Origin of the sequence: Sphingomonas sp. (assembly GCF_031426035.1) — a bacterium.
Taxonomy (GTDB): domain Bacteria; phylum Pseudomonadota; class Alphaproteobacteria; order Sphingomonadales; family Sphingomonadaceae; genus Sphingomicrobium.
Window position 1 is genome coordinate 1 of the sequence record NZ_JANPKO010000026.1, and the last position, 51634, is coordinate 51634.

Annotated in this window: 49 protein-coding genes; 36 read left to right on the plus strand and 13 right to left on the minus strand. The window is 68.1% G+C overall.

Annotated features, from left to right (window positions below; genetic code table 11):
* Positions 1 to 1485, plus strand: a 1485-nt coding sequence (locus RMP08_RS01510) for a TGS domain-containing protein (RefSeq protein WP_310467185.1), incomplete at its 5' end; no start/stop codon positions are given.
* Here RMP08_RS01510 and RMP08_RS01515 read toward each other — a convergent pair.
* Positions 1463 to 3757, minus strand: a complete 2295-nt coding sequence (locus tag RMP08_RS01515; RefSeq protein ID WP_310467186.1) for an NADP-dependent malic enzyme — start codon at positions 3755 to 3757, stop codon at positions 1463 to 1465. The two genes, RMP08_RS01510 and RMP08_RS01515, sit on opposite strands and share 23 nt — an antisense overlap.
* Before the next feature lie 81 nt (positions 3758 to 3838).
* Here RMP08_RS01515 and mutS point away from each other — a divergent pair, with 81 nt between their 5' ends.
* From mutS to RMP08_RS01530, 3 genes are read left to right on the plus strand one after another with little or no spacing between them, the layout of a single operon-like run.
* Complete coding sequence (gene mutS / locus RMP08_RS01520) at positions 3839 to 6430, plus strand: DNA mismatch repair protein MutS (protein ID WP_310467187.1); 2592 nt, start codon at positions 3839 to 3841, stop codon at positions 6428 to 6430.
* Between the two features lie 24 nt (positions 6431 to 6454).
* A complete protein-coding gene (locus RMP08_RS01525; RefSeq protein ID WP_310467188.1) occupies positions 6455 to 7540 on the plus strand; it encodes a hypothetical protein in 1086 nt (361 codons plus the stop codon).
* Positions 7541 to 7557: 17 nt separating this feature from the next.
* Positions 7558 to 10278, plus strand: a complete 2721-nt coding sequence (locus RMP08_RS01530) for a [protein-PII] uridylyltransferase (protein ID WP_310467189.1) — start codon at positions 7558 to 7560, stop codon at positions 10276 to 10278.
* A gap of 65 nt (positions 10279 to 10343) precedes the next feature.
* On the opposite strand, the gene RMP08_RS01535 is transcribed toward RMP08_RS01530, so the two are convergent.
* From RMP08_RS01535 to thrS, 3 genes are all read right to left on the minus strand, one after another.
* Positions 10344 to 13319 (minus strand): TonB-dependent receptor domain-containing protein, encoded by a 2976-nt coding sequence (locus RMP08_RS01535; RefSeq protein ID WP_310467191.1) that lies wholly within the window; start codon positions 13317 to 13319, stop codon positions 10344 to 10346.
* Positions 13320 to 13504: 185 nt separating this feature from the next.
* On the minus strand, positions 13505 to 14050 hold the full coding sequence (infC, locus tag RMP08_RS01540; RefSeq protein ID WP_310467239.1) for a translation initiation factor IF-3: 546 nt from the start codon (positions 14048 to 14050) through the stop codon (positions 13505 to 13507).
* 122 nt (positions 14051 to 14172) lie between these two features.
* A complete protein-coding gene (thrS, locus tag RMP08_RS01545) occupies positions 14173 to 16185 on the minus strand; it encodes a threonine--tRNA ligase (RefSeq protein ID WP_310467192.1) in 2013 nt (670 codons plus the stop codon).
* A gap of 86 nt (positions 16186 to 16271) precedes the next feature.
* Here thrS and RMP08_RS01550 point away from each other — a divergent pair, with 86 nt between their 5' ends.
* A complete protein-coding gene (locus tag RMP08_RS01550; protein ID WP_310467194.1) occupies positions 16272 to 17195 on the plus strand; it encodes a glycosyltransferase family 2 protein in 924 nt (307 codons plus the stop codon).
* Here RMP08_RS01550 and RMP08_RS01555 read toward each other — a convergent pair.
* The gene (locus tag RMP08_RS01555) at positions 17192 to 18193 is read right to left on the minus strand and encodes a glycosyltransferase (protein ID WP_310467195.1); all 1002 of its coding nucleotides are present in this window, start codon (positions 18191 to 18193) and stop codon (positions 17192 to 17194) included. The two genes, RMP08_RS01550 and RMP08_RS01555, sit on opposite strands and share 4 nt — an antisense overlap.
* A 139-nt stretch (positions 18194 to 18332) precedes the next feature.
* Between RMP08_RS01555 and RMP08_RS01560 the strand changes: the two genes are divergently transcribed.
* A complete protein-coding gene (locus RMP08_RS01560; RefSeq protein ID WP_310467196.1) occupies positions 18333 to 18761 on the plus strand; it encodes a hypothetical protein in 429 nt (142 codons plus the stop codon).
* The gene (locus tag RMP08_RS01565; RefSeq protein WP_310467197.1) at positions 18758 to 18973 is read left to right on the plus strand and encodes a helix-turn-helix transcriptional regulator; all 216 of its coding nucleotides are present in this window, start codon (positions 18758 to 18760) and stop codon (positions 18971 to 18973) included. Before RMP08_RS01560 ends, RMP08_RS01565 begins: the two co-directional genes overlap by 4 nt.
* Here the strand turns inward: RMP08_RS01565 and RMP08_RS01570 are convergent.
* Together RMP08_RS01570 and RMP08_RS01575 are read right to left on the minus strand one after the other, a co-directional pair.
* Positions 18970 to 19917: an aldo/keto reductase family protein gene (locus tag RMP08_RS01570; RefSeq protein WP_310467199.1), complete on the minus strand. Its 948-nt coding sequence runs from the start codon at positions 19915 to 19917 to the stop codon at positions 18970 to 18972. The genes RMP08_RS01565 and RMP08_RS01570 overlap by 4 nt on opposite strands.
* An 83-nt stretch (positions 19918 to 20000) precedes the next feature.
* Positions 20001 to 21953, minus strand: a complete 1953-nt coding sequence (locus tag RMP08_RS01575; protein ID WP_310467200.1) for a hypothetical protein — start codon at positions 21951 to 21953, stop codon at positions 20001 to 20003.
* Positions 21954 to 22072: 119 nt separating this feature from the next.
* Between RMP08_RS01575 and RMP08_RS01580 the strand changes: the two genes are divergently transcribed.
* From RMP08_RS01580 to RMP08_RS01605, 6 genes are read left to right on the plus strand one after another with little or no spacing between them, the layout of a single operon-like run.
* Positions 22073 to 22807 carry an alpha/beta hydrolase gene (locus RMP08_RS01580; protein WP_310467201.1) on the plus strand — a complete coding sequence of 245 codons (735 nt, stop codon included), beginning with the start codon at positions 22073 to 22075 and terminating at the stop codon, positions 22805 to 22807.
* Positions 22804 to 23556, plus strand: coding sequence for a hypothetical protein (locus RMP08_RS01585; protein ID WP_310467202.1), 753 nt, complete (start codon positions 22804 to 22806; stop codon positions 23554 to 23556). The genes RMP08_RS01580 and RMP08_RS01585 overlap by 4 nt, the downstream gene beginning before the upstream one ends.
* Positions 23553 to 23969, plus strand: a complete 417-nt coding sequence (locus RMP08_RS01590) for a VOC family protein (protein ID WP_310467203.1) — start codon at positions 23553 to 23555, stop codon at positions 23967 to 23969. Before RMP08_RS01585 ends, RMP08_RS01590 begins: the two co-directional genes overlap by 4 nt.
* A complete protein-coding gene (locus RMP08_RS01595; RefSeq protein WP_310467204.1) occupies positions 23966 to 25027 on the plus strand; it encodes a nitronate monooxygenase in 1062 nt (353 codons plus the stop codon). The genes RMP08_RS01590 and RMP08_RS01595 overlap by 4 nt, the downstream gene beginning before the upstream one ends.
* 11 nt (positions 25028 to 25038) lie before the next feature.
* The gene (gene gloB, locus RMP08_RS01600; RefSeq protein ID WP_310467206.1) at positions 25039 to 25755 is read left to right on the plus strand and encodes a hydroxyacylglutathione hydrolase; all 717 of its coding nucleotides are present in this window, start codon (positions 25039 to 25041) and stop codon (positions 25753 to 25755) included.
* Positions 25756 to 25810: 55 nt separating this feature from the next.
* Positions 25811 to 26227, plus strand: coding sequence for a hypothetical protein (locus RMP08_RS01605; RefSeq protein WP_310467207.1), 417 nt, complete (start codon positions 25811 to 25813; stop codon positions 26225 to 26227).
* A 26-nt stretch (positions 26228 to 26253) separates the two neighbouring features.
* On the opposite strand, the gene RMP08_RS01610 is transcribed toward RMP08_RS01605, so the two are convergent.
* From RMP08_RS01610 to RMP08_RS01620, 3 genes are read right to left on the minus strand one after another with little or no spacing between them, the layout of a single operon-like run.
* Complete coding sequence (locus RMP08_RS01610; protein ID WP_310467208.1) at positions 26254 to 27999, minus strand: AMP-dependent synthetase/ligase; 1746 nt, start codon at positions 27997 to 27999, stop codon at positions 26254 to 26256.
* A gap of 20 nt (positions 28000 to 28019) precedes the next feature.
* The gene (gene ggt / locus RMP08_RS01615; protein ID WP_310467209.1) at positions 28020 to 29732 is read right to left on the minus strand and encodes a gamma-glutamyltransferase; all 1713 of its coding nucleotides are present in this window, start codon (positions 29730 to 29732) and stop codon (positions 28020 to 28022) included.
* Positions 29733 to 29741: 9 nt separating this feature from the next.
* The gene (locus tag RMP08_RS01620; RefSeq protein WP_310467210.1) at positions 29742 to 30776 is read right to left on the minus strand and encodes a quinone-dependent dihydroorotate dehydrogenase; all 1035 of its coding nucleotides are present in this window, start codon (positions 30774 to 30776) and stop codon (positions 29742 to 29744) included.
* Positions 30777 to 30892: 116 nt separating this feature from the next.
* Between RMP08_RS01620 and RMP08_RS01625 the strand changes: the two genes are divergently transcribed.
* The 14 genes from RMP08_RS01625 (at position 30893) to RMP08_RS01690 (ending at position 42648) form a co-directional block, all read left to right on the plus strand.
* Positions 30893 to 32749 carry a DUF885 domain-containing protein gene (locus RMP08_RS01625; protein ID WP_310467211.1) on the plus strand — a complete coding sequence of 619 codons (1857 nt, stop codon included), beginning with the start codon at positions 30893 to 30895 and terminating at the stop codon, positions 32747 to 32749.
* A gap of 275 nt (positions 32750 to 33024) precedes the next feature.
* Positions 33025 to 33516, plus strand: coding sequence for an SUF system Fe-S cluster assembly regulator (locus RMP08_RS01630; RefSeq protein ID WP_310467212.1), 492 nt, complete (start codon positions 33025 to 33027; stop codon positions 33514 to 33516).
* On the plus strand, positions 33513 to 34988 hold the full coding sequence (gene sufB, locus RMP08_RS01635) for a Fe-S cluster assembly protein SufB (protein WP_310467213.1): 1476 nt from the start codon (positions 33513 to 33515) through the stop codon (positions 34986 to 34988). The genes RMP08_RS01630 and sufB overlap by 4 nt, the downstream gene beginning before the upstream one ends.
* On the plus strand, positions 34985 to 35452 hold the full coding sequence (locus tag RMP08_RS01640) for a hypothetical protein (RefSeq protein ID WP_310467214.1): 468 nt from the start codon (positions 34985 to 34987) through the stop codon (positions 35450 to 35452). Before sufB ends, RMP08_RS01640 begins: the two co-directional genes overlap by 4 nt.
* 3 nt (positions 35453 to 35455) lie before the next feature.
* Positions 35456 to 36271 carry a Fe-S cluster assembly ATPase SufC gene (sufC, locus tag RMP08_RS01645; RefSeq protein WP_310467215.1) on the plus strand — a complete coding sequence of 272 codons (816 nt, stop codon included), beginning with the start codon at positions 35456 to 35458 and terminating at the stop codon, positions 36269 to 36271.
* On the plus strand, positions 36268 to 37005 hold the full coding sequence (locus RMP08_RS01650) for a SufD family Fe-S cluster assembly protein (protein ID WP_310467216.1): 738 nt from the start codon (positions 36268 to 36270) through the stop codon (positions 37003 to 37005). Before sufC ends, RMP08_RS01650 begins: the two co-directional genes overlap by 4 nt.
* Complete coding sequence (locus tag RMP08_RS01655) at positions 37002 to 38192, plus strand: cysteine desulfurase (protein ID WP_310467217.1); 1191 nt, start codon at positions 37002 to 37004, stop codon at positions 38190 to 38192. The genes RMP08_RS01650 and RMP08_RS01655 overlap by 4 nt, the downstream gene beginning before the upstream one ends.
* Positions 38189 to 38647, plus strand: coding sequence for an SUF system Fe-S cluster assembly protein (locus tag RMP08_RS01660; RefSeq protein WP_310467219.1), 459 nt, complete (start codon positions 38189 to 38191; stop codon positions 38645 to 38647). Before RMP08_RS01655 ends, RMP08_RS01660 begins: the two co-directional genes overlap by 4 nt.
* Positions 38644 to 39003, plus strand: coding sequence for an iron-sulfur cluster assembly accessory protein (locus tag RMP08_RS01665; RefSeq protein WP_310467220.1), 360 nt, complete (start codon positions 38644 to 38646; stop codon positions 39001 to 39003). The genes RMP08_RS01660 and RMP08_RS01665 overlap by 4 nt, the downstream gene beginning before the upstream one ends.
* Before the next feature lie 51 nt (positions 39004 to 39054).
* The gene (locus tag RMP08_RS01670; RefSeq protein ID WP_310467221.1) at positions 39055 to 39273 is read left to right on the plus strand and encodes a hypothetical protein; all 219 of its coding nucleotides are present in this window, start codon (positions 39055 to 39057) and stop codon (positions 39271 to 39273) included.
* Positions 39274 to 39309: 36 nt separating this feature from the next.
* A complete protein-coding gene (mddA, locus tag RMP08_RS01675; protein WP_310467222.1) occupies positions 39310 to 40050 on the plus strand; it encodes a methanethiol S-methyltransferase in 741 nt (246 codons plus the stop codon).
* Between the two features lie 35 nt (positions 40051 to 40085).
* Positions 40086 to 40757, plus strand: coding sequence for a pyrimidine 5'-nucleotidase (locus RMP08_RS01680; RefSeq protein ID WP_310467223.1), 672 nt, complete (start codon positions 40086 to 40088; stop codon positions 40755 to 40757).
* A complete protein-coding gene (gene dapD / locus RMP08_RS01685) occupies positions 40754 to 41578 on the plus strand; it encodes a 2,3,4,5-tetrahydropyridine-2,6-dicarboxylate N-succinyltransferase (RefSeq protein WP_310467224.1) in 825 nt (274 codons plus the stop codon). The genes RMP08_RS01680 and dapD overlap by 4 nt, the downstream gene beginning before the upstream one ends.
* Before the next feature lie 149 nt (positions 41579 to 41727).
* Positions 41728 to 42648 carry a DMT family transporter gene (locus tag RMP08_RS01690; protein ID WP_310467226.1) on the plus strand — a complete coding sequence of 307 codons (921 nt, stop codon included), beginning with the start codon at positions 41728 to 41730 and terminating at the stop codon, positions 42646 to 42648.
* Here RMP08_RS01690 and RMP08_RS01695 read toward each other — a convergent pair.
* Positions 42645 to 43178: a TlpA disulfide reductase family protein gene (locus RMP08_RS01695; protein ID WP_310467227.1), complete on the minus strand. Its 534-nt coding sequence runs from the start codon at positions 43176 to 43178 to the stop codon at positions 42645 to 42647. The genes RMP08_RS01690 and RMP08_RS01695 overlap by 4 nt on opposite strands.
* Here RMP08_RS01695 and argH point away from each other — a divergent pair.
* From argH to RMP08_RS01710, 3 genes are read left to right on the plus strand one after another with little or no spacing between them, the layout of a single operon-like run.
* Entirely contained in the window at positions 43171 to 44577 is a 1407-nt protein-coding gene (gene argH, locus RMP08_RS01700) for an argininosuccinate lyase (protein ID WP_409049759.1), read from the plus strand. The genes RMP08_RS01695 and argH overlap by 8 nt on opposite strands.
* Positions 44574 to 44891, plus strand: a complete 318-nt coding sequence (locus RMP08_RS01705) for a hypothetical protein (RefSeq protein WP_310467228.1) — start codon at positions 44574 to 44576, stop codon at positions 44889 to 44891. The genes argH and RMP08_RS01705 overlap by 4 nt, the downstream gene beginning before the upstream one ends.
* Before the next feature lie 13 nt (positions 44892 to 44904).
* Positions 44905 to 45771: a UTP--glucose-1-phosphate uridylyltransferase gene (locus RMP08_RS01710; RefSeq protein WP_310467229.1), complete on the plus strand. Its 867-nt coding sequence runs from the start codon at positions 44905 to 44907 to the stop codon at positions 45769 to 45771.
* A gap of 141 nt (positions 45772 to 45912) precedes the next feature.
* Here the strand turns inward: RMP08_RS01710 and RMP08_RS01715 are convergent, their stop codons facing one another.
* A complete protein-coding gene (locus RMP08_RS01715) occupies positions 45913 to 46470 on the minus strand; it encodes a response regulator (RefSeq protein WP_310467230.1) in 558 nt (185 codons plus the stop codon).
* Between the two features lie 61 nt (positions 46471 to 46531).
* Positions 46532 to 47098 (minus strand): HNH endonuclease, encoded by a 567-nt coding sequence (locus RMP08_RS01720; RefSeq protein ID WP_310467241.1) that lies wholly within the window; start codon positions 47096 to 47098, stop codon positions 46532 to 46534.
* Positions 47099 to 47388: 290 nt separating this feature from the next.
* Between RMP08_RS01720 and gluQRS the strand changes: the two genes are divergently transcribed.
* The 6 genes from gluQRS to RMP08_RS01750 are packed head-to-tail and all read left to right on the plus strand — an operon-like array spanning position 47389 to position 51622.
* Positions 47389 to 48219, plus strand: a complete 831-nt coding sequence (gene gluQRS, locus RMP08_RS01725) for a tRNA glutamyl-Q(34) synthetase GluQRS (protein WP_310467231.1) — start codon at positions 47389 to 47391, stop codon at positions 48217 to 48219.
* A gap of 10 nt (positions 48220 to 48229) precedes the next feature.
* The gene (locus RMP08_RS01730) at positions 48230 to 48436 is read left to right on the plus strand and encodes an HIG1 domain-containing protein (protein WP_310467233.1); all 207 of its coding nucleotides are present in this window, start codon (positions 48230 to 48232) and stop codon (positions 48434 to 48436) included.
* A 12-nt stretch (positions 48437 to 48448) separates the two neighbouring features.
* On the plus strand, positions 48449 to 49021 hold the full coding sequence (locus tag RMP08_RS01735; protein ID WP_310467235.1) for a cob(I)yrinic acid a,c-diamide adenosyltransferase: 573 nt from the start codon (positions 48449 to 48451) through the stop codon (positions 49019 to 49021).
* A gap of 46 nt (positions 49022 to 49067) precedes the next feature.
* Positions 49068 to 50303 carry an ergothioneine biosynthesis protein EgtB gene (gene egtB / locus RMP08_RS01740; protein ID WP_310467236.1) on the plus strand — a complete coding sequence of 412 codons (1236 nt, stop codon included), beginning with the start codon at positions 49068 to 49070 and terminating at the stop codon, positions 50301 to 50303.
* The gene (gene egtD / locus RMP08_RS01745; protein WP_310467237.1) at positions 50287 to 51261 is read left to right on the plus strand and encodes an L-histidine N(alpha)-methyltransferase; all 975 of its coding nucleotides are present in this window, start codon (positions 50287 to 50289) and stop codon (positions 51259 to 51261) included. The genes egtB and egtD overlap by 17 nt, the downstream gene beginning before the upstream one ends.
* A gap of 58 nt (positions 51262 to 51319) precedes the next feature.
* Positions 51320 to 51622, plus strand: a complete 303-nt coding sequence (locus tag RMP08_RS01750) for a YggT family protein (protein ID WP_310467238.1) — start codon at positions 51320 to 51322, stop codon at positions 51620 to 51622.
* Positions 51623 to 51634: the final 12 nt, after the last annotated feature.

Here is a 51634-nt window from a genome sequence, read left to right on the forward strand (position 1 = left end):
CTGACCCAGCTCCACGCGTCGGGCGGCGACCTCGTCAGCCGCATTGGGCTCGGCCTCCAGCTCCAGCTCGCGGACAACGGCCTCGAGGCCGAAGTGATGGGGCGCGAAAAGCACCCCTTCTCGATCTGGAAGAAAATGGCCGAGCGCCACATCAGCTTCGAGCAATTGTCCGACGTGATGGCGTTTCGCGTGATCGTCGGCGACACTGTCGACTGCTACCGCGCGCTGGGCCTGATCCACGAACGCTGGCCGATGGTCCCGGGGCGCTTCAAGGATTTCATCTCGACGCCCAAGCGCAACGGCTACCGCAGCTTGCACACCTCAGTCATCCACGATTCCAAGATGCGCATCGAAATCCAGATCCGCACCCGCGCCATGCACGACCAGGCCGAGCGGGGGCTGGCCGCGCATTGGGCCTACAAGGAAGGCAAGCCGGCGGCCGAAATGAATGTGCCGTGGATCGACGATCTGGTCGAGATCCTCGACCATGCGGCGTCGCCCGAGGAGCTGCTCGAGCACACCCGGATGGCGATGTACCAGGACCGCATCTTCGCCTTCACCCCCAAAGGCGAGCTCATCCAGCTGCCCAAGGGCGCGACCCCGGTCGACTTCGCTTATGCCGTCCACACCGACCTCGGCGACCGCACCGTCGGGGCCAAGGTCAACGGCCGCGTGGTGCCCTTGAGAACCATCCTCGAGAACGGCGACCAGGTCGAGATCCTCGCCTCCGAGGCGCAGCACCCGCAACCGTCGTGGCTGCGCTTCGTGGTGACCGGCAAGGCGCGCGCCGGGGTGCGCCGGTTCGTCCGCCACAAGGAGCGCGACGAGACCATCGAGCTCGGCCGCAAGATCTACGACGAAATCGTCGAGCGGCTACCCGCGGTGCTCGACAAGCACGCGCTCAAGCACGCGCTCAAGCGGTTGAAGATGGAGGACGAGGACGCGCTGATGGTCGCCATCGCGCGCAAGCGGATCGGCGACGACGCGGTGATGGAGGCGCTGATGCCGGGCTCGGCCGGGGCGGACGTCGCCTCGCGCCCGCTCAGCCAGCGCACCGCGATCTCTATCAAGGGACTGACGCCGGGCGTGGCATACCACCTCGCGACCTGCTGCCACCCGATCCCCGGCGACCGCATCGTCGGCCTGCGCCGCGAGGACGAGGAAATCGAGGTCCATGTCATCGGTTGCGACACGCTGGCCAGCGGAGTTGACGCCGACTGGCTCGACCTGGCGTGGGGCGAGGGCTCGGACGGGGGCTCGGCGCGGATCTGCGTGATCCTTCACGACGTGGCGGGCGCGCTGGGGACGATGGCCGGAATCCTCGGCCAGAAGCGCGCGAACATCATCAATCTGCAATTGGTCCACCGCGACGGCAGCTTTCACACCTTCCACCTCGATCTCGAGGTGCACGACCTGGCGCATTTGCACGCGATCATCGCCGCACTCCGCGCGGCCGACCCGGTCAGCTCGGTGGAGCGGATATAGCCTTGCGCGGCCTGACCGCGGCGCTGCCCGCGGCGAGCACGGCGAGGGTTACGAGGTCCGACGCGCTGGCGGTCATCGGGGCGATCTGGACCGGCAGCTCGAGGCCGAGGATGTACGGACCCATCACGCTCTCGCCGCCAAGCGCGCGCAGTAGCTTGGCCGACAGATTGGCCGACTGCAGGCCGGGCATGATGAGGATGTTGGCGGGGCCGGTGAGGCGGCTGAACGGGTAGAATTTGCGCTGCTGCTCATAATTGAGCGCCACGTCGGGGCCCATTTCGCCTTCATATTCGAAATCGCATTTGAAGCCGTCGAGCAATTTCACCGCCTCGCGCAATTCATCGATGTGCATGCCGGGCGGGTTGCCGAACGTGGTGTAGGAGGTGAACGCGATGCGCGGCTCCATCCCCATCCGCCGCGCGAAGCCCGCCGAGCGCATGGCGATCGCCGCCAATTGCTCGGCGTCGGGGCGCTCGGTCACCGCGGTGTCGGCGATCAGCACGGTGTCGTGGCGGCCGACCACGATGTTGATCCCGAACGGGGTGGCGCCGGGCTCGTCGTCGATCACGGTGCGGACCTGGCGCAGCGACTGGCTGAACGGGCGGGTGGTGCCGGTGATCATCGCATCGGCCTCGCCCATCGCGAGCATCGCGGCGGTGAAGATGTTGCGGTCCTGGTTGACCATCCGCTCGATCTCGCGGCGCAGCATGCCGTGGCGCTGGTGCTTGGCGTAGATGAAGTCGATGGCGCGCCCGACCAGCGGCGAGTTGCGGCTGTTGAGGACTTCGTAATCCTGCGGGTTGTCGACGCCATGTTCCTTGAGCATGTCGTAGACATTCTCGCGGCCGACCAGCACCGGGGTGCCGTAGCCGGCCTCCTTGAAGGCAATCGCCGCGCGCAGCACGTTGGGCTCCTCGCCTTCCGCGAACAGCACGCGCTTGGGGTTCGAGCGCGCGTTTTCGTACGCCAGGCTGAGCACCGACACGGTCGGGTTCATCCGCGCCCGCAACTGCAGGCGGTAGGCCGCGAGATCCTCGATCGGCTTCCTCGCCACGCCGCTGCGCATCGCCGCTTCGGCGACCGCCCCGGCGACCTGCTCCATCAGCCGCGGGTCGAACGGCGCGGGGATGATGTAATCGCGTCCAAAGCTGTGGGTGACCCCGCCATAGGCCGCCGCGACCTCCTCCGGGACCGCCTCGCGCGCGAGCTCGGCGAGGGCATTGGCGGCGGCAATCTTCATCTCCTCGTTGATCGCGGTGGCGCGCACGTCGAGCGCGCCGCGGAAGATGAAGGGGAAGCCGAGCACGTTGTTGACCTGGTTGGGATAGTCCGAGCGGCCGGTGGCGATGATCGCGTCGGGCCGCGCCGCGCGTGCTTCGGGCGGGGTGATTTCGGGATCGGGATTGGCCATCGCGAAGATGATCGGCTCGGGCGCCATCTCCATCACCATCTCGGGCTTGAGCGCGCCCGCCGCGGACAGGCCGAGGAACACGTCGGCGCCGACCAAAGCCTCGTGCAGGGTGCGCGCGTCGGTATCGACGGCGTGCGCCGACTTCCACTGGTCGAGGTCGGTGCGGCCCTTGTGGATGACGCCCTTGCGGTCGCACATGGTGACGCGGTCGCGCTTGACCCCCATCGCCTTGATCAACTCGGTGCAGGCGATCGCCGCGGCGCCGGCGCCGTTGACCACCACGCGGATGTCGCCGAGCGTGCGCCCGGTCAGGTGGCAGGCGTTGATGAGGCCGGCGGCGGTGATGATCGCGGTGCCGTGCTGGTCGTCATGGAACACCGGGATGTTCATGCGCTCTTTGAGCGCCTGCTCGATCTCGAAGCAGTCGGGGGCGGCGATGTCCTCGAGGTTGATGCCGCCGAAGCTCGGCTCGAGCAGAGCGACGCAATCGATGAACGCCTTGCAGTCCTCGGTGTCGACCTCGATGTCGATCGAATCGACGTCGGCGAAGCGTTTGAACAGGACGGCCTTGCCTTCCATCACCGGCTTCGACGCGAGCGCGCCCAAATTGCCGAGGCCGAGGATCGCGGTGCCATTGGAGATCACCGCGACGAGATTGCCCTTGGCGGTCAGCTCGTAGGCGCGGCCGGGATCGGCGGCGATCGCCTCGACCGGGACGGCGACTCCGGGCGAGTAAGCGAGGCTCAGGTCGCGCTGGGTGGCCATCGGCTTCGACGCGATGATTTCGATCTTGCCGGGGCGGCCGCGGGAATGGAATTCGAGCGCCTCGGCGTCGGAGAATTTGATATTGCTTTCGGACATGGCGGGCAGCCTTAGCCGAGCCGAGCGGGATGGTCACGCCTCGGGCCTCCCCATCGCATTAGTCGCCTGATAGGACGGCGCATGGCGCGCAGCGACGAGACGACCCCGATGATGGCGCAGTACCAGCGCCTCAAGGCCGAGGCGGGGGATGCGCTGCTGTTCTATCGCATGGGCGATTTCTTCGAATTGTTCTTTGCCGACGCCAGGGCCGCCGCGGCGACGCTCGACATCGCGCTGACCAAGCGCGGCACGGCGGACGGCGAGCCGATCCCGATGTGCGGGGTGCCGGTCCATGCCGCCGAGGCCTATCTCGCGCGACTGATCCGCGCCGGGCACCGCGTTGCCATCGCCGAGCAGATCGAGAGCCCGGCGGAGGCGCGGAAAGCGCGCGGGGCCAAGGCGCTGGTCGACCGCGCGATCGTGCGGCTGGTGACGCCGGGGACGCTGACCGAGGAGACCTTGCTCGAGGCCGGCGCGGCGAACTGGCTGGCGGCGGTGGCGCGCGCGGGCGACGATTACGCGATCGCCGCCGCCGACATTTCGACCGGGCGGTTCGAACTGGTCGCGTGCGGGCCGGGCGAGCTCGCGGCCGAGCTGGCGCGGCTGGGGCCGGCGGAAACGATTGCGGAGGCGGAGATTCCCGGCGTGCGCACGAGCGAGGGGCGCGGCGGGTTCTACAGCGCGGGGGGCGAGCGCGCGTTGAGGGCGCGGTTCGGGCTGGCGACGCTCGACGGCATCGGCGCACCCGGCCGCGCCGAGCTGGCGGCGGCGGGCGGGCTGCTGGCCTATCTCGACGCGACGCAGAAGGGCGCGGCGGTGCTGCTGGCGATGCCGCGCCGGGTCTCGCGCTCGGCGCATATGGCGATCGATGCGGCGACCCGCGACAGCCTGGAATTGACGCGCTCGGCGGGCGGCAGCGTGGCGGGCAGCCTGCTCGCCGAGATCGACCGCTGCATGAGCGCCGCCGGGCGCCGCGCGCTGGCCGCCGACATCGCCGCGCCGCTGACCGATCAGGCGGCGATCGAGGCGAGATTGCTGCTCGTGGCGTGGCTGAATGAGGATGCGTTGCGGCGCGCCCGCGTTCGCGAGGCACTGAAGGCGCTGCCCGATTTTGCGCGCGCGCTGGGGCGGCTGAGCGCCGGGCGCGGGAGCCCGCGTGATCTGGCGGCGCTGCGCGACGGGCTGCTTGCGGCCGAGGCGATGCGGGCCGGACTGGCGGAGGAGCCGGACCGGCCGGCGCTGCTCGGCGACCTGCTGCCTCTGCTCGGCGGGCATGGCGCGCTGACCGCCAAGCTGGCTGCCGCGCTAGTCGAATCGCCGCCGCTCGATGCATCGAAGGGCGGCTACATCGCGGCGGGCTACGATGCCGCGCTGGACGAGCTCAGGACCGCGTCGACCGATGGCCGCCGCGCGATCGCCGCGCTCGAATCGCGCTACCGCGAGGCGATCGCGGTTCCGACGCTCAAGATCCGCCACAATGCGGTGCTCGGCTTTCACATCGAGGTTTCCGCGAAGCACGCCGAGCGGCTGATGGCGCCCGATTCGGGGTTCACCCATCGCCAGACGCTCGCCGGGGTGGTGCGCTTCAACTCGCCCGACCTCCACGCCGAGGCGGCGCGGGTGACCGAGGCCGGGGGTCATGCGCTGGCGGCCGAGGCGGCGCACGCCGAGGAATTGACCGCGCTGGCGATTGCCGCCGCGCCGGACATCGCCGCGACCGCCGAAGCGGTGGCGCGGATCGATGTTGCCGCATCCCATGCCGCGCGGGCGGCCGAGGGCGGATGGTGCAAGCCGCAGCTAACCGATCAGCCGTGCCTCGAGATCGACGCCGGGCGCCATCCGGTGGTCGAGGCGGCGCTGGGCGGGAGCGGCGAGCGGTTCATCGCCAACGACCTCGCGCTCGGGCCCCACGACCGCTTGTGGCTGATCACCGGGCCCAACATGGGCGGCAAGTCGACCTTTTTGCGCCAGGCCGCGCTGATCGCGGTGCTCGCCCAGGCCGGCAGCTTCGTCCCCGCGGCGCGCGCCAAAGTCGGCATCGTCGACAAATTGTTCAGCCGGGTCGGGGCGGCGGACAATCTCGCTCGCGGGCGATCGACGTTCATGGTCGAGATGGTCGAGACCGCGGCGATCCTCGCGCAGGCGACTCCCAACAGCCTGGTCATCCTCGACGAGATCGGGCGCGGCACCTCGACCTATGACGGGCTGGCGATCGCGTGGGCGGTGGTCGAGGCGATGCACGACAGCGTCAAGGCACGGACCTTGTTCGCGACTCACTATCACGAGCTGACACGGCTCGCCGGGCGGCTCGACGGGCTGTCGCTGCACCATGTCCGCGCGCGCGAGTACAAGGGCGATTTGGTGCTGCTCCACGAAGTCGCCGACGGCGCCGCCGACCGCAGCTACGGGATCGCGGTGGCCAAATTGGCGGGGTTGCCGCCGGGCGTGGTGGCGCGCGCCAAGGCGGTGCTGGCGCGACTGGAGGCGGGACGCGACGCGACCGGGGGAATCGCCGCGGGGCTCGACGATTTGCCGCTGTTCGCCGCAGCCGCCGCGCCCGAGCCGCCGGCCGACCCGCTGGCCGAGGCGCTGGCCGAGATTCATCCTGACAGCATGACCCCGCGCGAGGCGCTCGAGGCGCTGTACGCGCTCAAGCGGCTCGGGGATGCTTAACGGTTCGCCGGTACGGTTGCGCCGATGGAGCTGACCGTCGTCCTGCTGCTGATTTACGCGGTCACGTTCGGTGCGATGTTCATCCTGCGCGAACCGGCCTGGCTAGCCGGCGGCGGACTGCTCGCCTGCCTGGTCGTCGCCGGCCATTTTGCGCTGGGCCGCAACGCGACCGGTGACGCGGGAATGGGCGTGTTCGTGTTCGGCATGGCCATCGCCATCGGTTTCGCGTCGGGAGCGGGCGCCCGCCTGACGTTGCTGGTGTCGGGGTGGGGAGAGTCTCGGCAGCGCAGTGCCGCTGTCGGCCTGCTGTTCTTGCTCGGGGTGCCGCTAGCCCTGCACCTGTGGGGTTATGCCCAGCAAAAAGCGTCGCAGCGCAAATACGCGCCGCCGTCCATGGCCTGCAAGTTGCGGCTGCATGAGATGCCGATGGGCGACCGCTTGGTGCGCGTGCCGATGATCTGGGGGATGTGGGCCGAGACCGAGCGTGGCCTGTCTGACCGTATCCATTTTTATCAGCAGGAGGAGGCCCGCGAATTCTGCGAGCTGGCCGAACGCGGCGACGGTCGATTGACGATGCTGTCGATCGACTTCCCGCAGCTGTTTGACATGCCCAGCCCGCTGCTGCCGATCTGCCAGTCCCGGCGGCCCGAGGCGTGGTGGAAAGAATTGTGCCGGTTCAAGCGGCCGCAGCAATTCGACCTGTACAGCATCGCCTTGGTCGATCCGAAACGCGTCGACATGCAGCGCCGCCTGTCCATCGCGCCCCTGGCGGCGGGTTCCGGCGAGACCCCGGTTGGCGGCCGCTGGACCAGCGAGGGGCCGTTCCTGCGCACCGGTTCGGGATATGATATTTTCTTTCGCGGGCCGGTGCGGCCCGGGGCGGCATCGCCTTATCTGGCGCAGTGCCAGGAGACCCGCAACGACCCCGGGCGCCCCGACGGGCTGCTGTGCAAGGCGACCTACCGGCTGAGCCCGGGACTGGCGCTCTATTACAATTTTCGAATCGATGGCGATCAATTCGCCGCCGAGGCGCTGCGCCATGACGAGCGAGTCTTCCCCATTGGCCGCAGCCTGATCGGCGATGAAGGGGCGGTGCCTCCCGCCCGATAATCGGGCATAGTGGGGTCATGACGGCGCATCATCCCGGGCAGCTCGACAACCAGCGCGCGATCATCGACCGGCGCGTGCTGGCCGACCGGCTGGCCGGCGTCAGCGCGACGAGCGAGGCGACCGAGATCCTGCGCGGCGCGCTGGCCGCGGGGCGCGCAGAGATCGCGCGGCGGCTCGCGGTGGACCCGGCGGGCGGGCGCGGCGCGGCGCGCGGGACCGCCCACCTGCACGACCAATTGGTCCGCTTAGCGCATGATTTCGTCGTTGCGCATCTGTCCGGCAGCATCGACGGCGAGCTGGCGATCGTCGGGCTGGGCGGGACCGGGCGCGGCGAAATGGCGCCGTTCAGCGACCTCGACCTGATGTTCCTGACCCGGGCCAAGCCGGCCGCCGCGGCGATCCAGGCGGCCGAGGCAATCCTCCACATGCTGTGGGATTTGAAGCTCAAGGTCGGCCATTCGCTGCGCTCGGCGGACACGCTGGTGGCGCTGGCAAAAAGCGACATGACGGTGCGCACCGCCTTCCTCGAGGCGCGGCTGCTGTGGGGCGATGCGGATTTGTTCGACGCGGCGATGGCGCGCTTCCGCAAGGAATTCGGGCCGGGCACCGCGGCCGCGTTCGTCGCCGCCAAGCTTGCCGAGCGCGACGCGCGCCACGTGCGGATGGGCGACAGCCGCTATGTCGTCGAGCCCAACGTCAAGGAGGGCAAGGGCGCGCTGCGCGACCTCCACGCGCTATACTGGATCGGCAAATATGTGCACGGCGTCGGCCGCCCCGCCGACCTCGTCGCGGCCGGGCTCTTCACGGCCGAGGAATATCGCCGCTTCGACCGCGCCGAGCGATTTTTCTGGTCGGTCCGCTGCCATCTGCACCTGGCCGCGGGACGCGCCGAAGAGCGGCTCGGGTTCGACCACCAGAAGCAGATCGCCGAGGCGATGCATTACGCCGACCGGCCGGGCAAATCGGCGGTCGAGCGGTTCATGCAATTCTATTTCCTCAACGCCAAGGCGGTGGGCGACCTGACCGGGCTGTTCCTCGCCCAGCTCGACGAGCAGATGGGCAAGAAGGGCTTCCGCTTTGCGCTGCCGACGCTGCGGCGGCGGCCGGCGCGCCTGAACGGGTTCACCCTCGACCGCGGCCGCCTGTCGATCCCACGCGACGACTTCCTCGCCGAGCATCCGGCGCGGCTGCTCGAGCTGTTCGCCTTGGCTGCGCGCGAGAAGCTCGAGATCCACCCCAAGGCGATGCGGGCAGCGACGCGCGACGCCAAGCTGATCGACGCGGTGCGCGACGACCTCGCCGCCAACGCTTTGTTCATGGTCGTGCTGACCAACCCCGACGCGCCCGACACGGTGCTGCGGTGGATGAACGAGGCCGGGGTGTTCGGGCGCTTCGTTCCCGACTTCGGCCGCGTCGTCGCGCAGATGCAGTTCGACATGTACCATCATTATACCGTCGACGAACATTCGATCCGCGCGATCGGGCTGCTGGCGGCGATCGAGCGCGGCGAGCTGGCCGACGATCATCCGCTGTCGACCGCGATCTTCCGCCAGGTGGCATCGCGCAACACGCTGTATGTCGCGGTGCTGCTGCACGACATCGCCAAGGGGCGCGGCGGCGATCACAGCGAACTGGGCGCGGAGATTGCGCTCAAGCTGGGGCCGCGGTTCGGGCTCGACCCGGCCGAAACCGAGACCGTGGCGTGGCTGGTGCGGCACCATTTGCTGATGTCGTCGACCGCCTTCAAGCGCGACCTCGCTGACCCCAAGACGATCGAGGATTTCGTCGGCCGGGTGCAGAGCCCGGAGCGGCTGCGGCTGCTGCTGATCCTGACCGTGGTCGACATCCGCGCGGTTGGGCCGGGGGTGTGGACCGAGTGGAAACGGGTGCTGCTGCGGACGCTGTTCGAGGCCGCCGAGGAGCGGCTGCGGCTCGGCCACAAGCAGCACGGGCGGTCGGACCTGGTGGCGGCGCGGCAAAGCGAGCTAGCGGCGGCATTGGGGTGGAAGGCGAGTGTCGCGCGGGCCCATGCGCGGCGGCTGCCCGACAGCTATTGGCTGGCCGAGCCGCTGCCGTGGCAGATCGCCAACGCGCGCCAGGTGGCGCTCGCCGAAGCGCAGATCGGAGGGGCGCGGACGAGCGTCGTCGCCGAGCATGACGAGGACGCCAATGCGACCCGGGTCAGCGTGTTCGCGCCCGACCGCGAGGGGCTGTTCTTCCGCATCGCCGCGGCGCTCGCCGGGGCCGGGGCAAGCATCATCGACGCGCGCATCCACACCACGCGGGACGGCATGGCGCTCGACAATCTGCTGGTGGTTGACGGGCAGGGCCGCGCTTATGCCGATCGGCGGATGCGCGGGCGGCTGGTGCGCGCGATCGAGGCGGCGCTCGACCGGGCGGACTTGCCGCGCATGCCCGAATCGCCGAGCGAGGCGCGCAAGTCGGCGTTCGCGGTGGCGCCGTCAGTGGCGGTGGCCGAGGCGGCCTCGACGCGCACCACGGTGGTCGAGGTCAATGCGCGCGACCGTCCGGCGCTGTTGGCACGGCTGGCCGGGGCGATCCACGAATGCGGCCAGCGCATCCACTCGGCGCATATCGCGACCTATGGGGAGCGCGCGGTCGACGTGTTCTATCTGACCCGCGGCGACGGCAAGAAACTGGCGCCGGGCGACATCGAATGCGTCCGCGCCGCCTTGCTCGACGCGGCGCGCGAGAAGGATTTGGCGAAGGTCGCCTGATCCCGAACAGCGAAGGGCCCCGCCGTTTCCGGCGAGGCCCTCGTTTAGCCAAGCAGTCGCTGCGCTTAGCCGCGCTCGCCTTCGGCCGGCGGCGGGGGCGGCGGAGGCGGCGGCACCGGGCACGACGCGGTCGCCTCGATCACCGTGCCGTCGGCGCAGGTCTGGGTGGCCGGCGGCGGCGGCGGCGGGGCCGGCGGCGCGACATATTCCGGAGCGGCGGCGCGGCTCGGGCCGAACTTGCCGCGCAGGGTGATGCCATAAGTGCGCGGGTCGGCAAGGAACGTCCCGAACAGCTGGTTGGAGCGGGTGTAGAAGCCCTGCTCGACCCCGCGCTGGGTGCCCGAGCCTTGGCCGAACGCGTCGAACGCGACCTGCTGGTAGTTCTTGTCGAGCAGGTTCTGCGCCCACAGCTCGACCGCCCAGGCGCGATCGGGGCCCTGGATGCCGACGCGCGCATTGAACACCGTGTAGCGCTTCTGGATCTTCTCGAGGTCGAGGTCCGAACCGGTGTTGAACTTGGTCTGGTGGCGGCCATCGATGTAGAACAGGGCGCGCAAGCCGTTGCCGGTAATCATCGGGTTGTAGGCGATCGCGCCGGTGGCGACGAACGCCGAGCTGTTCGAGACCCGGCGGCCGGGCAATTGGAACAGCGCATTGGTCAGCGGCCGGCCGCCGGCGCCGACCAGGTTCTTGCGGTACTTGGTGCCGACCATGGTGGCGCCGAGGTTGACGCTGAGGTCGGACATCGGCCGGGTAAACACCTCGATCTCGACGCCGCGGCTGCGCACGCCACGGCGAAGGTCGCCGTCGCAGCCACCGGTGGCGGGGTCGTTGTCGGTATCGGCGCCGTCGAGGTCGTCATCGCAGGCGTTGATGTTCTCGACGATGAACTTGGTCCCGTCGAAGGTGTTGAGCTGGAAGTTGTCGAACAGCTGGTTGAAGGCGGCGACGTTCACGTCGATGCCGCGGCCATTGTACTTGGCGCCGAGCTCGAACGCATCGTTGGTCTCCGGCTTGAACTGGAGATCGTCGAGGCTCGCCGTTGGCAGCACCGGCCCGGCGCTGCCGGGAAGCTGCTGGCGGGTGAGGCCGGCGCGGTCGAAGTTGAAGCCGCCGGCCTTATAGCCGCGCGAGTAGCTGGCGTAGGTCAGCAGATTATCGGTCGGCTTGTAGCTGAGCACGACGGTACCCGAGAGCTTGCTCTCGGTCTTCTTCGACCGTTCGGGATTGAAATCGCCGCCGGGCACGGCCGGGTTGAAGCACGGCAGGCGCTGGAGGCCGGCGAGCGACTGGAACGGCGCCGGCAACCCGCTCAGGGCAAGCGCGCGGCAGATCACATTGTCATCGGAGAACGACGCGTCGAGCGTCTTCTTTTCCCGCGTCCAGCGCGCGCCGACGGTGAGATCGAGCCGGTCGGTGATGGCGAAGATGTTGTGGGTGAACAGCGCGAAGTTGCGGCTCTCCTGATTGTAAAGGTCGTCCAGCCCGGCGCCATTGAGCGTCGCTGTCGGCAGGCCGAGCACCGCGGCGAGCGAGCCGAAACCGGGCCGGGCGGGGTTGGCGATCAGGACGCTCAGCAAGGGGATGCCGGCGCGCCGCGGGTCGCCAGGCGGAAGACCTTGCAGGAACGCGATTGTCCCCTGCACCACCGGCACGCTGATGCAGCTGCTCGCCGGGTCGGCCGACGGCGCCAGCGCGCTCGGCAGGACGGAGTTGATCAGCAGACAGTTGGCGAACCGCTCGTAATCCGAGCCGTATTCGAGGTTGTCGCGGACCTGCAGCTTCTCGTTGGCGTAATAGCCGCCGATCAGCCAGTCGAGCTTACCGCCGAAGGTCGTGCCCTGGAGGCGCGCTTCCTGGGTGAACGTCTTGAAGCGGTTGTAGGAATTGCCGTCGGGCGCGCGATGGAGGATGTCGAGGTTGTTGTAGTCGGCATCGGTGCCGCGGACCCATTTGTTGTAGCGGTAGGCGGTGATCGAGGTCAGCTCGGCGCCGCCGAAGTCGTAGATGACCTCGCCCGACAGGCCGCCGTCCTTGACGTCCGAATCATAGCCATAGCCTTCGGTCCAGCTCGCCTTGCGCTCATACGGATCGTCGTTGATCTCGGCGCCGAGCAATTCCATCAGCGGCTTGATCGTCGACGGCTCGCGGCCGTTGGCGGCGGTGAAGTCGCTCGCCGGCAGATAGGGCGCGGCGCAACATTGCTCGTCGCGCTTGGCATAGTCGGCGATCAGCCGGATCGAGAGGTCCTCGCTCGGCTGGAACAGCGTCTGGCCGCGCAGCAACCAGCGGTCGCGGTTATTGACTTCCTCGCCGGTAATCGAATTCTCGATGAAGCCGTCGCGCTTCATGTAGACGCCGTCGATGCGGGCCGCGATGGTCTCCGACAACGGGCCGGTGACGCCGACTTCAATGCGGCGGCTGTCGTAATTGCCGATGTCGATCTGGCCGTTGACCATGGTCTGGAAGCGCGGCTTGGCAGTAATCACCGAGATGATGCCGGCCGAGGCGTTGCGCCCGAACAAGGTGCCTTGGGGGCCGCGCTGGACCTCGATGCGGTCGCCCGGGCCGAGCTCGGTCAGGCCGACGCCGGTGCGCGAACGGTAGACGCCGTCGATGAACGTCGCGACCGAGCTTTCGAGGCCGGGGTTGTCGCCGACCGTGCCGATGCCGCGGATGCGGGCGACGCCGGCGCCGGCTTCGGACGAGGTCGACGACACCAGCAACGACGGGGACACCTGGATCAGCTGGCGGATGTCGTTGATGCCCGAATTCTCGAGCGTCTCGGCGGTCACCGCGCTGACCGCCAGCGGAACGTCGGACAAGGCCTCGTTGCGGCGGGTAGCGGTGACCACGATGTCGCCGGTCTGGGTCGACTGGTCGACCACCTGCTCGGTCGCCTGATTGTCGACCGCGGCCGCTTCGGCCGTGGCGCCATCGGTCGGCTGGGCAGTGCCCTGGTCAGTGTCGGTTTCCTGCGCGTGCACCGGAGTCGCAAGCGCAAACAGCCCTGCCGAAAGCAGCCAGACGGACTTACCCATGATGTTTCCTCTCCCCAACAGACAACCGCGCGGGCGCGGCGCCAATGGGCGAGGCTAATCCGAACGGGAGCGCAAGGAAAGCGGACGCAGCGCCTGTGCGACGACAATGCGACGGCGTTGCTGCAGAAATGCAACAGCGCCGAGAAAGGGCAAGGATTCCGTAACGGCAGGCGGCGCGGGCAAACCTACTTGGGCGCGAGCACCATCAGCATCTGGCGGCCTTCCATGCGCGGATGCGCCTCGACCTTGGCCAACTGCACGACCTGTTCCTGGACTCGCCGAAGCACCGCCATGCCCAATTCGCCGTGCGCCATCTCGCGCCCGCGGAAGCGCATCGTCACCTTGACCTTGTCGCCGTCCTCGAGGAACTCGACGACCTTCTTCATCTTGGTGTCATAGTCGTGGTCGTCGATGTTGGGACGCATCTTGATCTCCTTGATCTCCTGCGTCTTCTGCTTCTTGCGCTGCTCGTTGGCCTTTTTCTGCGCCTCATATTTGAAGCGGCCGATGTCGAGGAACTTGGCGACCGGCGGGTCGGCGTTGGGCGAAATCTCGACCAGGTCGAGACCGACGCCGGCGGCCTGCTCGATCGCTTCCCGAGTGTACATCACCCCGAGGTTTTCGCCGTTCTCGTCGATCACGCGCACCTTGGGGGCGCTGATGAACTCGTTGTAGCGGGGGCCGGTGAACTGCGGCGGCGTCTGCGGGCGGCGCGGATAAGGCGGGGGTATAGAGCGTCTCCAATGATTACACGTAGAAGCGCGCAGGTAGGCGCTTGAGCGGCGGATGAAAAGTGCGCGCGGGCGGTGCCGAGTCGTTTTTGGCGCCGCTGTGGCGGGGAGGCGTCAGGCGGTCAGCGCAGATCGGGCGGGACCGCCTCGGCGGCGATCATCGCGGCGGCCTCGTCGAGGGTCATCACTTTCTGGTGCTCGTCGCTGCCGAGGCGGCGCAGCGCGACGGTGCGCTCGTCGGCCTCGCGCTTGCCGACGACCAGCAGCAGCGGGACCTTGGCCAGGCTATGCTCGCGCACCTTGTAATTGATCTTCTCGTTCCTGAGGTCGGTCGAGACGCGGATGCCGCGGTCCTCGAGCGCGGCGGCGACTTCACGCGCATAATCGTCGGCGTCGCTGACAATCGTCGCGACCATCGCCTGGACCGGCGCCAGCCACAAAGGGAAGCGCCCGGCGTGATGCTCGATCAAGATGCCGATGAAACGCTCGAAGGTGCCGAGGATGGCGCGGTGGAGCATCACCGGGCGGTGCTTGGCGCCGTCCTCGCCGATGTAGGTCGCATCCAGTCGCTCGGGCAGCACGGTGTCGGTCTGCATTGTGCCGACCTGCCAGGTGCGGCCGATCGCGTCGGTCAGGTGCCATTCGAGCTTGGGGGCGTAGAAGGCGCCCTCGCCGGGCAGTTCCTCCCAGCCATATTCGGCCGTGTCGCGCCCGGCCGCCTTGACCGCATCGCGCAATGATTGCTCGGACCAGTCCCACATCTCGTCGGAGCCGAAGCGCTGGTCGGGGCGCAGCGCGAGCTTGATCGCGTAACTGTCGAAACCGAGGTCCTTGTAGACCGAGTCGAGCAGGTCGCAGAACACCCGCACCTCCTCGATCAATTGGTCCTCGCGGCAGAAGATGTGGGCGTCGTCCTGGGTGAACTGGCGCACGCGCAGGATGCCGTGGAGCGCGCCGTGCGGCTCGTTGCGATGGCAGCAGCCGAACTCGGCGAGGCGCAGGGGGAGGTCGCGGTAGCTGGTGATGCCCTGCTTGAAGACGAGCACGTGGGCCGGGCAGTTCATCGGCTTCAGCGCCATCATGTCCGAGGTGCCGGAGACAATCGGCGCGTCGTCGTCGACGCTGGGAATTTCGTCGGGGACGACGAACATGTTCTCGCGATACTTGCCCCAGTGGCCCGAGCGTTCCCACTGGCGTGCGTCCATCAGCTGCGGGGTCTTGATTTCGAGATAGCCGGCAGCGTCGAGGCGGCGGCGCATGTAGGCCTCGAGCGCGCGCCAGATGATGAAGCCGTTGGGGTGCCAGAACACGCTGCCGTGGGCTTCGGCCTGGAGGTGGAACAGGTCCATCTCCTGGCCGATCTTGCGATGATCGCGCTTGGCCGCTTCCTCGAGCCGCACGAGGTAGGCGTCGAGCTGCTTCTTGGTGAGCCAGGCGGTGCCGTAGATCCGGCTCAGCATCGGGTTCTTGGGATCGCCGCGCCAGTAAGCGCCGCTGACCCGGGTCAGCTTGAACGAATTGGGGTCGAGCTTGCCGGTCGAGGCGAGGTGCGGGCCGCGGCACAGGTCCATCCATTTGCCGTCGCCCTCTCCCGAGCGGTACATCGTGATCGCCTCGCCCTCGGGCAGCTCCATCACCCATTCGGCCTTGAAGCTCTCGCCCGATTTCTCGAAGAAATCGCGGACGTCGGCGCGGGTCCATTCCTCGCGGATCAGCGGCTCGTCGCGGGCGATGACGCGGCGCATCTCGGCTTCGATCGCGGGCAAATCCTCGTCGGTGAACGGGCCGCGGCCGGGGGCCGGCGCGAAATCGTAGTAAAAGCCGTCGTCGGTCGCCGGGCCGAACGTGATCTGGGTGCCGGGGAACAGGTTCTGCACCGCCTCCGCAAGGACATGCGCGTAATCGTGTCGGAACAGCTCGAGCGCGTCCTTTTCGTCGCGCGCGGTGACCAGAGCGAGGCTGGCGTCTCCGTCGAACGGGCGGTTCAAGTCGCGCAATTCGCCGTCGACGCGGGCGGCGAGCGCGGCCTTGGCCAGCCCCGGCCCGATCGCCGCGGCGACATCGGCCGGGGTCGAGCCCTCGGGCATTTCGCGCACCGACCCGTCGGGCAGCGCAATCTTGAACATCCTGGTCATCGTCGCGGCGCTCTAGCCGGGCATTGCCCGCGCCTCAACCGCGGCCTCGCTTGCAGGCGCCCGCCGCCGCTGGCAGGGCGCGAAGCGTGGACCAGCCCGCGCCCGCCATCTCGGTCATCATGCCGGCCTACAACCGTGCCGCCTCGATCGGCCGCGCAATTGACAGCGTGCTGGCGCAGGATTTTTCGGACTTCGAGCTGATCGTGGTCGACGATGGATCGAGCGATGGCACGGCGGAGGTGGTGGCGGCGGTAGCCGACCCGCGGGTGCGGCTGATCCGGCTCGACAAGAACGGCGGCGGCAATGCCGCGCGCAACCGCGGCATCGACGAGGCCCGGGCGCCGCTGCTCGCGTTCCTCGACAGCGACGATGCGTTCTTGCCGCACAAGCTCGGTTTCGCCGTTGCCTTCCTGCGCGACCGGCCCGAGATCGGCGTTCTGCTCGACAGCTTCGTCAAGACCTGGCCCGATCAGCCGGGGCGGCCCGACGAGTCGATGCGCAACGCGGTGCTCGACGACAATGAGGCGGTGCTCGAGGCGCTGTTCACGCGCAGAATATGGAAGGCGACGCCGGCGATTACGGTGCGGCGCGCAGTCGCGATCCGCGCCGGGCGGTTCGACGAGGGCCTCAAGCGGCGCCAGGATTTCGATTTCATCGTGCGCCTCGCCGCGGCCGGGCGCTGCGCGACGACCGACGAGGTGCTGTGGACCAAGAGCGCGACCAGTGATGCGATCTCGGCCGACCTCGATTCGTTCATCGGCTCGGTGCTGCAGTTTCATCAGCGCCACCCAGCCTATCTCGCCAACCCGGCGTACCGCCGCGGCCTCGCGCTCGACCTCGCGCGCCATTTCAAGCGGCTCGCCAAGCGCCGGCGGGGGGTGAAGTTCTTGCGCGACCTGGCGCCGCTGGTGCGCGCGTTCGGACTGCCGACGGTGGTCAAATTGCTGCGTGACGGGCGGCGCGAGCTGGAGGCGCACCGGACGCATCGCCGCGCCAGCCGGCGGAACTAGGCGGCGGGCAGCGGCTGGGTCTTGGGCAGCGGGTCGAAGTCGCGGGTGGCGACGCTGACCAACTGGCCGAGCAGGACGACGAGGTAGAACGACAGCGAGATCGCCATCGCGAACGGCTTTTGCCAGCGGGGTAGGTCGACCTGGTCGCCCTTGCGGAGGATATTGCGCCACGAGCGTTTGAGCTTCCGCGCGAAATAGCGCAGCGCATAAGCGAGCCGCGCGGGCCGCGTTTTGGCGCCGCCGTGGAAGCCCTGGAAATCGCTGTCCATGCCGCCGGTCCACGCCCGCCAGGCGAGGAATTTGACCCCCGGATGGGGCGCGTGGATGACCATCGCGTCGGCGGTGTGGACATATTTGTGGCCTTGCGCGGTCACGCCCTGGAGCCAGAACACGCATTGCTTCTTGAACGCCTGGAGATCGGGGAACGGGTGGGCGCGGAAGAAATCGGTTCGCACCGCGCAATTGTTGACGTGGATCTTGGTGCGCTTGATGGTCTTGGCGCGCTCGCCCTTCAAGTTGAACACCCAGCTCAGCGCCATGGTTTTCGACAGCAGGTCCTTGTAGCCGAGCACGGTGAAGCCCCCGACGACCATCACTTGCGGGTCGGCGAACGGCTGGAGCAAATGGGCGAGCCAGCCGGGTTGCGGGGCGGCGTCGCTGTCGACCATTACCGTCAGGTCGGTGTTCGAGCGCGCGATGCCGAAATTTTTGAGCTTGTAGTAACTGAGTCCCTCGGTCGGCACGACTTCGAGATCCGCGGTCTCGCGCAGCCCGGGCGCGACGCGGTCAACCACGCGATCGATGGTGCCGGCCGGGACCGCGCTCGAATCGTACAGGTACATCACGCGCGGCTTGGCCGGCAGGCGGTCGGCGACCGAGCGCAGTTCGCGCTCGAGCGCGGCCATCGCGGCGTCGGTCCAGTCGTCGGCGACGTCGATCGCATTTTCCCATTCGATGACGAAGGTCACGGCTGGCAGCTTGGCGGCGGTTGGCGGCATGGGCGCGATTTAGGCTGCAATGCGCGGCATCTCAAGGAGCCGCGCGTCGAGTGATCGCGTGGCACGTTAGTAAAGGTCGCTTGACATGCTCGGAATGAGACTGTAAAGCTTCCTTTCCTCAATGGATAGGAAACTTTACATGGCAGCCTCACGTTTGGCCCAACGCCGTTATGTCCTGCGGGTTGCGGTGGCGACCGCCTTTTATCTCGTCACGCTGGCGCTTGCCCTGCGGGTGGTCGGCGGCGGGCTTGTCGAGGGGCCCGCAGCCTATGTGCTCGCGATCCTCCCGGGGCTGTCCATCGTCGGCATCTTCTGGGCCTTTGCGCGCCTGCTGATCGAGGAGACCGACGAGTATCGCCGCCTGCTGCTGGTCGGCCAGTCGCTGATCGCCACCGCTTTCACTCTGTCGGTCGCCACCGTGTGGGGCTTTCTCGAGAATTTCGGCCTGGTCGCCCATGTCGACGGATTCTACATCGCCGTGCTGTGGTTCGTCGGGCTCGGGGTCGGCTCGCTCTACAACCGCCTGACGCTGGGTGACGATGCCGGCGGCTGCGGCACCGACGCGTGAACAATCGCCTCAAGGTGCTGCGCGCCGCGCGCGACTGGAGCCAGTCCGACCTCGCCGCCAAGCTCGAGGTGTCGCGCCAGAGCGTCAATGCAATCGAGACCGGGCGCTACGACCCGTCGCTGCCCCTCGCGTTCCGCATCGCCGAGCTGTTCGGCCTGGCGATCGAGGACGTCTTCACCTCCCCCACCCGCCACAGTTCGAAAGCGATTTAGTCCGCCAGCCCCGCGGCGATGATCGCTTCGGCGCGGGCGAACAGGGCGGGGTCGACCCTGGCGCCGGACGCCGCGGCGTTCTCCGCCACTTGCTGCGGCCGCGAGGCGCCGATGATGGCGGAGGCGACGTTGGGCTCGCGCAGCACCCACGCCAATGCGAATTGCGGCATGGTCAGCCCGGCTTCGGCGGCGAGCGGTTTTAGCGCCTGCACCGCGCGCAGCAGCTTGGGCTGCATCAGCCGGTCCATCCAGCCGCCCATCTCCTCGCTGGTGGCGCGGGTGCCGGCAGGCGGGGGCCGATCCGGATCATATTTGCCGCTGAGCACGCCCTGGCCGAGCGGCGACCACACGATCTGCGAGATGCCGTTGGCCGCGCACAGCGGGATGACCTCGGACTCTGGCTCGCGCCAGATCAGCGAATATTGCGGCTGGCTGGAGACGAATTTGGTGACATCGGACAAGTCCAGCGCGGCCTGGATGCGTTCGGCGGGCCATTCGGAGAAGCCGATGTAGCGCACCTTGCCGCTGGCGACGGCGCGGGTCAGCGCCTCCATCGTCTCTTCCAGCGGCGTGTGATCGTCGTAGCGGTGGCACTGGTAGAGGTCGACGAAATCGGTGTTGAGCCGCGCCAGCGACGCGTCGAGCTGCTTTTCGATTTGCGAGAGCGACAGGCCCTGGTCGCGCTCGCTCATCGGGAAGAACACCTTGGTGGCGAGGATGTAGCTGTCGCGCTGCCGGGTGGCGAGCGCTTCGCCGAGGAACGTCTCGGCGGCGCCGCGGCCGTAGACGTTGGCGGTGTCGATGAAGTTGATGCCGGCGTCGAATGCGGCGTCGAGGCAGGCTTGGGCGGCGTCCGCCTCGACCCCGACGCCGTAGGTCAGCCACGAGCCGAGGGAGATTTCCGAGACCTCGAGGTCGCTGTCGCCAAGCCGTCGGTAGTGCATTGGAAAAGGCCTCCTCGTCCACGGCTCCAACCGGCGCCGGGCGCCGCTGTTCCGTGAGCCGCGGGCAAGGAGGCCGGAGTCGCCTACATCAAATAATCGCCGTGCGGCAGCAGCTGGTCGGTCAAATGGGCGCCGCCGAACCGCGCGAAGCCGGCGCTGTCCGCCGCGCTTACCGCGCCGATCCCGTAGGAATAATATTGCACGCCATCGACGGTTACCGTGCCCGCATAGCGCAGCGAGGTGACGGTGCCGCCGTCACCGGTGTTAACCGCCAGCTCGCTCGATCTGAACAGGTCGAGCTGGTTGTCGGCGCCGAACGGGATGACGCCGTCACTGTTGGCGTCGGCCAGCTGGACGGTGGTCAGCACGCGGTCGCCGCGGGTGAAATCGGTGATGGTGTCGAACCCGGTTTCGCCGCGATTGTCGAAGATGAAACTGTCGCCGCCATTGCCGCCGGCGAGCGTGTCGTTGCCGCCATCGCCGATCAGCACGTCGTTGCCGTTGCCGCCATTGAGGCTGTCGTTGCCGCCGTCGCCGTCGAGCGTGTCGTTGCCGTTGCCGCCCGCCAGGCTGTCGTTGCCCGAGCCGGCGCGGGCGCGGTCGTTACCGTTGCCGCCGGTCAGCGCTTCGTTGGCGGCGCTGCCGAACAAAGTGTCGTTGCCGTTGCCGCCGGTGAGGAACGGGTCGTCGACGAACATCGCGAGCAGCTGGCCCGGCTCGACCGTCGCCGGGTTGCCGTTGGGGGCGTGGATTTGGGCGTCGAGGAGGTAGGCCTGGGTGTCGGCATCGCCGAGCATGTCGCTGACATCGATCACGCCCGAGCTTTCCTCGTCCTGGGTGATGAAGCCGGGCGCACCGGGGGTGAACTGCCCCGGGTCGAACTGGGCAATCTCGCTCAGCGTGTCCGACGCGATGTCATATTCCCAGATGCGCGCCAGATACGGCTGGTTGCCGGGATCCTCCTGAAGGATGATGCGGCCGTCGCTGATCGTCATATTATCGAACATGCGCTGGCCTTCGCTGCCGTCGAGCACGGCCTCGATGGTGCCGCCGGCCTGCGGGTTGGCGATGTCGTCGAAGGTCGCCTTGTACAGCCGCGAGTTGCCGGTGAAGCTGTTGGTGGTGACGAAGTAGAACGTGTTGGGATTGTCGGGGTCCCACTGGCCGTCCTCGGGGCGGAGGAAGCCGGTGACGCCCTCGGCATCGCTTTCGGTTTCGATCTGCGCGCCGGTCATTCCGCTGACGTCGCCGCCGGCGCCGATCTCCTGCAGCGTGAAGGTGCCGTTGGCGGGCGCGCCGTTGACCTCGTCGGTGATCCCAGTGACCTTCAAGCCGAATAAGTCGCCGCCGACCAGGCCGGCGCGCTCGACGACATTGCCGGTCGCCTGCTTCTGCCCGATGTAGAAATAGACCTGGCCGCCGGTGACGTCGTCGGTGACCGCGACGATCGTCTGGCTCTGCGCGAACGGGTTGGCGATCGCATTTTCGTAGGACAGGTTGCCGAGCGAGGCGAGCTCGTAGGCAGTGCCCGAGTCGGGGCCGGTCAGCACGGTGGCGAAGGCGCGGCCCTCGGGCCCGGTTTCCTCGCCGGTCAGATAGATCAAGTCGCTGGTGCCGAGCCCGCTCGCGGCGTTGAAGTAAGCGGTTTCCGCGGCGAGATCGCCCGAGCAGAAGCGGGCGAAGGCGGTGGTGCCGGAGACGAAGCTGTCGGTGGCGTCGTTCCACAGCTGGACCGACTGGATGAGGTCGTCGGAGGCGACGATCTCGAGCGTCGATGAATCGAGCACCAGGCGGTCGATGTAGGCGCCGGTCGAGCCATGGTCGCGGACCAGGCCGGAAGCCGCCGGCAGCTCGTGGTTGACCAGCACGGTGATCGTGCCGTCGCCATTGTCGTAGGCGCCGAGGCCGTCGGGGATCCCGCCGAACACGCCGCCGCCGATCAGCGCGTCGCCGACGGTGACCAGCGAGACGAAGCGGACATTGGGTTCGGAGGCGAGGATGTAGGGGGCGGTTGAGGACGAAGGACCGGTCGGCATGCGTTTACTCCCGTGCTGGATGCAAAGCGGGGCTTAGGCGCGCTCGGTTGCAGTTTCGGGGAGGCTCGATGTCAGTCGCAAGACTCACGCCCAACTGAGCAATTTGCTAGGCCAGTGCGATGAACGACGCCGCGCCTCCGCTGCAATTTGTTTCCTCGACATCGGGTGCGCGCTTGGCTGTCCGCGAGCGTGCCGGGGCCCAACCGACATTGCTGTTCCTGCCCGGCTATGCGTCGGACATGGCGGGCGCCAAGGCGCTGGCGATCGACCGCTTCGCGGCGGAGCGCGGGCTGGCGCTGCTGCGCTTCGATTATTCGGGCACCGGCGAATCGGACGGGCGGTTCGTTGACGGCACGCTCGACCGCTGGCTGGCCGAGGCGCTGCTGATAGCCGACACGCTGACCGCCGGGCCGCTGGTGGTGATCGGCTCGTCGATGGGCGGCTGGCTCGCGCTGCACCTCGCGCTGCTTCGGCCGGATCGTGTGCGCGCTCTGGTCGGCATCGCCGCCGCGCCCGATTTCACCGACTGGGGGTTCGGCGCGGACGAGGTGGCCGAGCTCGAGCGCAGCGGGCGGCTCGAGCGCAAGGGCCAGGCGACGACGGCGGCGTTCTGGCGCTCGGGGCAGACACTGCGGTTGCTCGGCGCGCCGATCGCGATCGACTGCCCGGTGCGGCTGGTCCATGGCGAACTCGATCGCGACGTGCCGGTCGATGTCGCGATGCGCCTGGTCGAGCGATTGCGTTCAGCCGATGTCCAGCTCAACATCATCAAGGGCGGCGGGCACCGGCTGTCGGAACCGCGCGAGATCGCCGCGATCCTGCGCGCCGTCGCCGAATTGGTGGAGCTGTCATGATCGCCGTCTTGTTTGCCGCCGCGCTTGCCGCCCAGGCCCCCGCCGCGCCGCTTCCAGCTCCCGCCACCTGCGTCGAGGGGCGAGGGGTGGAGAGCGCGACTTGCCGCGCCACCCAAGCCGCCAACGGCGGTCGGTTTGCCGAGGCGGCGGGGGCGTTCGAGGAGGCGGCGACGCTGTCGATGGCAGTCAGCGCGACGGTCGGCGACGCGCGCGCCGACAAGCTGCTCGCCGCCGCCGGCAACATGTGGATCGCCGCCAACGAGCCGGGCAAGGCGGCGCTCGCGCTCGACCGCGCGCTGGCCGGCAGCGGGCTCGCGCCATTGCAGCGCGGCGAAGCCCTGCTCGACCGCGCCCGCGCCGCCGAAGCGCAAGACGACCTCAAGACCGCGCGCGCCAAGGTCAGCGAGGCCGAAGCGAGCATCGCCGCCGACCCCTTCCTGTGGTATTTCTCGGCGGCGCTGGCGATCCGCGAGAACAACCCCGCCGCGGCCAAGATCGCGATCGGACGCGCGCTGGCGCTGGCCCCGAGCGATCCGACCATATTGTTCGAGGCGGGCCATGTCGCCCATGCCGCCGGCGACGAAGCGCAGGCGCGCCATTACTGGAGCCAGGCCGACCGCTTCGACACCAACGGCGCGATCGGCAAGGCGGCGCGCGAGGCGCTGCTGCTGCTCGCCCCGCAGCCCGCCGACGGCGCCGCCGGCCCGCCCCAGAAGCCCGCCGACGCGCAACCGAAACCCGCCCAATGAAATTCCTCCACGCCATGCTGCGGGTGTCCGACCCGGCCGCCGCGATCGCCTTTTTCGAGCTGCTCGGGCTCAAGGAACGGCGCCGCCACGACGTCCCCCAGGGTCGCTTCACTTTGATCTTCCTCGGCGTGCCGGGGGACGACGGGGGCGAGGTCGAGCTGACCCATAATTGGGACGAGGGCGGATATGCCGGCGGGCGCAACTTCGGCCATCTGGCGTATGAGGTCGACGATATTTACGCCACCTGCCGGCGCCTGCAGGACGGCGGGGTGACGATCGCCCGCCCGCCGCGCGACGGCCGCATGGCGTTCGTCCGCTCCCCTGACGGCATTTCGATCGAGCTGCTGCAAAGCGGCGAGGCCAAGGCTCCGGCCGAGCCGTGGGCGTCGATGGCCAACACGGGCGAATGGTGAGCGGCTGGCCGGACCAAAGGTTCGTCCAGCTCGCCGGGCCGGAGCATCCGATCATCCAGGCCCCGATGGCCGGCGCGGGCGGGGTTGAGCTGTGCGTCGCGGCGTTCGGCGGCGGGGCGGTCGGCTCGCTGCCGTGCGGAATGCTGTCGCCCGACCAAGTGCGGGAGCAAGTCGCCGCGGTTCGCGAGCAAGTGGCGGGGCCGATCAACCTCAATTTCTTCTGCCATACGATGCCGGCCGCGGGCGACGACCGCGCGTGGCGCGCCCTGCTCCAGCCTTTTTATGACGAGTTCGGAGTTGCCGGTGATGCTGGCCCGGACGCGCTGCGGCTGCCGTTCGACGAGGCGATGTGCGCGGTGGTTGAAGAGCTGCGCCCGGCCGTCGTCAGCTTCCATTTCGGCCTCCCCGACGCGCCGCTGATGACCCGCGTCAAGGCCGCCGGGGCGATAGTATTGGGCTGCGCGACGAGCGTTGCCGAGGCGCGCTGGCTCGAACAGCGCGGGGTCGATGCGGTGATCGCGCAAGGGTTCGAGGCCGGCGGCCATGCCGGGCGGTTCCTCGGCGGCGGCCCGGCCGAGGCGCTGTCGCTGTTCGCGCTGGTCCCGCAGGTCGCCGATGCGGTCGCCGTGCCGGTGATCGCCGCGGGCGGGATCGCCGACGGGCGCGGGATCGCGGCGGCATTCGATCTCGGCGCGAGCGCGGTCCAGCTCGGCACCGCCTTCCTCCACGCGCCCGAAGCGCGGATCAGCGACGCGCATCGCAGCCGGCTAGGCGACGGGGGGACGGTGTTCACCAATCTGATGACCGGCGGTTTGGCGCGGGGTTTGCGCGGGCGATTGATCGACTCGCTCGGGCCGGTGCGGACCGAGGCTCCGCCCTACCCGCTGGCCGCCGCAGCGCTGGCGCCGATCCGGGCCGCGGCCGAGAAGCGAGGCGAGTACGGGTTCGGGCCGATGTGGGCGGGGCAGTCGGCGCCGCTCGGCCGCGCGCTGCCGGCGGCCGAGCTGGTCCGCACGCTCGCCGCCGAAGCGCTGGCGATTATCGGGCGGCGCGCCTAGGCTCCGCGGCCATGGAAATCGTCGCCGTCCCCGTCTTCACCGACAATTATATCTGGCTGGTCCACGACGCGGCGAGCGGGGAGACCGCGGTGGTCGACCCCGGCGACGGCGCCCCGGCGCTGGCCGAAGCCGAGCGGCGCGGGTGGACCATCGGGCAAGTGTGGAACACCCACTGGCACCCCGACCACACCGGCGGCAACTTGGCGGTCAAGCAGGCCACGGGGTGCCTGGTGCTCGGCCCGGCGACCGAAAACATCGCGGGAATCGACATCAAATTGGGCGAAGGCGACGAGCTGCGGCTGGGCGACCAGGTCGGCCGGGTGATCGAGATCCCGGGGCACACGCTGGGCCATATCGCCTTGGTGTTCGATGAGGCGAACGTGGCGTTCGTCGGCGACACCTTGTTCGCGATGGGCTGCGGGCGGTTGTTCGAGGGCACGCCGCAGCAGATGTTTTCTTCACTTTCCAAGCTCGCCGCGCTGCCCGCAGACATGCAGCTTTATTGCGGGCACGAATATACGCTGGCCAATGCGCGCTTTGCCGCGCACGCCGAGCCGGGCAATGCGGCGGTCGCCGAGCGGCTGGCGCGGACCGAGGAGCTGCGCGCGGCCGGAACGATCACGCTGCCCACCAGCGTTGCCGAGGAGCGCGCCACCAACCCGTTCGTGCGCGCCGGCGATTGGGAGGATTTTGCCCGGCTGCGGGCGGCGAAAGACAGCTTCCGTTAAGCTTGATGGGAGCCATGCTGGACGCGTAATGATTGACCTTCGAAGGAGGTTCGCGATGCGCAGCTTGCTCCTGATTTCGGCCGCCGCGGCGGTCTCGCTCGGCGCCTGCACCACGGCGCCCCAGCCCGAGACGCGCAGCGCCAAGGCCGAGGCCCATTTGCAAAAATTGCTCGCCGGCAAGGTCGCCGGCCCGCCGGTTTCCTGCCTGCCCAGCTACAGTTCGCGCGACATGGTGGTGATCGACGACAACACCCTGGTATTCCGCGCCGGCAGCGGGCGGGTCTACCGCAACGATCTGATGGGCGGCGGCTGCTCGCAGCTTGGCGGCGGTTTTTATTCGCTGTTGACGCGGTCGTCGGGCTCGGGCCTGTGCCGCGGCGAAATCGCCGAGGTGGTCGACGTGTCCAACGGCATCACCGTCGGCAGCTGCGTGATCGGCGACTTCGTGCCGTACACCACGCCGCGCGGCTGATTGGCCGCCGGTCTCAAGCCGACCGATTACTTGCCGTAGAGCGCCTCTAGCCGCTCGGCGTAGACTTGCTTGAGGACGTGGCGGCGGATTTTCATCGATGGGGTGAGCTGCTCGTTGTCGGTGGTGAACGGCTCGTCGGCGAGGATGAAGCGGCGCACTTTCTCGATTACGCTGACCTCGGCGTTGACGCGGTCGACCGCCTTCGACAGCCGCTGCTGGAGATCGGGCGCGGCGGCGAATTCGGGCTCGGGAACGAGCACCGCGACGAGGTGCGGGCGGCGGTCGCCGAACACCATCGCCTGGGCGATCTCGGGCTGCAGCGTCAGCATCCCCTCGACCCGCTGCGGCGAGACATTGTCGCCCTTGTCGTTGACGATCAGATCCTTCTTGCGGTCGGTGATGACGATGCGGCCGCGCGCATCGAGATGGCCGACGTCGCCGGTCGCCAGCCAGCCGTCCTGGAGGACTCGCGCGGTCTCCTCCGGGTTGCGCCAATAGCCATGCATGACGAGCTCGCCGCGGACCATGATCTCGCCGTCCGCGGCAATGCGCACTTCGGCGTCCTTCACCGGCGGGCCGACGCTGTCCATGCTGACCCCGGCGCGCGGGCGGTTGCAGCTGATCACCGGCCCGGCCTCGGTCTGGCCGTAGCCCTGGAGCACGGTGAGGCCGAGCGAATGGAAGAATTGCCCGACCTCGGGGTTGAGCGGCGCGCCGCCCGACACCATCGCCTTGATCCGGCCGCCGAACTTGGCGCGCACCTTGCGGCGCAAGGTCAGCGAGAGAATGCCGTCCATCGGCCAGTCCCACGGCTTGAGCGAGCCGCGCAGGCGGTTGCCGCCGATCGACAAGGCTCGGCGCAGCAGGTGCTTCGATACGCCGCCGCTCTTGTCGATGGTTTTCAAGATGCGCGCGCGGAGCATTTCGAACAGGCGCGGCACGACCACCATGATGGTCGGGCGCACCTCCTCGATATTGGCGGCGAGTTTTTCGAGGCTCTCGGCGTAATAGATTTGCGCGGCGAGCCCGACCGGGAAGTGCTGGCCGCCCGAATGCTCGTAGGCGTGGCTGGCGGGGAGGAATGACAGGAAGCTCTCATCGCCCCAGCCGAAATCGCTCGAGATGATGTCGGTGCAGCCGGCGATGTTGGCGAGGATCGAACCGTGGTGCTGGCGCACCCCGCGCGGGGCGCCGCCGGTGCCGCTGGTGTAGATGATGCAGGCGAGGTCGCCGCGGCCGATCTGGGCCATGCGCGCCTCGAGCGCGGCCACGTCGGGGGCGCCGGCGACCAGCTCGGCCAAATGGTGGAATGCGACTTCGTCCGAGGCCTGGCCGGTGCGCACGTCGTCGATGCCGATGACATGCTTGCACTCGGAGGAAAACAGCACCGCGGGGATCAATGGCTTGGCCAGCTTGGCGGTCGAGACGACCACCGCCTTGGCGCCAGAATTACCGAGGATGTGGCCGTGATCGCGGGTGGTGTTGGTGGTGTAGGCTGGCACCGTGACGCAGCCCGCGGCCATGATTCCGAGATCGGCGATCAGCCACTCGGGGCGGTTCTCGCTGACCAGCATGACGCGGTCGCCGGGCTCGAGCCCGAGGCGCTTGAGGCTGTCGGCGAGCGCGGCGACCTGGCGGCGCGCTTCGGCCCAGCTGATCGATTGCCACGCGCCGTCCCGCTTGGCCCACAGGAACGGAGCGTCGCCCTTGGCCGCGGCGCGGGTCAGGAACATCGACACGAGGTTGGGGAAATGTTCGAGTTGCTGCGCCATTTTCTGTTTCCCCCCAGGCTTCAGTCGCCGAGCGCGACGCCTTCGCTGCGCGGGTCGGCGGCGCCGATGCGACGGCCGGCGACGAACTCGATGGCGTTGGCCTTGAACGACGGCTCGCGCGGCTCGACGATCGGATGGCCGAGCGCGCGCAAGGCCGGGATCATCGCCTCGAGGCTGGTGCCGCGCTCGACGAACAATGTGTCGCCGGGGGCATAGACCACGGGCAGCGCAATCGCCTGTTGCGCGCTCAGCCGCCAGTCGATGACGCCGATGATCGCCTTGGCGACCTGGACGATGATCGTCGCGCCGCCCGCCGCGCCGACCGCGAGGCGGGGCCGGCCGTCGGGGCCGTAGACGATGGTCGGCGCCATCGAGCTGCGCGGACGCTTGCCGGGCTCGACGCGGTTGGCGACCGGGCGGCCGTCGCGCTCGGGGACCAGGCTCAAATCGGTCAGCTCGTTGTTGAGGTAATAACCGTTGACCATCAGTCCCGAGCCGAACGCGCTTTCGATGGTCGAGGTCAAGGAGGCGATATTGCCGAACCGGTCGGCGGCGACGAAGTGCGAGGTGCCGTTCTCGGCGGGGGTCAGGCCGGCGGTGACGCGCGGCGCGCCGACGGGGTTGCCCGGAGCGATGTTGGCGATGGCACGGTCGGGGGCAATCAACGCCGAGCGCGCGGCGAGGTAGCCGGGGTCGATCAGCCCGGCGACCGGGACCGGCTGGAAATCGGGATCGGCGAGGAAGCGGTCACGGTCGGCGAAGGCGAGGCGGGTCGATTCGGCAAACAGGTGCCAGGCGGCAGGCGAGGCGGGGCCGAGCGCGGCGAGGTCGAACCGCTCGAGCTGTTTCAAAATCGCGAGGACGGTGGTCGCGCCCGACGACGGCGGGCCCATGCCGCAGATGCGGTGGGCGCGGTAGGTGCCGCACACCGCGGGGCGCGGCTTGGCGTCGTAGGCGGCGAGATCGCCGGCAGTCATTGCCGACGGGTTGCGCGGGGCGGCGTTGACCGCAGCGACGATCGCCTGCGCATTGGGGCCGACGTAAAAGGCGTCGGGACCGGTCGTGGCGAGGCGCTCGAACAAGGCTGCGAGCGCGCGGTTGCGGACGATGGTGCCGACGGGGAGCGGGTTGCCGTTGGCGCCGTAGAACAGGCCGCGGGCCTCGAGCGACAGCGCGCCTGTTTCCCGATAGCGGCCGAGCGCGCGATGGAGGCGCGGGGTGATCGCGAAACCGTCGCGGGCGAGTTTGATCGCGGGGGCGAACAAGGTGCGCCAGTGGACCCGGCCGAGATCGCGGTGGGCGAGCGCCATCAGCCGCACATTGCCGGGGACGCCGACGCTCTTGCCGCCGGGAATCGCTTCGTCGAACGAGAGCGGCTGGCCGTCCTTGAAGAACCACGTCCCGGTGGCGGCCATCGGCGCGGTCTCGCGGCCGTCGTAGCTGGTCACCGCACCGCGCGGGTCGCCGTGGACGAGAAAGCCGCCGCCGCCGATGCCCGAGCTTTGCGGCTCGACCACGGTCAGCGCGAGCAAGGTGGCGAGCGCGGCGTCGGTCGCGCTGCCGCCCTGGCGCAGGATTTCAATTCCGGCCGCGGCCGCGCGTGGATCGGCGGCGCTGACCATTCCCGTTTCGAGAGTCGGCGGGGGGAGCGGTGCAGGCTGGGCGAGCGACGGCGTGCGCGCGCAGGCGGCAAGCAGGACGGCAGCGAGCAACGGCACGAAACGCAAACGCATCGGGCGGGGCTACTCGCTCCCCACGGCGTCGGCAATGCTGGCGAAGCCGGCGCGCTCGAGGCGCTTGGCGAGCCCCGCGGCGATGCGCGCGGCGAGGCCGGGCCCGGCGTAGACCATCGCGCTGTACAGCTGGACCAGGCTGGCCCCGGCGCGGATGCGGTGCCACGCGTCGTCGGCCGACGCGATGCCGCCGACCCCGATCAGCGGCAGCGCGCCGCCGCCGACGCTGCGGAAGCGGCGCAGCGCGTCGAGCGCGAGATCCTTCAGTGGCGCGCCCGACAGGCCGCCGGCCTCGCTGGCGAAGCGCGACTTGAGCGGCGGGCGCGAGACAGTGGTGTTGGCAACGATCAGCGCGTCGACGCCGTGATCGAGCGCGGCGCGGGTAATCCGCGCATGGTCGCCCTCAGCGAGGTCGGGCGCGACTTTCAAGAACAATGGCGGGCCTCCAACCAGCCTCGCGTCGCGCACCGCGGCGAGCAATTCGGCGAGCGCGCCGGCATCCTGCAGCCCGCGCAGGCCGGGCGTGTTCGGCGACGAGATGTTGACCGTCAGATAGTCCGCGACGGGCGCCATCGCACGCACCCCGGCGGCGTAATCGGCGATGAAGTCAGGGCTATCCTTATTCGCTCCGACATTGACACCGACCACCCCGCGCGCGCGGTCGCGCCGGGCAAGACGAGCCAGCGCCGCCGCCTGGCCGCGGTTGTTGAAGCCCAAGCGGTTGATCACGGCCTGGTCCGCTGCGAGGCGGAACAGGCGTGGCCTGGGGTTGCCGGGCTGGGCGCGCGGGGTCAGCGTGCCGACCTCGACGAACCCGAAGCCCAGTCCCAGCATCGCGTCGGCTACCTCGCCGTCCTTGTCGAACCCGGCGGCGAGCCCGACCGGCGAGGGGAAGCCGAGCCCAGCGATGCTGGTCGTCAACGCCGGCGCAAAGGTGGGCGGGCTGCGACCCGGCAGCAGCTTCAACGCGGCGATCGTCGCGCGGTGTGCGCGCTCGGCGTCGAGGGTGAAAACCAGCGGCCGGAGTAATCTGAAAATCGCCATTCATCCCGTCGTTGGTCGAAGAGTTGCCGGTGCAGCCTTGAGCCGGGGCCTGCGTTTGTTCAAGGAGAACGCAGGTGCCGGATCAAGTCCGACATGACGAAAACGAGGGAATAACTGTGAAGCGCATTCTGCTTGCCTCGACCATCCTGCTGTCTGCTTGTGCGACCAATCGCGTCGATCCGCTGGTGCAGCCGCCGCCGATCGAGGCCGCCGAGGCCGCCGCGCCGGCGGTGTCGACCATCCCCGCCAAGAATGCCGAGCTTGCGGCGTTCTTCGACGAGGTCGACAAGGCCGAACTGGCGCTGTCGCCGTTGTCCAAGGCCTATCGCGCGATCAAGGACGGCGATTATGGCAAATGGGACGAGGTCGGCGAGGCCGCGGCGGTCGCCGAGCGCGAGCTCGGGCGGCGCAACGTGGCTGCGCTTAAACAACGCTTCGATCGCGCCAAACTCTCGCCCGACGACCAGCTCAGCTACGATCTGTTTCTCTATCGCGACGCGCGCGCCGAAGCGATCTTCCCGTACCGCCGCCAGGCCTATCTGTTCGACCAGATGAACGGCGCCCAGAGCGAGGGACCGGCGATCCTCATCAACATCCACGCGGTCGACACGGTGGCCGACGCCGAGGCCTATGTCGCGCGGCTGTCGGCGATGGCGCGCTACCTCGACCAGTCGGTAACCGAGGCCGAGGCGCGCGCGGCGCTCGGCACGCTGCCGCCCAAATGGGTGTTCCCGTACGTCATCGCCGACTCCAAGAACGTCATTTCCGGCGCGCCGTTCGACCGCGGCGCGGACAGCGCGCTGTGGGCCGACTTCAAGGGCAAGGTCGGCAAGCTCGATGCCGACGCGGCAACCAAGGCGCGGCTGCTCGAGGCGGGCAAGGCGGCGCTGCTCGACGACGTCCGTCCGGCCTTCCGCCGGGTCATCGCGACAATGGAAAGGCAGCACCGCGCGGCGGGCACCGACGACGGCATCTGGCGGTTCGCCAATGGCGCCGAGCAATATCAGGCGCTGCTGCGCTTCTACACCACCACCGCGCTGACCGGCGACGAGGTGCATGCGCTGGGGCTGGCGCAAGTGGCGCGGATCCACGGCGAGATGAGCGCGATCAAGGACCAGGTCGGGTTCGCCGGGACGCTGCAGCAATTCTTCGCGCACATGCGCGACGGCAAGCAATATTATTACCCCAACACGCCAGCCGGCCGGCAGTCCTACCTCGACGAGACCGCCAAGGCGCAGGCGCAGGTCCAGGCGCAGCTGCCGCGCTACTTCGGGCGGCTGCCCAAGACCGCCTTGCTGATCAAGGCGGTCGAGCCGTTCCGCGAGAAGAGCGCGGGCAAGGCGTTCTACCAGGACCCGCCGCCCGACGGCTCGCGCCCCGGCACCTATTACGTCAACCTCTACGACATGAAGAACATGCCTTCGACCGAGGTCGAGGCCTTGTTCTGCCACGAGGGCATTCCCGGCCACCACCTCCAGGGCGCGCTGCTGAGCGAGCTCGGCAAAGGCGAGGTGCCGCCGTTCCGCCAGTTCTCGGGCTATACCGCGACCGATGAAGGGTGGGGGCTGTACGCCGAGAAATTGTGCAAGGAGATGGGGCTCTACACTGACCCGTATCGCGACTTCGGGCGGTTGCAGCTCGAGTTGCACCGGGCGATCCGGCTGGTGGTCGATAGCGGCATCCACCACAAGCGCTGGAGCCGCGAGCAGGCGATCAAATATGTCGAGGACAATTCGGCCGACGCCAAGGGCGGGATCGTCAAGGCGATCGAGCGCTATGTGGTCTATCCGGGGCAGGCGACCGCCTACATGGTCGGCAAGTTGAAAATCGAGGAGCTGCGCGCGCGGGCCAAGGCTGCGCTCGGGCCGAAGTACGACGACCGCGGGTTCCACGACACGGTGTTGCTGGCGGGATCGATGCCGCTCGAGATGCTCGAGGCGCGGGTCGACGGGTGGATTGCGCGAACGCGGTAGCAAACCTGCGGCGTTGCTCAGGATGAGCTGTTGCGAGGCAGCACCGCGGCAGTCCACTAGAGTGTTCGCACGAAGGCACGAAGGCGCTAAGCTAAGGCACGAAGGAGATCAGTTGGGCTTCGCCTCAGTGGTTTCGCCTTCTACGCGCCTTCCTGCTCCTTCGTGCCTTCGTGTGGAAAATCTGGATTGCCGCGCCGCTGCGCTCCTCGCAATGACGGTCAGGGGTTGCAATTTGCACCCCTAACGGTCAAATCGGACTGGAAAGCTCCGATTAGATGCGATTGACCCACCTTGCCGACTATGCGGTCGTGATGATGACTGCGGCCGCGCGCCGCGGTGAAGGGGTTCGGCTGTCCGCGGCCGAGCTGTCGCAGGACACCGGCGTACCCCTCCCCACCGCGCAGAAACTGATGGGCAAATTGGCGGTAGCCGGCTTGCTGACCAGCGCGCGCGGGAGCGGCGGCGGGTTCACCCTCGCCCGGCCCGGCGCCGAGATCAGCCTCGCCGACATCGTCGAGGCGGTCGAGGGGCCGATCGCGATGACGATGTGCTCGGGCAGCGAGGAAGCGTCCGATTGCGCATTGGACGCGCATTGCCGGGTCAAATCGCACATGGGGGTGGTTAGCAACGCGGTGCGCGGGGCGCTGGGAGCGGTCAGCTTGGAACAGCTCAGTTCCCCGGCGAAGGCCGGGGCCCAGGGCCCTGCGCAAGCAGGGCTTACGCCCTCCTGGACCCCGGCCTACGCCGGGGAACGGTCAGCCCGATGACCGACACGCTGCGCAACCGCGAGGCGCATGAGGCGGCCGACAAGCTTTCGACGTACGAGTGGGGCTTCACTTCGGACATCGAGCAGGATTTCGCGCCCAAGGGGCTGAGCGAGGACACCGTCCGCTTCATCTCGGCCAAAAAGAACGAACCCGAGTGGATGCTGGCGTGGCGGTTGAAAGCGTACGCCGCGTGGCTGACGATGGAGGAGGTCGACTGGGCCAAGCTCGATATTCCGAAAATCGATTACCAGGACGCATTTTATTACGCGGCGCCCAAAGCGAAGCCCAAGCTCGGCAGCCTCGACGAGGTCGATCCGGAAATCCTGCGCGTCTACGAAAAGCTCGGCATCCCGATCGAGGAGCAGAAGGTGCTCGCCGGGGTCGAAGGCGCGAGGCGGGTGGCGGTCGACGCGGTGTTCGACAGTGTGTCGGTGGCCACCACTTTTCGCGAGGAATTGAAGCGCGCCGGGGTGATTTTCCTGTCGATCTCGGAAGCGATCAAAGAGCATCCCGAGCTTATTAAAAAATACCTCGGCAGCGTGGTGCCGCAGCGCGACAATTACTTCGCCTGCTTGAACGCCGCGGTGTTCTCCGACGGCACCTTCGTCTACATTCCGGAAGGCGTTCGTTGCCCGATGGAATTGTCGACCTATTTCCGCATCAACGCGGAGAACACCGGCCAGTTCGAGCGCACGTTGATCGTCGCCGAGAAGGGCAGCTATGTGTCCTATCTCGAAGGCTGCACCGCGCCGATGCGCGACGAGAACCAGCTGCACGCGGCGGTGGTCGAAATTTTCGCGCACGAGGATGCGGAAGTAAAATATTCGACTGTGCAGAATTGGTATCCGGGCGACGCCGAAGGCAAGGGCGGAATCTTCAATTTCGTCACCAAGCGCGCGTTGTGCTCGGGCGCGCGGAGCAAAGTCAGCTGGACCCAGGTCGAGACCGGCAGCGCGATCACCTGGAAATATCCGTCGTGCATTTTGAAGGGCGAGGGCAGCGTTGGCGAATTCTATTCGGTCGCGCTGACCAACAACCGCCAGCAGGCCGACACCGGGACCAAGATGGTGCACATCGGCGCGGGCACGCGCTCGACGATCGTGTCGAAGGGCATTTCCGCGGGGCGCTCGAACAACACCTATCGCGGGTTGGTCAAAGTGCTCCCCGGCGCGGACAATGTGCGCAATTTCACCCAGTGCGATTCACTGCTGCTGGGGGACAAATGCGGGGCGCACACGGTGCCCTACATCGAAGTGAAAAACCCGACCGCGCAGATCGAGCATGAGGCGACCACATCGAAGATCAGCGACGACCAATTGTTCTACGCGATGTCGCGCGGGCTGGACGCCGAAAGCGCGGTGGCGTTGATCGTCAACGGATTTGCGCGCGAGGTGTTGAAACAGCTGCCGATGGAGTTCGCCGTCGAAGCGCAGAAGCTGCTTGGGATTTCGCTGGAAGGGAGCGTGGGGTGATCTCGTTTCTAATGGCTTCCATGATCCAGGCGGCGGCTCCGGAGGTCAGATCGGAGTCTTTCATGGTTCAGGCGCCCAGTTATAAGGTGACGGCCGAGACGCTGCCTTTCATTAAACAATATCGTGACTGTCTCATGCCAGGCGGTTCCATCACCTATTATCCTGAGAGCGGCAAAACTCAGGCAGATCAAGCAAGAGCGCGGATCACGGTCTGTACAGAGACTCGGCGATGGGCAGTTGCGAGAGCCATTTCGGTATATAAATGGGAAACCGGCGGAGAACGTAACCCGGCGACGTTCGCGAACAAGACTTTTGACACTATTGATCAAGCCAACCTGCTCAATGCGGAATTTGGCGACAAGCTCATGGCGGGGAAGATTGTGCTTCCTGCCGACCGTACTCAGCCAATCGTGCTGAAATCCGACTCGCCCCCCGACAGCAACGAATTGGTGAAAGAAGAATAGCCTGTGATTCAAATCACCAACCTCCACGCAACCGTCGCCGGCAAGGCGATCCTCAACGGCGTGTCGCTGCACGTGCCGACGGGCGAGGTGCATGCGATCATGGGGCCGAACGGGTCGGGCAAGTCGACGCTGGCCTATGTGCTCGCGGGGCGGCCGGGGTATGCGGTGAGCGAGGGGGCGGTGAAGTTCTCTCCACCTCCATTCGTCCCGAGCGAAGTCGAGGGACGTGTCTCGACTTCGCTCGACGCGAACGGTGAAGGGAGAGGCCTCGATCTCCTCGCCCTTGAGCCGCACGAGCGGGCGGCGGCTGGGCTGTTTCTCGGGTTCCAGTACCCGGTCGAAATCCCCGGCGTGTCGATGCTGCAGTTTTTGCGCGAGAGCTTGAATGCACAGCGGCGCTCGCGCGGAGAGGCCGATCTTTCGGGTGCCGAGTTTATCCGCCTCGCCAAGGCGCAGGCGGCGGCGCTCGGGATGGACGCCGAGATGCTCAAGCGACCAGTCAATGTCGGCTTTTCGGGCGGCGAAAAGAAACGCGCGGAAATGGTCCAGATGGGGATCATGGACCCGCGGCTGGCGATCCTCGACGAGACCGACAGCGGGCTCGACATCGACGCGCTCAAAGCGGTCGGCGCGGGGATCAACCGGATCATGCGCGCGCCCGACAAATCGGTGCTGCTGATTACGCATTACCAACGCCTGCTCGACTATGTCCGCCCCGACCGCGTGCATGTGCTGTCGCGCGGCAAGATCGTGCGCTCGGGCGGCGCCGAGCTGGCGCTCGAGCTCGAGCGCGAAGGCTATGCCGAGGCCGCGGCATGACCGCGCTCCCGACCCGCAAGCTCGAGGCGTATCGCTATGCCGACATCGACGCGCTGGCGTCGGTGTGGAGCGCGCTCGCGCCGCCCGAGCGGATCGACATTGCTGCGCAGCAAAGCGTGCAGCAAATCTGGTTGCCGAGCGAGGACGCGGTGCAGGTTCGGCGCGCGGAAATCGTCCTTGCGGAGGGCGGCAGCGCGCACATTTTCGCGCTCAACACCGCCGCCGAATACGGGCGGATCGAGCTTGACGTGACGCTCGCCGACGGCGCCGACTTCGCGCTCAACGCGGCCAATATCGGGGCGGGGTCGAGCAACCTCGAAATCGTCACCACTGTGCGCCACATCGGGGTCGCCGCGACCTCGCGCCAGACCGTCCGCTCGGTGCTCGGCGGCAAGGCGGTCGGCACCTATCTCGGCAAGGTCGCGGTCGCGCGCGATGCGCAACGGACGGATTCGGAACAATCGGTCAAAGCGATGCTGCTGACGCGCGGCGCGATGGCCAATTGCAAGCCCGAGCTGGAAATTTTCGCCGACGACGTGAAGTGCGCGCACGGCGCGTCGGTCGGCGAGCTCGACGCGGACATGCTGTTCTATGCGGCGTCGCGCGGACTCGACCCGGCGAGCGCGCGGGCGCTGCTGCTCGAAGGCTTCGTGATGGGGTTGTGGGATTCGATTCAAGGCGACGATCGCGGCATCGCCGACGCCGCGCGCAGTGCGCTGAGGGCGGCGGCATGAACGTCGCGACCCGCATCAATTCGGCGCTCGACGTGCGCGGCCAGTTCCCGGCGATCGCCAACTGGCACTACCTCGACAGCGCTGCCACCGCGCAAAAACCGCAGGCGGTGATCGACGCGATGACCGAGGCGTATGCACGCGATTATGCGACGGTGCACCGCGGGGTGTACCAGCGCTCGAGCGAGATGACCGGGCGCTATGAAGCGGCGCGCGGGGCGGCCGCGGGGCTGATCGGCGGACAGGCCAACGAACTGGTGTTTACGCGCGGGGCGACCGAGGCGATCAACCTTGTCGCGCGGGTGCTGCCGCGGGACGGGCGCGACCGCGTCCTGCTGTCGGCACTCGAGCATCACAGCAACATCGTGCCGTGGCAGCTCGCCGGTTACGCGGTCGACGTAGTGCCGCTGACCCATGACGGCCGCATCGATCTCGACGCCGCGGCGGAGCTGATCACCGAGCAGCACCGCGTGGTCGCCTTCGCGCATGTCTCTAACGTGCTGGGCTCGATCCTCGACGCCAAACGCGCGGCGGAGATCGCTCATTCCAAGGGCGCGCTGCTGCTGCTCGACGGCTGCCAGGCGGTACCGCGCCTGCCGGTCGATGTCGCCGCGATCGGCTGCGATTTCTATGCCTTTTCGGCGCACAAATTATACGGACCGACCGGCATCGGCGCGTTGTGGGGCCGCGCCGAGCTGCTGGCGCAAATGCCGCCGTGGCAGGGGGGCGGGGCGATGATCGACGCGGTCAGCTTCGCCGGCACGACCTACGCCGAGCCGCCGGCGCGGTTCGAGGCGGGTACGCCGCACATCGTCGGCGCGGTCGGTTTTCATGCCGCGGTCGATTGGGTGCAGCGGCTCGGCCTCGACGCCATCCACGCCCATGAAAGCGCGCTGGTGGCCGAGTGCCGCGCCGCGCTTGACGGGATCGACGGCGTGACCCTGTACGGCCCCCCCGACAGCGCGGGGATCGTCAGTTTCAACGTCGACGGCGTGCATCCGCACGACGTCGCCACTATCTTGGACGATGGCGGCGTCGCGGTGCGCGCCGGGCACCATTGCGCGCAGCCGCTGATGGAATTGCTGGGGGTTGCGGCGACGGCGCGGGCGAGCTTCGCGGCGCACAGCGATTCTTCGGACATCGCGGCGCTGGTGCGCGGGCTCGAGCAAGTGAAACGGATTTTTGGATGAATGAGGAGCGCAAGATCGAGAGCGAGGAGGTCACCGCGGTGACCCCGCCGCCGCGCGCCCGCGTGACCGAAGAGTTCGAGCGCAAGCGCGATTATCTGACCGGCTTTCTCGCGCCGCAGAAGGCGCCCGAGCCGGCCGCGCAGGGCCCCGGCGGCGATTTGCAGGAAGCGGTGATCGAAGCGCTGAAATCGATCTTCGATCCCGAGATCCCGGTCGACATCTACGAGCTTGGGCTGATCTACGACGTCGCCATCGACGAGGACGGCGACGCGGTGGTGACGATGACCCTGACCACGCCGCACTGCCCGGTGGCGGAATCGCTGCCGCAGGAAGTCGAGCTGCGCGTGCTGTCGGTCCCCGGCATCCGCGACGCCGAGGTCAAACTGGTGTGGGATCCGCCGTGGGACCCGTCCAAGATGAGCGACGAAGCCCGGCTGGAGTTGGGAATGCTATGAACGAACAAAGCAAAGTCCGCACCCGCCCGGCGGCAATCGCGCTGACCCCGGCCGCCGAGGCGCGCATTGCCGAACTGATGGGACGCGCGCCCGACGGGGCGATCGGGGTCAAGCTGTCGACCCCCCGCCGCGGCTGCTCGGGGCTCGCTTACTCGGTCGATTATGTGGCCGAGGAGCAAAAGTTCGACGAGAAGATCGTCACCCCTGGCGGCACTTTCTATGTCGACGGCGGCTCGATCCTCTATCTGGTTGGCTCGACGATGGACTGGGTCGAGGATGATTTCGCCGCCGGCTTCACCTTCGCCAACCCCAATGCCAAGGGCGCCTGCGGCTGCGGCGAAAGTTTTACCGTCTAGCTCCCCTCGCCGCCCGATTTTTGCTATGGCGAGAGGCGAAGGGAGACTGTGATGTTGCTCCTCCTCCTCGCCGCCGCGCCGGTCGCGCTGCAACCGGCGGCCGATTGCCCGCGCACCACCAGCCATCACGCGATCCGCCCAAACGAACCGGTGTGGCCGCGTAAGCTGGGCCAGCTGCCCGACGCCAATGCCTATGCCGCGGTGTACCGCCGGGTGCGCGGCTGCGAGGTTCCGGTGGTCGTGCGCTATGGAATCGGCACAAGGCGCTAGTTTCGCAAAATCACCGCCGAGTGGGGGAAATCGGCCATGTCACGCACCGCCACGTTGATTTTCGCGCTGGTCGCTTACGCGATCTTCTTCGCGACCTTCCTCTATTTGATCTGCTTTGTCGGCGATCTCGCGATTGCCAAACGCACGGTCGACCGCGGGCCCGACGGGCCGGTCGCGGTGGCGGTGATCGTCAACCTCGCGCTGATCGCCTTGTTCGGGCTCCAGCACAGCGTGATGGCGCGGCCGGCGTTCAAGGCGAGATGGACCAAAATCGTCCCGCCGCCGGCCGAGCGCAGCGTCTATGTGCTCGCCGCGAGCCTGGCGCTGATCGTCCTGTTCACTTTGTGGCGGCCGATCCCGCAAACCTTATGGGACGTGTCGGGCACCTTGCTCGCGCTGCCGCTGTGGCTGGCGTTCGCGGCGGGTTGGGGGATCGTGCTGGTCAGCACCTTCCTGCTCAACCATTTCGAACTGTTCGGGCTGCAGCAGGCGTGGTTCAACTTCAGCGGGCGCACCGCGGACAAGCCGCAATTGCGCCAGCCCTTGTTCTACAAATGGGTCGCCCACCCGATCTATTCGGGGTTCTTCCTGGCGTTCTGGGCGATCCCGCAGATGACCATCGGGCATCTGCTGCTGGCGGTGGGGATGTCGGCCTACATGCTGATCGGCATTCGACATGAGGAGCGCGACCTGACCAACTACTACGGCGACGATTATCAGGCGTATCGCGCCGGGGTGGGCAAGCTGGTGCCGCGGTTCCGGCGCCGCGCGTCGTGATTGCGGCGCGGGGCGCGGGCGGCTAGCGGCGGCGCATGGACCCGCGCTTCGCTCACATCCGCGACTGGATCTTCGACCTCGACAATTGCCTGTATCCGGCCTCGACCGGGCTGTTCGCTTTGATCGACCAGCGCATGGGCGCCTACATCCAGCGCCTGCTCGACTGCGACCCGACCGAGGCGCGGCGGGTGCAGAAGGCGCATTTCCACGCGCATGGCACGACGCTCGCCGGGCTGATGGCCGAGCATAAGATCGACCCCCATCATTTCCTCGACGACGTCCACGCGATCCCGCTCGACCGGGTGGCGCCCGACCAGCGGCTGGCGCGCGGGCTGGGGCGGCTGCCGGGGCGCAAGTTCGTGTTCACCAACGGCGACGCGCCTTACGCCCGCCGCGTGCTCGAGGCGATCGGGGTCGGCGACCAGTTCGACGATCTGCACGACATCCATGCGAGCGAATTGAAGCCCAAGCCCGACCCGCACGGCTATGCCTTGCTGTGCGAACGGTTCGGAATCGAGCCGAATTCGGCGGTGCTGGTCGAGGACATGGCGCAGAATTTGAAACCGGCCAAAGCACTCGGGATGACCACGGTGTGGGTCGACAACGGCTCCGAGCGCGGCAATCACGGCGCCGACGCCGCGTTCATCGATATGACCATCGCCGATGTCGGCGAGTGGCTCGAAGCAATCCTCGAGGAGCAGATATGACCGACGCGCTCGCAGCGACCATCGACGCCGCCTGGGACGACCGGGACTCGCTCGGGCCCGCGACCAAGGGCGAGGCGCGCGGCGCGGTCGACGCCGCGCTCGCCGCGCTCGATTCGGGGCAAGCGCGGATCGCCGAGAAGGTCGACGGCGCGTGGGTGGTCCATCAATGGCTCAAGAAAGCGGTGTTGCTGTCGTTCCGATTGAACCCGATGAGCGCGATTTCGGGCGGGCCCGGGGGTGCGCACTGGTGGGACAAGGTCGAAAGCAAGTTCGCCGGGTGGGGCGACAAGGAATTCGCGGCCGCCGCGTTCCGTGCGGTGCCCGGCGCGATCGTCCGCCGCGGCGCGTTCATCGCGCCCGGCGCGGTGCTGATGCCGAGCTTCGTCAACATCGGCGCGCGGGTCGGCGAGGGGACCATGATCGACACCTGGGCGACGGTCGGCAGCTGCGCGCAGATCGGCCGCAACGTCCATATTTCGGGCGGGACCGGGATCGGCGGGGTGCTCGAGCCGTTGCAGGCCGGGCCGGTGATTATCGAGGACGATTGTTTTATCGGCGCCCGCTCGGAAGTCGCCGAGGGGGTCATCGTCGAGCAGGGCGCGGTGATCTCGATGGGGGTATTCCTCGGCGCCTCAACCAAGATCGTCGATCGCGCCTCGGGCGAGGTGATGTACGGGCGCGTGCCGGCCTATGCGGTGGTGGTGCCAGGGACGCTGCCGACCGAGGACGGCGGGCCGAGCCTGGCGTGCGCGGTGATCGTCAAGCGGGTCGACGAACGGACGCGCTCCAAGACCAGCATCAACGAATTGCTGCGCGACTGATCGATAAGGTCAGCTTATCGCCGCTTACCCGTCTTTTGTTGGCGTGGGGACCGGCGCCCAGATAAATTTCCTCGATGACGGCGCTCGATCCTGACTTTGACCGCAAAGCGCGGGACGCGAAGGCTGGAGCGGCGCCGTATCCCACCCCGATGATCCGCTCCATGATGAACGGCCGCGACTGGGCCATCCTCGGCGCGCTGGCGCTGATCTGGGGCGGCGCGTTCTTCCTGATCGGCGTTGCGGTGCGCGATGTCCCGCCGTTCACTTATGTCCTGCTGCGGCTGACGATCGCCGCCGCGGCGATGTGGGCGCTGCTGGCGTGGCGCCGCCAGCCGCTCGGGCTTCCGCGCGAGGCATGGGGCGCGATCGTGCTGCTGGCTTTGCTCAACAATGCGCTGCCGTTCACTCTGTTCGGCTGGGCGCAAACGCATATCGCCAGCGGGCTCGCCTCGATCCTCAACGCGACGACCCCGATCTGGGGCGTGATCGTCGCGCATCTGTTCACTGCCGACGAGAAGATCACCCCGCGCAAGCTGGCCGGGGTGGTGGTCGGGTTCGCCGGGGTGGCGGTGATGATCGGCCCCGACCTGCTCGCCAGCCTTGGTGGCGGGGTGGTCGCCGAGCTCGCCTGCGTGGTCGCCGCTTTGGCCTATGCGCTGGCCGGGGTGTGGGCGCGGCGATTCAAGGCAATGGGCGTGTCGCCGATCAGCGTCACCACCGGCCAGCTGACGATCGGCGCGCTGATGATGCTCCCAGTGGCGCAGATCGGCGACCGGCCGTGGACGATGGCGATGCCGCCGCTCGAGGCGTGGGCGGCGATCGCCACGCTGGCGGTGGTGTGCACCGCGTTCGGCTATGTGCTTTATTTCCGCCTGATCGACCGCGCCGGGGCGACCAACGCTTTGCTTGTCACTTTATTGGTGCCGCCGACCGCGATCCTGCTCGGCGTGCTGTTCCTGGGCGAAGTGATCGCGCCCAACGATTTTGCCGGGCTGGCGCTGATCGCGCTGGGGCTGGCGGCGATCGACGGGCGGCTGTTCGGTCGGCTGCGGCGGCCGGCGCTCGCCTAGCGCGCCTCGGCGAGCAGTTTTTTCGCCTCGCCCCCCGTCCAGTCGAGGTCGCCGACGTAGCGCCACACTTCCTTGCCCTCGGAATTGTACAGGATGGTGGTCGGGAGGATTTCGGCGCCGAGCGCGCCCGACAGCGCCATGTTGGGATCGTGATAGGCGTGGAGCTGGTCGAGCTCGAGCCGCGCGAGGAACGCAGCGACCGAGGCGTGCGGGCCGCGGTCCTGGCTGATCGGGACCACCCACAGATCGGCGCCCTTGGCCTTGGCCAGCGCATTGAGGGTGGGCAATTCCTTGACACAGGGCGCGCACCATGTGGCCCACAGATTTACCAGAGTGGGGATGCCCTTGAATCCCTCGTAGCTGGTCTGGGTGCCCTCGGGGTCGCCGAACGCGATATCCGGAAACGGCTTGCCGGCGTGGCTGCGGTCGACGCCCTTGACCGGCACGCCCTCGACCGCCGCGCCTTGCTGGCTGTCCGCCTTTTGCCTATCGCACGCGGGCAGTGCGAGCAGCGCAAGGAGCATCAGCATCAGCCGCACGGGCACTTCCAATCCAATTTGGGGCGGGCGTTTCGAAGGCGGCCCGGCCGCGTTGATGCGCGCGATAAATAGCTCGATCGCAACCGACAAGCGGTTGTGGCGCCACGACATCAACGCCAGCCTCGCCCACGCCGGGATGCTGCGCCAGCAAGGCATCATCGGGAGCGAGGACGGCGAGGCGATCGTGCAGGGGCTGGCGCAGATCATGGACGAATGCGCGCGCGGCGGCATCACCGAGGACGACGCGCTCGAGGACATCCACGGCCATGTCGAGGCTCGGCTCGGCGAACTCATCGGCGAGGCGGCGGGCCGGCTCCACACCGCGCGCTCGCGCAACGACCAGGTGGCGACCGACCTCAAGCTGTGGGTGCGCTGGGCGATTGACTCCGCGCTGCACGACATCGCCGCGCTGGAGACGGTCATCCTCGACCGCGCCGAGGAGCATGCGGCGACGGTCATGCCGGGGTTTACCCATCTCCAATCGGGGCAGCCGGTGACGCTCGGCCATCACTTGATGGCGTATCGCGAGATGCTCGGCCGCGACCGCAGCCGGTTCGAGGATGCGCGGCGGCGGCTCAACGAATGCCCGCTCGGCGCGGCGGCGCTGGCGGGGACGGGATTTCCGATCGACCGCGATTTCACCGCGACCGCGCTGCACTTCGATGGGCCGACCGCGAACAGCATCGATTCGGTCGCCGACCGCGATTTTATTGTCGATTACCTCCATGCTGCGACACTGTGCGCGAACCATCTGTCGCGGTTGGCGGAGGAAATTATTCTGTGGGCTTCTCAACCATTTAGCTTCATTCGGCTGCCCGACGCCTGGTCGACCGGAAGCTCGATCATGCCCAACAAGCGCAACCCCGACGCGGCCGAGCTGGTGCGCAGCCATTCAGGCCGGATCGTCGGTGATTTGGTCGCGGTGCTGGTGCTCTTGAAGGGCCTGCCATTGGCCTATGCCAAGGATCTGCAGGATGCCACGCCGCCGCTGTTCGATGCCCACGACCTGCTCCACATGTCGCTGCAGGCGATGGCGGGGATGATCGCCGAGATCGAGTTCGTCCCCGAAAAGATGCGCGCCGCGGCGGCCGCGGGCCACGCCACCGCGACCGATCTCGCCGACTGGCTGGTGGCGCACGCCAACGTGCCGTTCCGCGAGGCGCACCATATCGCCGGGCGCGCGGTGGCTGCGGCGGAGTTCCAAAATGTCGCGCTCGACCAGCTCGATCTCGCCGACCTCCAGGCGATCGACCCGCGCATCGGCGAGGGCGCGCTGGCCGCGCTCCAGCTCGATTCATCGGTCGCCGCGCGGACCAGCGCTGGCGGAACCGCGCCCGACCGGGTTAGGGAGGCGGTGCGCGCCGCCCGCGCGCAGCGGAGCAAGCCGTGAAGCGTGTTTTTTCGATCCTCGCCCTGACCGTCGCGATGACCGCGTGCGGCAAAATCTCGCCGCTCGAGCCGGCGCCGGGCCAGGCACTGCCGGTCAAGCCGCTGATGGCGCGCACCACCCCGACCCCGGAGGAATTGCTGACTCCGCCGACCTACGCCGACCCCGAGCGCGTCGACGAACTGATCAAGCGCTCGCAGCCGCGCAAGCGCGACCGCTTCGACTTGCCCCCGCCCGACGGCGGCGCGGCGCCGGCGGTGGCGGGGACGGACGAGCCGACGTCGTCCGAGGAAGCCGGGCCGGTGACGCCGCAATGAAAGTCATCCGGCTATGAGAGGGCGGGTTCGCAAGGCGATCTTCCCGGTCGCCGGGCTCGGCACGCGGCTGCTGCCGGCGACCAAGACCATGCCCAAGGAAATGCTCACCGTGGTCGACCGCCCGCTGATCCAATATGCGGTCGACGAGGCGCGCGAGGCGGGGATCGAGCAGCTGATCTTCGTCACCGGGCGCGGCAAGGCGGCATTGGTCGACTATTTCGACACCGCGTTCGAGCTGGAAGCGACGATGGAGGCGGCGGGCAAATCGCTCGACGCGCTGGCGCCGACCCGCGCCCGCTTCGGCGAGGTGGTGACAGTGCGCCAGCAGCGTCCGTTGGGGCTCGGCCACGCGGTGTGGTGCGCGCGCGACATCGTCGGCGACGAGCCGTTCGCGGTGCTGCTGCCCGACGATCTGATGTCGGGCACGCCGGGCGCGCTCAAGCAAATGGTCGATGCGTGGGAGAAAGTCGGCGGCAACATGCTGGCGACCGAGGAAGTGCCGGCCGAGAAGACCCGCAGCTACGGCATCCTGACCCCGGGCAAGGTCGACGGCGATTTGACCGAGGTGCTCGGGCTGGTCGAGAAGCCCGAGCCGGAGGACGCGCCGTCGCGGCTGGCGGTGATGGGGCGCTATATCCTCCAGCCCGAATTGATGCGCGTGCTCGACAAGGGCGAGCGCGGCGCGGGGGGCGAGATCCAGCTGACCGACGCGATGGCGCAATTGATCGGGACGCAGCCGTTCCACGCGCTCAAGGTCGACGCGGTGCGCCATGATTGTGGCGACAAGGCCGGGTTCGTGATCGCCAACATCGCGCTGGCGCTGGAGCGTGGCGATATCGCGCCCAAGGTGCGGGATTTTCTCGCGACATTGCGAGCGTAGCGCCGACGTCCAAAAATATTGGTTCACACGAAGGCACGAAGGACACGAAGGGGCTTCGCCCGAAGACCTTATTTCTTCGTGCCTTCGTGTAAAAAATTTTTGCTAGAGCAGGCGGATCCCGGGTCGAGCCCGGGATGACGGTCAGGCGGCGCCTTTGCCGATGATGCCTTCGAGGCGGCGACGCTCGGCCTCGGCGGCCAGCCAGCGCTCCTTCATTTCGCCCAGCTCGATCGCGCGGCTGACGACGCGGGCGTCGTGCGTGGCGTTGTCGCCGCGCAGGCTGGCGACCGAGCGCGCGCGCTCGAGTTCGCGGCCGATGCGCGCGATCAGCACTTCGAAGTGGAACGGTTTCAGCACCACGCCATCGGCGCCGGCGGCGAACGCCTTGACCGCGGCGTGGCTGTCGCTGCGCCCGGCGATGAGGATCACCGGCAAGTCGCGCAGCACCGCATCGTCGCGGATCATCGTCACCAATTCGGCGCCGCCGCCGGGGACGTGGAGGTCGGCGAGGACGAGGTCGACCGGGAGGCGGTTCAATTCGGCCATCGCCGCCTGGGTGCCGTCGGCGGTGGCGACGCGATAGCCGCCTTCGCTGACCCGCCGGGCCAGCACGCCGAGATAATTGCGGTTGGGCTGGACCAGCAGCACGCGCGGCGGGGCGGGTGCGGTCTCGGGCGGAGCGGGTCGATCCTGATCCATTGCCGTGGGCCTAGCCGCAGATGGTTAAAGCCGCGTCAAAAATCGCACCGGAGCGAAGCGATCACGGCAGCAGCTCGACATCCCAGTAGAGATAATCGCGCCAGCTCTGGTGGAGGTAATTGGGCGGGAAGCTGCGGCCGTGATCCTGCAATTGCCACGAGGTCGGGCGGATCGGCTCGCGCTCGATGTGCATGTGCGCCTGGCGCGGGGTGCGCCCGCCCTTCTTCAAATTGCACGGGGCGCAGGCGGTGGCGACATTCTCCCACGTGGTGCGGCCGCCCTGGGCACGCGGGACGACATGGTCGAAGGTCAATTCGCGGTGCGAGCCGCAGTACACGCAACAGAAGCGGTCGCGCAGGAACAGGTTGAAGCGGGTGAAGGCGGGGTGCTCGTTGGGGCGGACGAACTGGCGCAGCGCGATCACCGACGGCAGCTTGAGCGCGCGGCTCGGCGAGTGCACCTCGCGGTCGTAATGCGCGACGACGTCGACCCGCTCGAGGAACATCGCCTTGACCGCGGTCTGCCACGGCCACAGGCTCAGCGGGTAGTAGGACAGCGGGGTGTAATCGGCGTTGAGCACCAGCGCCGGGCAGCTGTCGGGGTGGCGAATGAGGTCGGGGTGATACACGAGCGCGAACAGCCTTTCGTCCGGTGGTCCGAACTGCAGCTCCCCGGCCCCGTCGCACGCAAGGAGGAGAGGGCGCATCCCGGCCCGTCTTCCCTTGTGACGCGCCGGATGCCAGCCCGGCGTGACAGCATGATGAATCGGGGATTGGGGAGTCGGCGTCAAGGGGGCAGTGAAATCCTCCCCCGTCGGGGGAGGTGGCCGCGCGCAGCGCTGACGGTGGGGGGCTTCGGCGAGCTCGGCATGCCCCCACCGTCGCCCTGCGGGCGCCACCACCCCCGAGAGGGGAGGAATTGACCGTCACCCGCTTCGCGCCGTCGCCGACCGGGCGGCTGCATTTGGGGCATGCCTATAGCGCGGTGGTGGGGCGCGCGGCGGGCGATCAATTGCGCCTGCGCATCGAGGACCTCGACCAGACCCGCAGCCGGCCCGAGTTCGTCGCCGGGATCGAGGAGGACTTGCGCTGGCTCGGGTTCAGCTGGGACGGCGAGGTGCTGGTGCAGTCCGAGCGCGGCGCGGTTTATGCCGCGGCGCTCGAGCGGTTGCGCCAGGATGGGCTGGTCTATCCGTGCTTCTGCACCCGCGCCGACATCGCCGCCGCATTGGCCGCGCCACATGGGCTGGCGGCGCACTACCCCGGCACCTGCCGCGGGCTCGCCGACGATCCGGCACAGCGCGCGGTCACCCCGCATAGCTGGCGGCTCGACAGCGCCAAGGCGATTGAGCGGGTTGGCTTGCCGTCCTGGCGCGAGGGTGAAGCGACCTTCACCGCCAGCCGCGACGACATCGGCGACGAAATTCTCGCGCGCAAGGACGCGCCCGCCGCTTACCACCTCGCCTGCGTGGTCGACGACGCGGAAAGCGGGGTGACGCTGGTGGTGCGCGGGGTTGATTTGCGTTCTTCGACGCCGGTGCAACGCCTGCTGCAGACGCTGCTCGGCCTGCCCGAGCCGGCCTATCTCCACCATGCCTTGGTGACGCATGCCGACGGCCGGCGGCTGGCCAAGCGCGACCTCGCCCCGACCCTCGCCGCGCTGCGCGAGGATGGCGTCGACGGCCCTGCCCTCGCCCGCGACCTCGCTACCGGCTTACTGCCGTCTGGCTTTCGGCTGGGGGACGCCTAAATAGGCGGGCATGAACATCCTCCTCATCGTCCTCCTCGTCGCCGCCATGGGCGCGACCGCTTATGTCCTCGTGCGCGGGGTGATCGCGATGGCCTCGGGCAAGGACGTCACCGGGCAGCAGCAGCAGAACTGGATGCGCAAGCGCGTGCTGTTCCAGGCGGTGGCGATCGTGCTGGTGGCGCTGATCCTGGTCGTCGCCGGCGCCAGCAAGGGCTGATCGCGGCCGGCGATGGTCAAGCTCAACAAGATTTACACGCGCACCGGCGACAATGGCGACACCGGGCTGGCCGACGGGTCGCGGATCGCCAAGGACCATCCGCTGAGCGCGGCGATCGGCGATGTCGACGAGGCCAATAGCGCGATCGGGGTGGCGCTGCGGCACGTCACCGCCGAGCGGCCGCGCGCGATGCTGGCGGCGATCCAGAACGAATTGTTCGACCTTGGCGCCGACCTCGCCACCCCGGGCGAGGATTATGCGCCGAGCGAGATGGTCCTGCGCATCGTCCAGGCGCAGATCGACCGGCTCGAGCGCGAGGTCGACGCGATGAACGAGACGCTCGAGCCATTGCGCAGTTTTATATTGCCGGCCGGCGGCGGCGGGGCGGCCGAGGTCCATCTGGCGCGCGCGATCGTCCGCAGGGCCGAGCGCAGCGCGGTCGCGGCGCGGCGCGAGGCACCGCTCAACCCGCTCGCCTTGATCTACCTCAACCGGCTGTCCGACCATCTGTTCGTGCTGGCGCGGCTGGTCGCCAAGGACGGCGGCGGCGAGACGCTGTGGCAGCCGGGCGCGACGCGCGGCTGAACTTATTGCCGTATCGTCGGTTCGGTACGGCTGGGGAGTGTGCGCCATGGCCCGGGCCGATGCCGACAGTGGGATTCCTACGCTGAAAGAGCGGCTGGTCGCGACGCGGCGGCTGACGCTCGACCTTGCCGCGCCGCTGAGCGATGCCGACGCCGCGATCCAGCCGTTCCCCGATGCCTCGCCGGCCAAATGGCACCTTGCGCACACGACGTGGTTTTTCGAGACCTTCGTGCTGCGCGATCACGTGCCGGGGTACCAGCCTTTCGACGAGCGTTTCGCGTACCTGTTCAACAGCTATTACGAGGGCGAGGGCGAGCGGCATCCGCGGGCTCGGCGGGGGATGATCAGCCGGCCGTCGCTCGACGAGGTGCGGGCGTGGCGTGGGCATGTCGACGCGGCGCTGGATGCGGCATTCGCGGGACTGCCGGCGGCGGCGCTCGAGCTGGTCGAGCTCGGCATCAACCACGAGCAGCAGCACCAGGAGCTGTTTCTCACCGACCTGCTCGCGACATTTGCCGAGAACCCACTTGAGCCCGCTTATGCCGAATCGTCGCCGGCCGCGTGCCATTCCGCCGAGCCGCTGAGTTTTCTGGCTGGCCGTACCGGCGTGGTCGAGGTTGGCGCGGCCGCGAGCGGCTTCGCGTTCGACAGCGAGCGGCCACGGCACTCGGCACTGCTCCATCCGCACGCGATCGCCAGCCGCCCGGTGACCAACGGCGAATGGGCCGAGTTCGTCGCCGACGGGGGATATGACACGCCGACTTTGTGGCTCAGCGAGGGGTGGGACTGGGTTCAGCGCGAGGGGATCACGGCGCCGCTCTATTGGCGGGGCGAGGATGCGCATTTTACGCTGGCCGGGCGGCGGCCGCGCGACCGCGCCGCGCCGGTTGCGCATATTTCGTTTTACGAAGCCGATGCGTTTGCGCGATGGGCCGGCGCGCGATTGCCGAGCGAGTTCGAGTGGGAAGATTTCGCGAGCAGCGCCGACCCCAACCTCGGCAACCAGCTCGACCGCGCCGCGGCGGTGCTCCCTGCCCCGCCAGGCGATATCTTCGGCGATGTGTGGGAGTGGACCGGCTCGGCGTTCCTGCCCTACCCCGGGTTCGCTCCGGCCGCGGGAACGGTCGGCGAATATAACGGAAAATTCATGGCCGGGCAGATGGTGCTGAAGGGCGCCAGCTGCGCCACCCCGCGCGGGCACAGCCGGGCGAGCTACCGCAATTTCTTCCCCCCCGCCGCGCGCTGGCAGTTCACGGGGGTGCGCCTTGCCCGCGACGCCTGAGCCGCAGACGCCCGACGACCAGATCGACGCGTTTCGCGCCGACGTGCTGGCGGGGCTGGCGGCGGCGATTCCGGCGGTGCCGGCGCGCTGGCTGTACGACCGCACCGGCTCCGAATTGTTCGACGCCATCACGCGCCTGCCGACTTACTACCCGACGCGGACCGAGACCGCGCTGCTCGAAACGGTGATGCCCGAGATCGCGGCGCGGGTGCCCAAGGGGCTGGCGGTGGTCGAGTTCGGCGCCGGATCGGCGACCAAGACGCCGATCTTGCTCGAGGCGGTGGCGCCGTCGGCCTATGTCCCGGTCGATATTTCGGGCGACTATCTGGAGGACAGCGCCGCCGCGCTCGACAAGGACTTCCATGCGCTCAAGGTGATCCCGGTGGTGGCCGATTTCGCGCGGCCGTTTGCCTTGCCCGAGGCGATTGCCGGCACCCAAAAGCTCGGTTTCTTCCCCGGCTCGACGATCGGCAATTTCGTGCCGCGCACGGCGACCGACCTGCTGCGCCATTTTCGCGAATTGCTCGGCACCGGCGCCTTGCTGCTGATCGGGATGGACCGCGCCAAGCCGGTCGAGCGGCTGCTTGCCGCCTATGACGACCCGCAGGGGGTGACCGCGCGGTTCAATCTGAACCTGCTCGAGCGCATCAACCGCGAACTCGACGGGACGATCCCGCTCGATGCGTTCCGCCACGAGGCGCGGTGGAACGACATTTTGAGCCGGATCGAGATGCACCTCGTGGCGCTGCGCGACGTCGAGTTCACGGTTGCTGGCCAGCCGTTCGCATTTCGTGAGGGCGCTTCGATCCACAGCGAGAACAGCCACAAATACGAACGCCGCGGGGCGCGCCTGCTGCTGCTCGCGGGCGGCTGGACCCCGCTCGCCGAGTGGAGCGACCCCGCCGACGATTTCGCCTTGGTCCTCGCCGAAGCCCAGCCCAACCGCTCCGCGCCCTAGTTCCTCCCCGCGCCGGGGAGGAATTGCGGGCGCGCTCGCACCCGGCTAAGCGGCCCCGATGCTTACCGCGGTCTTCGATATATTAGAGCTCCTGCTGAACATCCTGTGGTGGATAATTCTCATTCAGGTTGTCCTGAGCTGGCTGTTCGCGTTCAACGTCCTCAACACCGGGTCCGATGGACTTCGCCGATTTGTCCAGGCGCTCGACCGGATTACTGCGCCGCTTTACCGGCCGATCCGCCGGGTGCTTCCCGATTTCGGTGGAATCGACTTTTCCCCAGTCGTGTTGCTCATTCTGCTAGCCATCGCACAAATGCTTCTTGACGGAACGGAGCGCAGTCTCGTCACCGGCGGGGCATGAGCGCGCGGCGGA

Excerpts from the sequence above, each read along its gene's own strand:
- RMP08_RS01590 (WP_310467203.1), top strand. The coding sequence starts at position 23,553 with ATGAAATTCCTCCACGCCATGCTGCGGGTGTCCGACCCGGCCGCCGCG.
- RMP08_RS01530 (WP_310467189.1), top strand. The coding sequence starts at position 7,558 with ATGACGGCGCATCATCCCGGGCAGCTCGACAACCAGCGCGCGATCATC.
- RMP08_RS01660 (WP_310467219.1), top strand. The coding sequence starts at position 38,189 with ATGAATGAGGAGCGCAAGATCGAGAGCGAGGAGGTCACCGCGGTGACC.
- RMP08_RS01710 (WP_310467229.1), top strand. The coding sequence starts at position 44,905 with ATGAGAGGGCGGGTTCGCAAGGCGATCTTCCCGGTCGCCGGGCTCGGC.
- RMP08_RS01585 (WP_310467202.1), top strand. The coding sequence starts at position 22,804 with ATGATCGCCGTCTTGTTTGCCGCCGCGCTTGCCGCCCAGGCCCCCGCC.
- RMP08_RS01515 (WP_310467186.1), bottom strand. The coding sequence starts at position 3,757 with ATGTCCGAAAGCAATATCAAATTCTCCGACGCCGAGGCGCTCGAATTC.
- RMP08_RS01680 (WP_310467223.1), top strand. The coding sequence starts at position 40,086 with ATGGACCCGCGCTTCGCTCACATCCGCGACTGGATCTTCGACCTCGAC.
- RMP08_RS01730 (WP_310467233.1), top strand. The coding sequence starts at position 48,230 with ATGAACATCCTCCTCATCGTCCTCCTCGTCGCCGCCATGGGCGCGACC.
- RMP08_RS01630 (WP_310467212.1), top strand. The coding sequence starts at position 33,025 with ATGCGATTGACCCACCTTGCCGACTATGCGGTCGTGATGATGACTGCG.
- ggt (WP_310467209.1), bottom strand. The coding sequence starts at position 29,732 with ATGCGTTTGCGTTTCGTGCCGTTGCTCGCTGCCGTCCTGCTTGCCGCC.
- RMP08_RS01650 (WP_310467216.1), top strand. The coding sequence starts at position 36,268 with ATGACCGCGCTCCCGACCCGCAAGCTCGAGGCGTATCGCTATGCCGAC.
- RMP08_RS01580 (WP_310467201.1), top strand. The coding sequence starts at position 22,073 with ATGAACGACGCCGCGCCTCCGCTGCAATTTGTTTCCTCGACATCGGGT.
- RMP08_RS01535 (WP_310467191.1), bottom strand. The coding sequence starts at position 13,319 with ATGGGTAAGTCCGTCTGGCTGCTTTCGGCAGGGCTGTTTGCGCTTGCG.
- egtB (WP_310467236.1), top strand. The coding sequence starts at position 49,068 with ATGGCCCGGGCCGATGCCGACAGTGGGATTCCTACGCTGAAAGAGCGG.
- RMP08_RS01620 (WP_310467210.1), bottom strand. The coding sequence starts at position 30,776 with ATGGCGATTTTCAGATTACTCCGGCCGCTGGTTTTCACCCTCGACGCC.
- RMP08_RS01695 (WP_310467227.1), bottom strand. The coding sequence starts at position 43,178 with ATGCTGATGCTCCTTGCGCTGCTCGCACTGCCCGCGTGCGATAGGCAA.
- RMP08_RS01525 (WP_310467188.1), top strand. The coding sequence starts at position 6,455 with ATGGAGCTGACCGTCGTCCTGCTGCTGATTTACGCGGTCACGTTCGGT.
- mddA (WP_310467222.1), top strand. The coding sequence starts at position 39,310 with ATGTCACGCACCGCCACGTTGATTTTCGCGCTGGTCGCTTACGCGATC.
- RMP08_RS01735 (WP_310467235.1), top strand. The coding sequence starts at position 48,449 with ATGGTCAAGCTCAACAAGATTTACACGCGCACCGGCGACAATGGCGAC.
- RMP08_RS01715 (WP_310467230.1), bottom strand. The coding sequence starts at position 46,470 with ATGGATCAGGATCGACCCGCTCCGCCCGAGACCGCACCCGCCCCGCCG.
- RMP08_RS01570 (WP_310467199.1), bottom strand. The coding sequence starts at position 19,917 with ATGCACTACCGACGGCTTGGCGACAGCGACCTCGAGGTCTCGGAAATC.
- thrS (WP_310467192.1), bottom strand. The coding sequence starts at position 16,185 with ATGACCAGGATGTTCAAGATTGCGCTGCCCGACGGGTCGGTGCGCGAA.
- RMP08_RS01555 (WP_310467195.1), bottom strand. The coding sequence starts at position 18,193 with ATGCCGCCAACCGCCGCCAAGCTGCCAGCCGTGACCTTCGTCATCGAA.
- RMP08_RS01605 (WP_310467207.1), top strand. The coding sequence starts at position 25,811 with ATGCGCAGCTTGCTCCTGATTTCGGCCGCCGCGGCGGTCTCGCTCGGC.
- mutS (WP_310467187.1), top strand. The coding sequence starts at position 3,839 with ATGGCGCGCAGCGACGAGACGACCCCGATGATGGCGCAGTACCAGCGC.
- RMP08_RS01750 (WP_310467238.1), top strand. The coding sequence starts at position 51,320 with ATGCTTACCGCGGTCTTCGATATATTAGAGCTCCTGCTGAACATCCTG.
- RMP08_RS01690 (WP_310467226.1), top strand. The coding sequence starts at position 41,728 with ATGATCCGCTCCATGATGAACGGCCGCGACTGGGCCATCCTCGGCGCG.
- dapD (WP_310467224.1), top strand. The coding sequence starts at position 40,754 with ATGACCGACGCGCTCGCAGCGACCATCGACGCCGCCTGGGACGACCGG.
- RMP08_RS01655 (WP_310467217.1), top strand. The coding sequence starts at position 37,002 with ATGAACGTCGCGACCCGCATCAATTCGGCGCTCGACGTGCGCGGCCAG.
- RMP08_RS01575 (WP_310467200.1), bottom strand. The coding sequence starts at position 21,953 with ATGCCGACCGGTCCTTCGTCCTCAACCGCCCCCTACATCCTCGCCTCC.
- RMP08_RS01610 (WP_310467208.1), bottom strand. The coding sequence starts at position 27,999 with ATGGCGCAGCAACTCGAACATTTCCCCAACCTCGTGTCGATGTTCCTG.
- sufB (WP_310467213.1), top strand. The coding sequence starts at position 33,513 with ATGACCGACACGCTGCGCAACCGCGAGGCGCATGAGGCGGCCGACAAG.
- RMP08_RS01665 (WP_310467220.1), top strand. The coding sequence starts at position 38,644 with ATGAACGAACAAAGCAAAGTCCGCACCCGCCCGGCGGCAATCGCGCTG.
- RMP08_RS01560 (WP_310467196.1), top strand. The coding sequence starts at position 18,333 with ATGGCAGCCTCACGTTTGGCCCAACGCCGTTATGTCCTGCGGGTTGCG.
- gloB (WP_310467206.1), top strand. The coding sequence starts at position 25,039 with ATGGAAATCGTCGCCGTCCCCGTCTTCACCGACAATTATATCTGGCTG.
- RMP08_RS01670 (WP_310467221.1), top strand. The coding sequence starts at position 39,055 with ATGTTGCTCCTCCTCCTCGCCGCCGCGCCGGTCGCGCTGCAACCGGCG.